Annotated in this window: 50 protein-coding genes and 1 pseudogene; 33 read left to right on the plus strand and 18 right to left on the minus strand. The window is 72.6% G+C overall.

The genetic code is table 11. The features are described from left to right. The 7 genes from ABD067_RS16455 to ABD067_RS16485 form a co-directional block, all read left to right on the plus strand. The coding region (locus tag ABD067_RS16455; protein ID WP_343896437.1) for a response regulator transcription factor at nt 1–230 on the plus strand (230 nt) is incomplete at its 5' end. Between the two features lie 537 nt (nt 231–767). Then, nucleotides 768–974: a 50S ribosomal protein L35 gene (gene rpmI / locus ABD067_RS16460; protein WP_343896438.1), complete on the plus strand. Its 207-nt coding sequence runs from the start codon at nt 768–770 to the stop codon at nt 972–974. A gap of 13 nt (nt 975–987) precedes the next feature. Then, nucleotides 988–1,377: a 50S ribosomal protein L20 gene (gene rplT, locus ABD067_RS16465; protein ID WP_343896439.1), complete on the plus strand. Its 390-nt coding sequence runs from the start codon at nt 988–990 to the stop codon at nt 1,375–1,377. 109 nt (nt 1,378–1,486) lie between these two features. Continuing rightward, complete coding sequence (gene pheS / locus ABD067_RS16470; RefSeq protein WP_343896440.1) at nt 1,487–2,599, plus strand: phenylalanine--tRNA ligase subunit alpha; 1,113 nt, start codon at nt 1,487–1,489, stop codon at nt 2,597–2,599. Nucleotide 2,600: 1 nt separating this feature from the next. After that, complete coding sequence (gene pheT, locus ABD067_RS16475) at nt 2,601–5,081, plus strand: phenylalanine--tRNA ligase subunit beta (RefSeq protein WP_343896441.1); 2,481 nt, start codon at nt 2,601–2,603, stop codon at nt 5,079–5,081. A 51-nt stretch (nt 5,082–5,132) separates the two neighbouring features. Then, on the plus strand, nt 5,133–5,504 hold the full coding sequence (locus ABD067_RS16480) for a hypothetical protein (protein WP_343896442.1): 372 nt from the start codon (nt 5,133–5,135) through the stop codon (nt 5,502–5,504). 218 nt (nt 5,505–5,722) lie between these two features. After that, nucleotides 5,723–6,589: a hypothetical protein gene (locus ABD067_RS16485; protein WP_343896443.1), complete on the plus strand. Its 867-nt coding sequence runs from the start codon at nt 5,723–5,725 to the stop codon at nt 6,587–6,589. Nucleotides 6,590–6,613: 24 nt separating this feature from the next. Here the strand turns inward: ABD067_RS16485 and ABD067_RS16490 are convergent, their stop codons facing one another. After that, nucleotides 6,614–7,009 (minus strand): hypothetical protein, encoded by a 396-nt coding sequence (locus ABD067_RS16490; RefSeq protein WP_343896444.1) that lies wholly within the window; start codon nt 7,007–7,009, stop codon nt 6,614–6,616. After that, nucleotides 6,993–7,349: a hypothetical protein gene (locus ABD067_RS16495; RefSeq protein ID WP_343896445.1), complete on the minus strand. Its 357-nt coding sequence runs from the start codon at nt 7,347–7,349 to the stop codon at nt 6,993–6,995. The genes ABD067_RS16490 and ABD067_RS16495 overlap by 17 nt, the downstream gene beginning before the upstream one ends. A 200-nt stretch (nt 7,350–7,549) precedes the next feature. Between ABD067_RS16495 and lepA the strand changes: the two genes are divergently transcribed. From lepA to ABD067_RS16555, 13 genes and pseudogenes are all read left to right on the plus strand, one after another. Continuing rightward, nucleotides 7,550–9,355, plus strand: a complete 1,806-nt coding sequence (gene lepA / locus ABD067_RS16500; RefSeq protein WP_343896446.1) for a translation elongation factor 4 — start codon at nt 7,550–7,552, stop codon at nt 9,353–9,355. Nucleotides 9,356–9,593: 238 nt separating this feature from the next. Beyond that, a complete protein-coding gene (locus ABD067_RS16505; protein ID WP_343896447.1) occupies nt 9,594–10,589 on the plus strand; it encodes a tripartite tricarboxylate transporter substrate-binding protein in 996 nt (331 codons plus the stop codon). Nucleotides 10,590–10,657: 68 nt separating this feature from the next. After that, nucleotides 10,658–11,038: pseudogene (locus ABD067_RS26465) on the plus strand (DUF4166 domain-containing protein); the annotation flags it as partial. 121 nt (nt 11,039–11,159) lie between these two features. Further along, complete coding sequence (locus ABD067_RS16510) at nt 11,160–12,161, plus strand: trypsin-like serine peptidase (protein ID WP_343896448.1); 1,002 nt, start codon at nt 11,160–11,162, stop codon at nt 12,159–12,161. A 109-nt stretch (nt 12,162–12,270) separates the two neighbouring features. After that, entirely contained in the window at nt 12,271–13,203 is a 933-nt protein-coding gene (locus ABD067_RS16515; protein WP_343896449.1) for an alpha/beta fold hydrolase, read from the plus strand. An 11-nt stretch (nt 13,204–13,214) separates the two neighbouring features. Continuing rightward, nucleotides 13,215–14,093 (plus strand): VOC family protein, encoded by an 879-nt coding sequence (locus tag ABD067_RS16520; protein ID WP_343896450.1) that lies wholly within the window; start codon nt 13,215–13,217, stop codon nt 14,091–14,093. A gap of 167 nt (nt 14,094–14,260) precedes the next feature. Next, a complete protein-coding gene (gene queA, locus ABD067_RS16525) occupies nt 14,261–15,319 on the plus strand; it encodes a tRNA preQ1(34) S-adenosylmethionine ribosyltransferase-isomerase QueA (protein ID WP_343896489.1) in 1,059 nt (352 codons plus the stop codon). Further along, complete coding sequence (gene tgt / locus ABD067_RS16530; RefSeq protein WP_343896451.1) at nt 15,316–16,488, plus strand: tRNA guanosine(34) transglycosylase Tgt; 1,173 nt, start codon at nt 15,316–15,318, stop codon at nt 16,486–16,488. Before queA ends, tgt begins: the two co-directional genes overlap by 4 nt. After that, nucleotides 16,485–16,958 carry a preQ(1) synthase gene (gene queF, locus ABD067_RS16535; RefSeq protein WP_343896452.1) on the plus strand — a complete coding sequence of 158 codons (474 nt, stop codon included), beginning with the start codon at nt 16,485–16,487 and terminating at the stop codon, nt 16,956–16,958. Before tgt ends, queF begins: the two co-directional genes overlap by 4 nt. Further along, nucleotides 16,945–18,009: a tRNA epoxyqueuosine(34) reductase QueG gene (gene queG, locus ABD067_RS16540; RefSeq protein WP_343896453.1), complete on the plus strand. Its 1,065-nt coding sequence runs from the start codon at nt 16,945–16,947 to the stop codon at nt 18,007–18,009. Before queF ends, queG begins: the two co-directional genes overlap by 14 nt. After that, entirely contained in the window at nt 18,006–18,722 is a 717-nt protein-coding gene (queC, locus tag ABD067_RS16545; protein ID WP_343896454.1) for a 7-cyano-7-deazaguanine synthase QueC, read from the plus strand. Before queG ends, queC begins: the two co-directional genes overlap by 4 nt. Next, on the plus strand, nt 18,719–19,285 hold the full coding sequence (locus ABD067_RS16550) for a VUT family protein (protein WP_343896455.1): 567 nt from the start codon (nt 18,719–18,721) through the stop codon (nt 19,283–19,285). Before queC ends, ABD067_RS16550 begins: the two co-directional genes overlap by 4 nt. Nucleotides 19,286–19,299: 14 nt before the next feature. After that, on the plus strand, nt 19,300–19,428 hold the full coding sequence (locus ABD067_RS16555; protein WP_343896456.1) for a hypothetical protein: 129 nt from the start codon (nt 19,300–19,302) through the stop codon (nt 19,426–19,428). A 21-nt stretch (nt 19,429–19,449) separates the two neighbouring features. Here the strand turns inward: ABD067_RS16555 and ABD067_RS16560 are convergent, their stop codons facing one another. From ABD067_RS16560 to ABD067_RS16575, 4 genes are read right to left on the minus strand one after another with little or no spacing between them, the layout of a single operon-like run. After that, nucleotides 19,450–20,412 carry a substrate-binding domain-containing protein gene (locus ABD067_RS16560; protein WP_343896457.1) on the minus strand — a complete coding sequence of 321 codons (963 nt, stop codon included), beginning with the start codon at nt 20,410–20,412 and terminating at the stop codon, nt 19,450–19,452. After that, nucleotides 20,409–22,583, minus strand: coding sequence for a xanthine dehydrogenase family protein molybdopterin-binding subunit (locus ABD067_RS16565; protein WP_343896458.1), 2,175 nt, complete (start codon nt 22,581–22,583; stop codon nt 20,409–20,411). Before ABD067_RS16565 ends, ABD067_RS16560 begins: the two co-directional genes overlap by 4 nt. Continuing rightward, entirely contained in the window at nt 22,580–23,065 is a 486-nt protein-coding gene (locus tag ABD067_RS16570) for a (2Fe-2S)-binding protein (protein WP_343896459.1), read from the minus strand. Before ABD067_RS16570 ends, ABD067_RS16565 begins: the two co-directional genes overlap by 4 nt. 13 nt (nt 23,066–23,078) lie before the next feature. Beyond that, entirely contained in the window at nt 23,079–24,041 is a 963-nt protein-coding gene (locus ABD067_RS16575) for a tripartite tricarboxylate transporter substrate binding protein (protein WP_343896460.1), read from the minus strand. 183 nt (nt 24,042–24,224) lie between these two features. Here ABD067_RS16575 and ABD067_RS16580 point away from each other — a divergent pair, with 183 nt between their 5' ends. After that, a complete protein-coding gene (locus ABD067_RS16580; protein WP_343896461.1) occupies nt 24,225–25,850 on the plus strand; it encodes a thiamine pyrophosphate-binding protein in 1,626 nt (541 codons plus the stop codon). Between the two features lie 97 nt (nt 25,851–25,947). Here the strand turns inward: ABD067_RS16580 and ABD067_RS16585 are convergent, their stop codons facing one another. The 4 genes from ABD067_RS16585 to ABD067_RS16600 all read right to left on the minus strand — a co-directional run bounded on the left by ABD067_RS16585 (nt 25,948) and on the right by ABD067_RS16600 (nt 30,496). Beyond that, the gene (locus ABD067_RS16585; protein ID WP_343896462.1) at nt 25,948–27,381 is read right to left on the minus strand and encodes an amidase; all 1,434 of its coding nucleotides are present in this window, start codon (nt 27,379–27,381) and stop codon (nt 25,948–25,950) included. Further along, nucleotides 27,381–27,584 (minus strand): hypothetical protein, encoded by a 204-nt coding sequence (locus tag ABD067_RS16590; RefSeq protein ID WP_343896463.1) that lies wholly within the window; start codon nt 27,582–27,584, stop codon nt 27,381–27,383. The genes ABD067_RS16585 and ABD067_RS16590 overlap by 1 nt, the downstream gene beginning before the upstream one ends. Before the next feature lie 67 nt (nt 27,585–27,651). After that, nucleotides 27,652–29,646, minus strand: coding sequence for an AsmA family protein (locus ABD067_RS16595; RefSeq protein ID WP_343896464.1), 1,995 nt, complete (start codon nt 29,644–29,646; stop codon nt 27,652–27,654). 106 nt (nt 29,647–29,752) lie between these two features. Beyond that, complete coding sequence (locus tag ABD067_RS16600) at nt 29,753–30,496, minus strand: DUF1194 domain-containing protein (RefSeq protein ID WP_343896466.1); 744 nt, start codon at nt 30,494–30,496, stop codon at nt 29,753–29,755. Nucleotides 30,497–30,614: 118 nt separating this feature from the next. On the opposite strand from ABD067_RS16600, the gene ABD067_RS16605 reads away from it, so the two are divergent. From ABD067_RS16605 to pstS (ABD067_RS16615), 3 genes are all read left to right on the plus strand, one after another. Then, entirely contained in the window at nt 30,615–31,403 is a 789-nt protein-coding gene (locus ABD067_RS16605) for an enoyl-CoA hydratase-related protein (protein WP_343896468.1), read from the plus strand. Between the two features lie 78 nt (nt 31,404–31,481). Further along, nucleotides 31,482–31,745, plus strand: coding sequence for a type 2 periplasmic-binding domain-containing protein (locus ABD067_RS16610; protein WP_343896469.1), 264 nt, complete (start codon nt 31,482–31,484; stop codon nt 31,743–31,745). Between the two features lie 286 nt (nt 31,746–32,031). Next, on the plus strand, nt 32,032–33,093 hold the full coding sequence (pstS, locus tag ABD067_RS16615; RefSeq protein ID WP_343896470.1) for a phosphate ABC transporter substrate-binding protein PstS: 1,062 nt from the start codon (nt 32,032–32,034) through the stop codon (nt 33,091–33,093). A gap of 123 nt (nt 33,094–33,216) precedes the next feature. Here pstS (ABD067_RS16615) and ABD067_RS16620 read toward each other — a convergent pair. Continuing rightward, nucleotides 33,217–34,022 (minus strand): IS5 family transposase gene (locus ABD067_RS16620; protein ID WP_408871568.1). Its coding sequence is split into 2 segments (ribosomal slippage): nt 33,217–33,686 and nt 33,686–34,022, totalling 807 coding nucleotides; the frame shifts between segments, so codons are not numbered across the junction. A gap of 150 nt (nt 34,023–34,172) precedes the next feature. Between ABD067_RS16620 and pstS (ABD067_RS16630) the strand changes: the two genes are divergently transcribed. From pstS (ABD067_RS16630) to phoB, 7 genes are all read left to right on the plus strand, one after another. Beyond that, nucleotides 34,173–35,228 (plus strand): phosphate ABC transporter substrate-binding protein PstS, encoded by a 1,056-nt coding sequence (gene pstS, locus ABD067_RS16630; RefSeq protein ID WP_343896472.1) that lies wholly within the window; start codon nt 34,173–34,175, stop codon nt 35,226–35,228. 211 nt (nt 35,229–35,439) lie between these two features. Next, nucleotides 35,440–36,498, plus strand: a complete 1,059-nt coding sequence (pstS, locus tag ABD067_RS16635; RefSeq protein WP_343896473.1) for a phosphate ABC transporter substrate-binding protein PstS — start codon at nt 35,440–35,442, stop codon at nt 36,496–36,498. A 68-nt stretch (nt 36,499–36,566) separates the two neighbouring features. Beyond that, the gene (pstC, locus tag ABD067_RS16640) at nt 36,567–37,550 is read left to right on the plus strand and encodes a phosphate ABC transporter permease subunit PstC (RefSeq protein WP_343896474.1); all 984 of its coding nucleotides are present in this window, start codon (nt 36,567–36,569) and stop codon (nt 37,548–37,550) included. A 4-nt stretch (nt 37,551–37,554) separates the two neighbouring features. Beyond that, nucleotides 37,555–38,475, plus strand: coding sequence for a phosphate ABC transporter permease PstA (gene pstA, locus ABD067_RS16645; RefSeq protein ID WP_343896475.1), 921 nt, complete (start codon nt 37,555–37,557; stop codon nt 38,473–38,475). Between the two features lie 19 nt (nt 38,476–38,494). After that, nucleotides 38,495–39,358, plus strand: coding sequence for a phosphate ABC transporter ATP-binding protein PstB (pstB, locus tag ABD067_RS16650; protein ID WP_343896476.1), 864 nt, complete (start codon nt 38,495–38,497; stop codon nt 39,356–39,358). A 32-nt stretch (nt 39,359–39,390) separates the two neighbouring features. After that, entirely contained in the window at nt 39,391–40,101 is a 711-nt protein-coding gene (gene phoU / locus ABD067_RS16655) for a phosphate signaling complex protein PhoU (RefSeq protein ID WP_343896477.1), read from the plus strand. Between the two features lie 14 nt (nt 40,102–40,115). Then, nucleotides 40,116–40,838, plus strand: a complete 723-nt coding sequence (gene phoB, locus ABD067_RS16660; RefSeq protein WP_343896478.1) for a phosphate regulon transcriptional regulator PhoB — start codon at nt 40,116–40,118, stop codon at nt 40,836–40,838. Here the strand turns inward: phoB and ABD067_RS16665 are convergent. The 7 genes from ABD067_RS16665 to ABD067_RS16695 all read right to left on the minus strand — a co-directional run bounded on the left by ABD067_RS16665 (nt 40,811) and on the right by ABD067_RS16695 (nt 47,019). After that, on the minus strand, nt 40,811–41,431 hold the full coding sequence (locus tag ABD067_RS16665) for a nucleoside 2-deoxyribosyltransferase (protein WP_343896479.1): 621 nt from the start codon (nt 41,429–41,431) through the stop codon (nt 40,811–40,813). The two genes, phoB and ABD067_RS16665, sit on opposite strands and share 28 nt — an antisense overlap. 98 nt (nt 41,432–41,529) lie before the next feature. Further along, nucleotides 41,530–42,696 carry a hypothetical protein gene (locus ABD067_RS16670; RefSeq protein WP_343896480.1) on the minus strand — a complete coding sequence of 389 codons (1,167 nt, stop codon included), beginning with the start codon at nt 42,694–42,696 and terminating at the stop codon, nt 41,530–41,532. 240 nt (nt 42,697–42,936) lie between these two features. Beyond that, nucleotides 42,937–43,749: an enoyl-CoA hydratase gene (locus ABD067_RS16675; protein WP_343896481.1), complete on the minus strand. Its 813-nt coding sequence runs from the start codon at nt 43,747–43,749 to the stop codon at nt 42,937–42,939. Nucleotides 43,750–43,829: 80 nt separating this feature from the next. Beyond that, complete coding sequence (locus tag ABD067_RS16680) at nt 43,830–44,096, minus strand: hypothetical protein (protein WP_343896482.1); 267 nt, start codon at nt 44,094–44,096, stop codon at nt 43,830–43,832. Between the two features lie 90 nt (nt 44,097–44,186). Continuing rightward, nucleotides 44,187–45,128 (minus strand): pyrroloquinoline quinone biosynthesis protein PqqB, encoded by a 942-nt coding sequence (gene pqqB / locus ABD067_RS16685; RefSeq protein WP_343896483.1) that lies wholly within the window; start codon nt 45,126–45,128, stop codon nt 44,187–44,189. A gap of 143 nt (nt 45,129–45,271) precedes the next feature. Continuing rightward, on the minus strand, nt 45,272–45,610 hold the full coding sequence (locus ABD067_RS16690; RefSeq protein ID WP_343896484.1) for a c-type cytochrome: 339 nt from the start codon (nt 45,608–45,610) through the stop codon (nt 45,272–45,274). Between the two features lie 17 nt (nt 45,611–45,627). Next, complete coding sequence (locus ABD067_RS16695; protein ID WP_343896485.1) at nt 45,628–47,019, minus strand: PQQ-dependent sugar dehydrogenase; 1,392 nt, start codon at nt 47,017–47,019, stop codon at nt 45,628–45,630. 247 nt (nt 47,020–47,266) lie between these two features. Between ABD067_RS16695 and ABD067_RS16700 the strand changes: the two genes are divergently transcribed. Continuing rightward, on the plus strand, nt 47,267–48,301 hold the full coding sequence (locus ABD067_RS16700) for an aspartate-semialdehyde dehydrogenase (protein WP_343896486.1): 1,035 nt from the start codon (nt 47,267–47,269) through the stop codon (nt 48,299–48,301). Between the two features lie 509 nt (nt 48,302–48,810). Next, a partial coding sequence (locus ABD067_RS16705; protein ID WP_343896487.1) for a hypothetical protein occupies nt 48,811–49,548 on the plus strand: 738 nt, incomplete at its 3' end.

Below are 49,548 nucleotides of genomic sequence, written 5' to 3' on the forward strand. Positions count from 1 at the left end.
CGCCGGCCGCGGCCGCGCGCGTGGCGGCCCTGACGCCACGCGAGCGGACCGTGCTGCGCGCCCTGGTGTCCGGGCAACCGAACAAGGTCATCGCCCACGAACTCGGCATCAGCCCCCGCACAGTGGAGGCGCACCGGGCCGCGGTCATGGAAAAGCTCGATGTGCGGAGCTTGGCCGAGGCGGTCCGCTTGGCTATGGCCGCGGGCCTCGACGACGGCCCCGAAGGGTGACGCGCGGCCCGGCGGGCTCCCCCATGCACGCGCGGCGAGGCCGGCGCCCGCGCGTCGAGCGCGGTTGTTCCGCCCGGAGGCTTCCGGGGAGCGCCGCGACCGGGCGGCCAGGACGCCGGGGCGCCCTCGCGTCGCCGTAGCAGCAGCAGCGCCCCCCCGCCCGGCTAAGCGGCGGCGGGGGGCTTGAGGCGCCTGCCGCGCCTCGTTGGCGCGGCAGGCGCCACCACGTCCACCGGCGCCGGCGCGTCCGCCGCCCCGTGTTCAGCACAGGGGTTGGAGGCGAGCCGCGCCGTGTTGCGAGGAAGGCAAGGTCGCGGCCAGGACGCCCTCCGCCGGTCCCACGCGCCACCATCGTGTGAGTTGAGTATCTTGGCTGCCGTCACCGCCCTTCCGCGCGGGCCCGGCCGCCGGGATGCTTGCGCCGCCGCACCGCGGCCGGTATAGCCGCCGCCTTCCGCGCGCCGGTGCTTGTGTGGGCATGCCCGGCCGCGGTCCCGCGCCTGCCGTCCGCAGGCGCTCCCCCGAAAGGAGTGCGAAATGCCCAAGCTGAAGACGAAGTCTTCCGTGAAGAAGCGATTCAAGCAGACCGCCACCGGCAAGGTGCTGGCCGGCCCCGGCTTCAAGCGCCACATGCTCCGCAACCGCTCGCAAAAGGCCAAGCGCCAGAACCGCGGCAGCCAAGTGCTGCGGCACCAGGACGGGCTGACCGTGCTGCAATGGGCGCCCTACGGGCTCTCGCGGTAAGAGGGGCTGACAGATGGCTCGCGTCAAACGGGGCGTCGTCGCCCACGCCCGGCACAAGAAGGTCCTCAAGCTCGCCAAGGGCTATGTCGGCCGGTCTTCCACCAACTACCGGATCGCCTTGGAGCGGGTCGAGAAGGCGCTGCAATACGCCTACCGCGACCGCCGCAACAAGAAGCGCGACTTCCGGGGCCTCTGGATCCAGCGCATCAACGCCGCGGCGCGGGAGCACGGGATGACCTATTCCCGCTTCATGGCCGGCATCAAGGCGGCGGGGATCGAGATGGACCGCAAGGTGATGGCCACCATCGCCTTCGACGACCCGCAATCCTTCGCGGCACTGGTGGAGAAGGCCAAGGCCGCCGCCCCGGCACAGCCCGAAGCGGCGCAACCCGCGGCGGCCTGACGCCGCAGCCCCTCCGCCGGACGACGACCGGGGGCCGCGCCGGACCGCCGGGGGATCATCCCCGGCGGGGGGCGCGGCCCTTCCCGTTCACGCAACAGGTGCCTGCCATATGCCGACCGATCTCGCCCCCCCTCCCGGCGACGACCTGGACGCGCTGCGGCGCGACGCGGTTTCCGAACTCGCCGCCGCCGCCGACCTCCGCGCCTGGGACGCGGCGCGCGTCGGCCTGCTCGGCAAGAGCGGGCGGCTGACGGCGCTGCTGAAGGGCCTCGGCGCGGCGCCGCCGGAGGAGCGCAAGGCGCGCGGCGCGGCGTTGAACCGGCTCAAGGGCGAGTTGGAGGCGGCCGTGGAGGCCCGCCGCGGCGAGTTGGAAGCGGCGGCGCTGGACGCGCGCTTGGCGTCCGAGCGACTGGACGTGACCCTTCCTCCCCGCCCCCACCCGCCGGCGGGCGCCGAGGCGGGCGGCGTCCACCCGATCAGCCGCACCGTCGAGGAGTTGACGGCGATCTTCGGCGCCATGGGCTTTTCGGTGGCCGAGGGGCCGGACATCGACAGCGACTGGCACAACTTCGGCGCCCTCAACATCCCGGAGCACCACCCGGCGCGGCAGGACCACGACACCTTCTACCTCCCCGCCTCCCCGGGCTCGAACGAGCGGCGGCCGGTGCTGCGCACCCACACCTCGCCGGTGCAGATACGGACGATGCTGTCGCAGGAGCCGCCGATCCGGGTGATCGTGCCCGGCCGCACCTTCCGCGCCGACCACGACGCGACGCACTCGCCGATGTTCCACCAAGTGGAGGGGCTGGTGATCGACCGGGCGATCACGCTCGGCCACCTGAAGGGCTGCCTGATCGACTTCCTCCGCGCCTTCTTCGGTATCGGCGACCTGCCGGTGCGGTTCCGCGCCAGCTACTTCCCGTTCACCGAGCCGTCGATGGAGGTGGACATCGGCTGGAGCCGGAAGACCGGCGAGCTGGGCAAGGGCGGGGATTGGCTGGAGATCCTGGGCAGCGGCATGGTCCACCCGCGCGTGCTGTCCAATTGCGGCATCGACCCGCGGGAGTGGCAGGGCTTCGCCTTCGGCATGGGCATCGAGCGCATCACCATGCTGAAGCACGGCATGAACGACCTTCGGCCGTTCTACGAGGGCGACTTCCGGTGGCTCAGGCACAACGCGTCGAGCCCGCTGGCGCCGCCCTCGCTCGCGGAGGGCGTGTGAGGTGAAGTTCCCGCTTTCCTGGCTCAAGGCGCATCTGGAGACGGACGCCCCGGTCGAGGACATCGCCGCGACGCTGAACCGCATCGGCCTGGAGGTCGAAGGCGTCGAGGACCGGGGCGCGGCGCTTGCCGCCTTCCGCATCGCGCGCGTGGTCGAGGCCGAACAGCACCCCAAAGCCGACCGGCTGCGGGCGCTGAAGGTCGATCCGGGCGACGGCAGCGGGCGCCTGCTCTCCGTGGTCTGCGGCGCGCCCAACGCGCGCGCCGGCATGAAGGGCGCGCTGGCGCTGCCGGGCGCGTTCATCCCGGGCACCGGGATCACACTCAAGAAGGGCGAGATCCGCGGCGTGGCGTCCGAAGCGATGATGCTTTCGGCGCGGGAGATGGGGCTCGGCGACGACCACACGGGCATCATCGACCTGCCGGACGACGCGCCGCTGGGCGGGAGCTACGCTGCGTGGGCGGGCCTCGACGACCCCGTCATCGAGATCAGCGTGACGCCGAACCGCGGCGACGCGCTTTCTGTACACGGCGTGGCGCGGGACCTGGCCGCGGCCGGCCTGGGGCGGTTGAAGCCGCTGCCTAGGCCCGAGGTGGCGCCCGCCTACCCTTCCCCGCTGCGCTGGGAGATCGCCGACCCGCGCGCCTGCGACTTCGTGCTCGGGCGCGCCGTCCGGGGGCTGCGGAACGGGCCTTCGCCGAAGTGGCTGCGGGATTGGCTGGTGGCGATCGGCCAGCGGCCGATCAACGCGCTGGTCGATGTCACCAACCTCTTCACCTTCGGACTCGGCCGGCCGCTGCACGTCTTCGACGTGGCGAAGGTGGAGGGGGCGACGCTCACCATGCGCATGGCGCGCGAGGGGGAGACCCTCCTGGCGCTGAACGGCAAGACCTACGCGCTGACGCCGGAGGACGGCATCATCGCCGACGCGGCGGGGCCGGAGGCGCTGGGCGGCATCATCGGCGGCGAGCATTCGGGCTGCGACGAGGGCACCACCGAATGCTTCATCGAGTGCGCGCTGTTCGACCCGGTGCGGATCGCGCTTTCCGGCCGTCGGCACGACGTGCGCACCGACGCGCGCGCCCGCTTCGAGCGCGGCGTCGATCCGGCCCTGCCGGCGCTCGCGCTCGACCTCGCCACGCAGACCATCATCCAGCTTTGCGGCGGCGAGGCGAGCGAGGTGGTCGGCGCCGGGACCGAGCCGCGGTGGCGGCGCGACGCTTCGCTCCGTTTCGAGCGGCTGGCCGGGCTCGGCGGCGCCGGGGACGTGGCGCCGGACGAGGCGGTGCGCATCCTGGAGCGGCTCGGCTTCGCGGCGGAGGCCCGCGACGCCGAGCGGGTGACGGTGGCCGTGCCGTCCTGGCGCAACGACGTGGCGGCGCCGATCCACTTGGCCCAGGCACCCGAACTGCCGCCGGAGCGGGCGCGCGCCGCGGCCGAGGGCTGCGCGGCCGTCGAGGCCGAGTGCGATCTGGTGGAGGAGGTGCTGCGCATCCGCGGCCTCGACCGGGTGCCCCCCGTGTCCCTGCCGGTCTCCTCGCCGGTGCCGCCGCCCTCCTTGTCGCCGAAGCAGGCGCGAACGGCGCTGGCGCGGCGGGTGCTGGGCGCGCGCGGGATGCTGGAGTGCGTCTCCTTCGCCTTTTTGGACAGCCGCGCGGCGGCGTTGTTCGGTGACACGCCGGAGGCGCTGCGGCTGGTGAACCCGATCGCGTCCGACCTCGACCAAATGCGGCCGACTCCCCTCGCCTCGCTCTTGCTGGCGGCGGCGCGCAACGCGGCGCGCGGCTTCCCGGACGCGGCGTTGTGCGAGGTCGGCGGCGGTTACGCCGACCCCTCGCCGGAAGGCCAAGGCTCGACCGCGGCGGGACTCCGCACCGGGCACACGCCGCGCCACTGGGCGGAGCCATCGCGCGCCGCGGACGCGATGGACGCCAAGGGCGACGCGCTGGCGGTGCTGGCGGCGCTCGGCGTGCCGATGGCGGCGCTGAACGTCACCGCCGACGCGCCGCCGCACTACCATCCGGGTCGCGGCGGCGTCGTGCGCCAGGGGCCGAAGACCGTGCTGGCGCGCTTCGGGGAGATCCACCCGCGCGTGGCGGCGGCGCTAGGGCTGCCCGGCCCGGCGGCAGGGTTTGAGGTGTTCCTGGACGCGGTGCCGGAGCCCAAGCGCCGCAAGCGCGGCGCCGCCGACCTGCCTGCCTTCCAGCCGGTGCGGCGCGATTTCGCCTTCCTGGTGGACGAGGGCGTGCCGGCCGAGGCGGTGCTGCGCGCGGCGCGCGGAGCGGACCGCGCGTTGATCGCGGACGTGGCGCTGTTCGACCGCTACGCCGGCGACAAGCTGCCGCCCGGCAAGGTGAGCCTGGCGGTGCAGGCCACGTTGCAGCCGCGCGAGGCGACCTTGACCGACGCGCAAATTGAATCTATATCGCAACGTATTGTCGCCGCCGTTGCCAAGGCCACGGGAGCGACCTTGCGGGCCTAGCGCCGTTGCCCCCCGGCGGCGCGCCCCGCGCCGCCCGGAGGACCGGCCGCCTTGCGCCGAGACACCCTGCAAGACGGCGTCGTCATCGACGATGACGGCTCCCGTTGGGACCCGAAGCTCGCCGTGGAGCTGGTCGGCAAGCGGGTGCTGGTCGGCATCACCGATCTGGCGCCGGACGGCTCGGTGCTCGGCCGGCGGGAGTTCTGCGGCCAAGCGATACGGGCGGACTGGCGGACGGGCATCGCGCTGCGCCTCGAAGGGGTGCGGGCCGGCGAGGAGGTGGTGCTGCCGCCGGACACCCGCGCGTTCCACCCCGCCGCGCCGGGCGAGTACCGGCTCCGCCAGACCGGCGAGGTGGTGAAGGACCCGGACTTCTTCACGACTTGGTCCCTCGGCGGCCGGGATAAGACCCAGGACCACTGACCGGGACGGCGGGGGCGGGAAGGTCACCGGCCGGCCGGCGCGTGGTGCCCCGGCCGCCGCCACCAGCCCTCGCTTGCTGTCCTCCAAAGCACAAGCCAAGCAGGAGCGTCCGGCGGCGGACCGGGTGGGGCGGGGCGATCGGCCGCCCGCCGTCCGCTCGACACGCCGCGCCCGGCAGCGCCATGGTGCCGCCCGGCCATGCGGGGCGGGAGGCGGCGATGGAAGCGTTGACATCGGGCGCGGCGGCGGCGGGCCGGCGCTCCTTGCTGGCCTTGGCGGCGGCGTCGGCTTCGGCGCCCGTCCTGGCCCAAGCACCTGGGCAGGCCGGGCCGGGCGAGCGTCGCTTCGAGACGCTGGCGCGCTTCACCACCCCGGCGGCGCGACAGGGCGTTTGCGCAGACGCCGACCACGTCTTCGTCGTGGACGACCGATTGATCGCGAAGTTCGACCGGCGCACCCAGGCCGAGGTCGCGCGCTTCGAAAGCCCGCGCGACGGCCCGATCATCCACATGAACAGCCTGAGCCTGCACGAAGGGCAGGTGCTGGTGGCGCATTCCAACTACCCCGAGGAGCCGATGCTCTCCAGCGTAGAGCGCTTCGACGCGGGGACCTTGCGCCACGCGGGCAGCCATTCCTTCGGGATCATGCCGGGCAGCCTCACCGCCTTCGAATGGCACGAGGGCGCTTGGTGGGCGGTGTGGGCCAACTACTCGCGCGTGTTCGGCCGCAACCAGCGGCCCTACGGCAACACGTGGTGGACGCACCTCGCCCGGCACGCGCCCGGCGACCTGCGCCAGACCGGCGGTTGGACCTTTCCGCCGGAGGTGCTGCGCCGGGCGGAGCCGATGTCGGTGTCCGGCGCGTCCTGGGGTCCGGACGGCCTGCTCTGGTGCACGGGCCACGACCACAAGGAAGTCTACGCGCTGCGGCTGCCGCGCATGGGCTCCGTCCTCGAACGGGTGCTCACGCTGCCGATCGAGGCCGAGGGCCAAGCGATCGCCTGGGACAAGTCGGCGCCGGACGTGCTGTGGCAGATCGTCCGCAGCCGCCGGGAGGTGGTGGCCCAGCGCCTCGTCGGGGGCTGACGTTTCCCCTGACCGGGTCGCCGGTCAAAAGCGGACCGGCGCCCTGAAGCAGCGTCGCGCCATCGCGCGCTCGACGGCCTCCAACTCGCCTTTGTGGAGGGCGATCCAGGAGCGGATGTCGTGCGTCCTCGCCGAATGGGCGGGATGCAGGAGATGCGTCCAGCCGACGGCGTCGTTCACCCGCTTGGCGCTCTGCTCGGTGGCGAGGTTCGCCAAACCGCGGTTCAGGCGCGCCATCTCGTGGCCCATCTCCGGGCAGGTGAGGTAGCCGTAGCGGCCCTCGTCCACAGCGGCGGGGGCGATCGACTCCGGCGTTTGGGCGCAGGCGCCCAGCGCCAAAGCCGCGGCGAGGGCGGCGGCCCGGAACGCGCCGGCCCCGTGCGGCCCCGCCCGACGGCGGGCGTCAGAAACGGGCGGCATGGAGGCACCTCCGGTTGGCGGCCTGCCGGGCGGCCGCGTGCTCGCCTTTCCGCAGCGCGATCTGGTGGCGGAGGTCGCCGCCCGACATGCTGGCGAGGGGCGCCAGGGCGAAGACGTAGCCGAGGGCGTCGTCGTTCCGGCTTTGCCGCTGCTCGACGTAGAGGTCGGCGAGGACGCGGTCGAGCCGCCCCACCTCGAAGCGCAGTTGCGCGCAGTCCCAGCCGAGGTACTGCGCTTCGCTCACCGGCGCGGCGGCCACCGTTTCCGGCGCCTGGGCGCAGCCGGAGGCCAGGAGCAGCGCCGCCCCCAGGCCGTGGAGAAAGCCTGTCCGTCTTCTCATTTCCGAATCGGCCTTTTGTCGCTTGCGTAACCAGCGGCATCGCAGCACAGACCCCACGTAACGACAATTGTCACTTCCGCGAGCGGCCGGGCGCGGGCGGGCGCCGCCCTTCCGTGCTTTGATTCGGTGCCCCGCTGCCTTATCTCCCTTGCGAACACAGGCCGGGAGCGCCGCCCCCTCCCCCGCGCCGCCGGAACCGCATGACCGACACCCCGCTCGCCCGCATCCGCAACTTCGCGATCATCGCCCACATCGACCACGGGAAATCCACCCTGGCCGACCGGCTGATCCAGGCCACCGGGGCGCTGACCGCCCGCGAGATGAAGGAGCAGGTGCTGGACAACATGGAGTTGGAGCGGGAGCGCGGCATCACCATCAAGGCGCAGACCGTCCGGCTCACCTACCCGGCGAAGGACGGGCAGACCTACGTCCTGAACCTGATGGACACGCCGGGGCACGTGGACTTCGCCTACGAGGTGTCGCGCTCGCTCGCCGCTTGCGAGGGCTCGTTGCTGGTGGTGGACGCCTCGCAGGGCGTGGAGGCGCAGACGCTGGCCAACGTGTACCAGGCGATCGACGCCGGGCACGAGATCGTCCCCGTGCTCAACAAGGTGGACCTGCCGGCGGCGGAGCCGGAGCGGGTTCGCCAGCAGATCGAGGACGTGATCGGGCTCGACGCCTCCGACGCGGTGGAGATCAGCGCCAAGACGGGGCTGAACATCGAGGGCGTGCTGGAGGCGCTGGTGCAGCGCCTGCCGCCGCCCAAAGGCGACCCGGACGCGCCGCTCAAGGCGCTGCTGGTCGATAGCTGGTACGACCCATATCTCGGCGTCGTCATCCTGGTGCGGGTCAAGGACGGTCGGATGCGCAAGGGGCAGCGCGTCCGCATGATGGCCAAGGGCCAGTCGCACACGGTGGAGCAGGTCGGCGTATTCGCGCCCAAGATGGTGCCGGTGGACAGCCTCGGGCCGGGCGAGATGGGCTTCATGACGGCGGCCATCAAGACAGTGGCGGACACCAACGTCGGCGACACCATCACCGACGACCGGCACCCGGCCGAAGCGGCGCTGCCGGGCTTCAAGCCTTCCATCCCGGTGGTCTGGTGCGGCCTGTACCCGATCGACGCCGACGACTTCGAGAAACTGCGCGATTCCCTCGGCAAGCTGCGGCTGAACGACAGCTCCTTCCACTACGAGGCGGAGACCAGCGCGGCGCTGGGCCTGGGCTACCGTTGCGGCTTCCTCGGGCTCCTCCACCTGGAGATCGTGCAGGAGCGCCTCGCGCGCGAGTTCGACCTCGACCTGATCGCCACCGCGCCGAGCGTGGTCTACAAGCTGCGCACGACCAAGGGCGAGGTGATCGAGCTGCACAACCCGGCGGACATGCCGGACCCGACGCTCATCGACGCCATAGAGGAGCCCTGGATCAAGGCCACGATCATGGTGCCGGACGACTATCTCGGCGCCGTGCTGACCTTGTGCAACGAGCGGCGCGGGCAGCAGGTGGAGCTGACCTATGTCGGCAACCGCGCCATGGCGGTGTACCGGCTGCCGCTGAACGAGGTGGTGTTCGACTTCTACGACCGCCTCAAGTCCGTCTCGCGCGGCTACGCCTCCTTCGACTACGCGATGGACGGCTACGACGAGGGCGACCTCGTCAAGATCTCCATCCTGGTGAACAACGAGCCGGTGGACGCGCTCTCCTTCATGGCGCACCGCTCCGCCGCCGAGCGCCGCGGGCGCGCGATCTGCGAGCGGCTGAAGGAGCTGATCCCGCGCCAGCTCTTCAAGATCCCGGTCCAGGCGGCGATCGGCGGCCGGGTGATCGCGCGGGAGACCATCTCGGCGCTGTCCAAGGACGTGACCGCCAAGTGCTACGGCGGCGACATCTCGCGCAAGCGCAAGCTCCTCGACAAGCAGAAGGAGGGTAAGAAGCGCATGCGGCAGTTCGGCAAGGTCGAAATCCCGCAGAGCGCCTTCATCGCGGCCCTCAAGATGGACGCCTGACCGGCGGGGCTTCCAGCGTGGAGGTTCGATCGAGCGTTCGGGAACGGGTTCCCGAAGCCGTCACAAAACCGTTTTGATGTCATGGTGAACTCGACCCGGCGAACCGGAAGGCTAGCCGCGCGTCCTGGCTGCACCGAGACCCCGGGGCCCCCGGCCGCGTCTTGACGCGGGCCGGGCTCCCCGGGCATCCGGCCGCACGCCGCCCGTGGTTCCGGCCACACAATGGAGGTTTCGCACCATGCCGCCCGTCGCCCGCCGCCCGTTGTTCGCGCTCGCCACCGGCGCGCTCGCCGCCCCCTGGATCGCGGGCGGCGCCCGTGCGCAGGGCAACTACCCCACCCGCACCGTCACGGTCATCGTCCCCTTCGCCGCCGGCGGGCCGACCGACACGGTGACGCGCCTCGTCGCCGAGGCGATGGGCCGTGACCTTGGCCAGACGGTGGTGGTGGAGAACGTGGGCGGCGCCGGCGGCACGCTGGGCGCGGCGCGCGTCGCGCAGGCCAGGCCGGACGGCCACACGCTGCTGCTGCACCACATCGGCATGGCGACGGCGCCCACCCTGTACCGCCGCCTCCCCTACGACCCGGTGAACGGCTTCGAGACCATCGGCCTCGTCACCGAGGTGCCGATGACGCTGGTGGCCAAGAAGGACTTCCCGGCCAACACGCTGGCCGAGGCGGTGGAGGTGATCAAGCGCGAGGGCGACAGGCTCAACTACGCCAACGCCGGCATCGGCGCGGCGAGCCACCTTTGCGGCCTGCTGCTGATGAAGGCGGTCGGCACCGCCATGACCACCGTGCCCTTCCGCGGCACCGGCCCGGCTGTCCAAGAGGTGCTGTCCGGCCGCATCGACCTGATGTGCGACCAGACCACCAACACCACCGAGCACATCAATGCCGGTTCGATGAAGGTGTTCAACGTCACCACCGCCGAGCGGGTGCAGTCCTTGCCGAACGTCCCGACCTCCAAGGAGGCCGGGCTGCCGGAGTTCGAGGTGTCGGTGTGGCACGGGCTGTACGCGCCGAAGGGCACGCCGGCCGAGATCCAGCAGCGGCTGTCCAAGGCGCTGCAAGCGGCGCTGCGCGACGAGAAGCTGGTGGCGCGCTTCGCCGACCTCGGCACCGCGCCGGTGGCGCAGGACCGGGCGACGCCGGACGCGCACCGCAAGTTCTGGCAGGCCGACATCGCCAAGTGGAAGCCGATCATCCAGGCGGCGGGGCAGTTCGCGGACTGAGCATGGGCGGGGCGGGCGGCGGCCGGCGTTGGGCGCCGGTCCCCGCCCCCGGCCTGCCAAACGGGTTGATGCTCTTCGACGGGGTGTGCCTGCTCTGCTCCGCCTGGGTGCGCTTCGTGGCGCGGCGCGGACCCGGCCATGCGGTTCCGCTTCGTCGCCATCCAGGACGCGGCCGGGCGGGATTTGGCCACGCGGCTGGGCATAAACACGGCGGAGCCGGAAACCAACGCCGTGACCCTCGGCGGCCGGGCGTTCTTCAAATCGGACGCGGCCTTTGGCGGCGCTGCGGCACCTGCCGGGCTGGCGGTGGACGGGTGCGCTGCGGGCGGTTGCCCTTGCCGAAGCGCCTCGCGCCGCGCGGCGAGGCGCGGGAGTCGGTGGACGCCGAAGGGCGTTTCCGGTTCGACGTGCCGGTGCGCCTGCCGCTGCCCGGGCGGATCGTGCGGTACAGCGGCTGGCTCGTGGCCGGGCCCGCGGGGCGACGGAGAAAGACGGAGCGCGGCACGCGGCCGCCGCGTCCCGGCGGTTCGAAGCGCGCCGTGCCACCGGCCCGAGCGATGTTGACCCGGATTGAGCCGGCGCCGCAAGGTAGGCATCGGTGTCCGGGCTGCCGCGGCGGAGCTTGGCGCGTGGGGGACCGCCATGCCTCTTTTGGATCCAGTTCCGGGCGCGCCCGCGCCCGCATCGGGTTGCGTGGAGCAGCGAAGCATCGCCGGATCGGGCGGCGACGCCCCGTGCCGCGGCGGCGCCCTCCCTTCAGACCGGCCGGCCGGGGCTGGGGCGTGGTCCGCCCCCGGCCTGCTCGGCGAGAACGGGCTCGCGGCGCCCGCCGACCTTCCCCTCGACGCCTATCCGGCCTTGGCGCAGCGAGGCGTCCTTACGTCGGAGTACCCCTACTCGGCCGTGGTCTTTTTGCACGCGGTGTTCCCCAACGGGGCATCCGCTTTCGGCACCGGTGTCATCGTGGGGCCCAACGACGTGCTCACGGCCGCGCACGTCGTCTACGCGCCGGCTTCGGGCGGCTATCCCACGTCCTTGGTCGCGGTGCCCGCATACATCTCGGCGCTCGGCTGGGAAGGCAGCCCCTTCGGCTTTTCCACAGCGGCGGTCACCATCGCCGACACCGGTTTCGATCCCGACGACGACGGGATCATCCGCGCCGGCAACGGCGGCCCCGGCCTCGAGGGAAGCGAGCGGGACATCGCCTTGCTCACCTTGAACAAGCCACTCGGCTACAGGACCGGGTGGATGGACCTGGACCCGACCTTCAAGCAGGGCTTCGCCCATCTGACGGGCTATCCTGGCGTCTACGGCCGCACCCTCACCGACGATGTGGCTTTGGCGTACGACGCCCCGAACGACTCCTTCACCTACATCACTTGGTTCGAGGCGCACCGTGGCAACTCCGGCGGCCCGGTGTGGCACTACGGCCCCAGCGGCAGGCCGTCTGTGGTCGGGCTCGTGTCTTCGGGCGATCCGAACGCCGGCAGAGGGGTCGCGGCTTTCGACATCGCCAACAGCTACGACAACATCCTCTACTGGATGGCTTCGAACGATCATTTGCTGGCCTGACCGGGCGCGGCCCCCGGCATCCGCGCGGCGGCTCGATGCCGGGTTTCGCTCCCTTGTTCCGCGGCGGCGCCCCGTGCCAGCCTGCGCCGGCACGGAGGAGGGACGCCCCATGCCGCAGCGTCGGGAAGCCTTGGGCAGCGTCGCGCTCGGCTCGGCCGCCCTTCTCGGCGTCAAGCCGGCGCGGGCGCAGCCGGCACCGCCGGCCGACGCCCCGCCGCGGCAGCACCGGGTCCGCGCGCCGGACGGCGTCGAGGTCGCCGCCTACGAGCACGGCAACCCGCAAGGGCCGGCCATCCTGTTCGTCCACGGCTACATGCAGGCGGCGCTGTCGTGGGACCGGCAGACGCGCGACCCGGGGCTCGCGCGCGAGTTCCGCATGGTGGCCTACGACATCCGCGGCCACGGGATGAGCGGCAAGCCCGAGGGCGACGCGTTCTACAAGCCGGGCAAGGCGTGGGCGGACGAGGTCGGAGCGGTGATCGACGCCCTCGGGCTGCGACGGCCGGTGTTGGTGGGCTGGTCCTACGGCGGGCGGATCATGGGCGACTACATCGCGGAGCACGGGGCGGGCTCGCTCTCCGCCATGAACTGGGTGGGTGCGACCTCCTCTGCGGCGGACCCGTCGCGATTCGGGCGAGGTGGGCGGCACAACGGGCCGAACGGCGGGGCCAGCGCCGATCCGGCGACGGCCATCCGCGCCACGGTCGCCTTCCTGCGCGACTGCTTCGAGGTCCAGCCCTCGGCGAGCGACTTCGAGACCATGCTGGCCTTCAACATGATGGTGCCGCGGCACGTGCGGCTGGCGCTCCAGGGGCGGCCGATGGACATCGACGCGAAGCTGCGGGCGCTGTCGCTGCCTACGCTCGTCACCCACGGCGACCAGGACAAGCTCGTGCTGGCGTCGATGGGCCGCCACACCGCCGCGACCGTGCCGGGCGCCCGGCTTTCGGTGTACGAGAACATCGGCCACGCGCCGTTCTGGGAGGACGCGCCGCGCTTCAACCGCGAACTGGCGGCGCTGGCGCGGTCGGCGGCGCGGTAGGGGGACGACCGATGGACACGCACGCCAACGCCTTTGACCGCGCTGCCGAGTCGCTCGGCAACGCCGTCGAGCTGCAGCACGTGAACCTGCGCGTCCCGGACCAGCAGGCGGCGACGGCCTTCTACATCAGCGGGCTCGGGCTGACGCGCGACCCGTTCCTGATGACGGGCACGGACAACATGTGGGCCAACGCCGGGGCGAGCCAGTTCCACCTGCCCACCGGAGCGCCGCAGGTGCTGCGCGGCACGACGGGCCTCGTGGTGCCGAACCGGGCGCAGTTGCTCGACCGGCTGGCGAAGGTCCGCGGCCAGCTCGAAGGCACGCGCTTCGCCTTCGCGGAGACCGGGGACGGCGCGGAGGCGACCTGCCCCTGGGGCAACCGCATCCGCTGCCACGCGCCGGACCGGGCTCGGTTCGGGCCGGTCACGCTCGGCATCCCTTACGTCGAGTTCGACGTGTCGCCCGGCGCCGTGGGAGGCATCGCGCGCTTCTACAACGAGATCCTCGGCGTCCGGGCTTGGACGGAGGGCGCCGGCACGGCGCGGGCGCTGGTGGCGAAGAACCAGCATCTGGTGTTTCGGGAAACGGACCGGCCGCGCCCGCCCTTCGACGGCCACCACGTCCAGATCGCGCTGGCGGATTTCGGCGGGCCCTACACCAAGCTGCGGAAGCGCGGGCTGGTCTCGCGCGAGGACAGCCAGTGGCAGTACCGCTTCCGCGACATCGTGGACCCGGACACGGGCGCGATGCTGTTCACGGTGGAGCACGAGGTCCGCAGCATGACGCACCCGATGTTCGGCCGGCCGCTGGTCAACCGCAACGCCGCGCTGAACAACCGCAACTACGCCGCCGGGCACGAGGGCTGGGCCTGGACGATGCCGCCGGGCTGAAGGCGCCGCGGCAGGGCTTTGGCCGCGGGTTCCTCGCCGCGGACTCGACCGGTCCCGGACGGATTCCGCCTTGCCGCCTCGCGGCCGCCGTTCTTGCCCCGGCGGTGCCGGCGGGCTACCGGCTCGGCGTGTCCACCGAGCCTCCGCGCGCTGCGCCGCCCCCGCCCTTGCGGACCGCGGATTTCGACTTCGCCCTCCCGGATGCGCTGATCGCGCAACGACCGGCCCGCCCGCGCGACTCCGCCCGGCTCCTGGTGGTGCGGCCGGACGGGTTGGACGACCGGATCGCGCGGGAGTTGCCGGGGCTGTTCCGCCCCGGGGACGTGCTGGTGGTCAACGACACGCGGGTGATCCCGGCGCGGTTGCGCGCGCGGCGCGGCGACGCCGCCGTGGAGATCCTCCTCAACCGCCCCGCCGAGGGAGGCGGCTGGCACGCGCTGGTGCGGAACGCGCGCCGCTTGCGCGAAGGCGACGCCTTGGCGGTGGAGCGCGCGCCGGGCCTCCCGGTCCAGGTGCTCCGCCGCCTGGAGGACGGCGGCGTTCTGCTCGATCTCGGCCCGGACCCCGACGCGGTCTTTTCGGCGCTCGAGCGGGCCGGCGAGGTGCCGTTGCCTCCCTACATCGCCCGCCCGGACGGGCCGTTGCCCGAGGACCGCGAGGACTACCAAGCGATCTTCGCGCGCCGCCCCGGCGCCGTGGCGGCGCCCACCGCCAGCCTGCACTTCACCGAGGCGATGCTGGCCGCGCTCGACGCCAGGGGGGTGCGGCGCGCCGCCGTGACGCTCCACGTCGGCGCCGGCACCTTCCTGCCGCTCCGGGGCGAGGACCCGCGCGCCCAGCGCCTCCACGCCGAATGGGGAGAGGTGTCGCCCGAGGCCGCCGCGCTCATCAACGAGACACGGCCGGCGGGCGGCCGCATCGTGGCGATCGGCACCACCGCGCTCCGCCTCCTTGAAACGGCGGCGCTCGGTGGCGATTCATGGCAGCGGCCGGTGCGTCCGTTCCGCGGGCTGACCGACCTCTTCCTCCTGCCCGGCCACCGCTTCCGCTCCGCCGACGCCCTGATGACCAACTTCCACTTGCCCAAGAGCACGCTGTTCATGCTCGTCTGCGCCTTCGCCGGGACGGGACGGATGCGCGCGGCCTACGCCCACGCGATCGCGGAAGGTTACCGCTTCTACAGCTACGGCGACGCCAGCCTGATCTTCCGCGAGGAGGCGCCGTGACCCTGCGCTGGACCCTCGAAGCGCGGGACGGCGAGGCGCGCGCCGGCGTGCTCCGCACGGCGCACGGGCCGGTGGAAACGCCGGTGTTCATGCCCGTCGGAACGGCCGGCACGGTGAAGGCGATGACCGCCGACGCGGTGCGCTCCACCGGCGCGCGGCTGGTGCTCGGCAACACCTACCACCTGATGCTCCGGCCCGGGGCCGAGCGGGTCGAGGCGCTCGGCGGGCTGCACCGGATGATGGATTGGCACGGTCCCATCCTGACCGATTCCGGCGGCTACCAAGTCATGTCGCTGGCCGCGCTTCGGAGCATGGACGAGGACGGCGTCACCTTCCGCAGCCACATCGACGGCACCAAGCACCGCCTGACGCCGGAGCGCAGCGTCGCCATCCAGCGCCAACTCGGCGCCGACGTGACCATGTGCTTCGACGAGTGCACGCCCTTTCCGGCGACCGAGGCCGAGGCGGCGAAGTCCATGCGCCTCTCCATGCGCTGGGCCGCGCGCTGCCGCGAGGCCTTCGCGCCGCTCGACGGCCACGGCCTGTTCGGCATCGTGCAGGGCGGCGTGTACCCGGCGCTGCGGGAGGAGAGCGTGGGGGCGCTGACCGGCATCGGCTTCGAGGGCTACGCGGTGGGCGGCCTCGCAGTCGGCGAGGGCCAGGACGCGATGTTCGGCGTGCTCGACCGCACCGTGCCGCTGCTGCCCGCCGACAAGCCGCGCTACCTCATGGGCGTCGGCACGCCGGCCGACATCCTGGGCGCTGTCCGCCGCGGCGTGGACATGTTCGACTGCGTCATCCCCACGCGCTCCGGCCGCACCGGCCGCGCCTACACCAGCCGCGGCGTGCTCAACCTCCGCAACGCGCGCCACGCCGACGACCCGCGCCCGCTCGACCCGGCCTGCCCCTGCCCCGCCTGCGCTCGCCACTCCCGCGCTTACCTCCACCACCTGATCCGGGCGGACGAGATGCTCGGCCCGATGCTGCTGACCTGGCACAACGTGCGGTACTACCAGGACCTGATGCGCGGCCTCCGAGGCGCCATATGCGAAGGGAGTTTCGGGGCGCACGCGGCGGCGCTGGAAGCCGGCTGGCGCGCGGGCGACGACGCGCCGCCGGACGACGCGGCCGCCGAGAGCCTCGCCGAAGACCGCGAGATGGCGCCATGAGCGGCAATCCGAAGACCGACACCTCCGCCCTCACCCAGCTCGGCCGTCCGGTCGGCGTGCCGGCCTCGCCGGAGGACGCGGTGCTGGAGCGCGTGCCCAACCCGCACCCGGGCGTGCCCTACTGCGTTCGCTTCACGGCGCCCGAGTTCACCAGCCTCTGCCCCCTCACCGCCCAGCCGGACTTCGCGCACCTCGTCATCGACTACGTGCCCGCCGAGTGGTTGGTGGAGAGCAAGTCGCTCAAGCTCTACCTGACTTCGTTCCGCAACCACGGCGCGTTCCACGAGGCCTGCACGGTGGGCATCGCGCGGCGTTTGGAAGCTGAGCTGTCGCCGGTGTGGCTGCGCATCGGCGGCTACTGGTACCCGCGCGGCGGCATCCCGATCGACGTGTTCTACCAAAGCGGCAAGCCGCCCGCCGGTGTGTGGGTACCGCCGCAAGAGGTGCAACCCTACCGTGGCCGCGGCTGACGCCCCCTTCGACGCCGAGGCCGCAAAGGCGGAGATCCGCGTGGAGGCGCTCGCGCTGGGCTTCGACGCGGTGGGCTTCACCGAGGCGCACCTGCCGGATGAGACCCGCGAGCGGCTGGACCGCTTCCTCGCGGACGGGATGCACGGCGGGATGGGGTGGATGGCGAACCGCGCCGAGCAGCGCGGGCATCCGCGCTCCTTGTGGCCGGAGGCGGTCAGCGCCATCAGCCTCGGTATGTCCTACGCGCCGGATGGCGACCCGCTCGCCAACCTCGCGCGACCGGACCGCGGCAGCATCAGCGTGTACGCGCGGAACCGCGATTACCACGACTTGATCAAGAAGCGCCTCAAGGCGCTCGGCCGCTGGATGGCGCAGCGCTGGCGCGGCACCGACCTGAAGGTGTTCGTGGACACCGCGCCGGTGATGGAGAAGCCGCTGGCGGAGCGCGCCGGACTCGGCTGGCAGGGCAAGCACACCAACCTCGTGTCGCGCCGCCACGGCTCTTGGCTGTTCCTTGGCGAGATACTTTGCACCCTGGAGCTGCCGCCCGACCCGCCGGAAGCCGACCATTGCGGCTCCTGCCGGCGCTGCCTGTCCATCTGCCCGACGGACGCCTTTCCGGCGCCACGCCGCCTCGATGCGCGGCGGTGCATAAGCTACCTGACCATCGAGCACGCCGGGCCGATCCCGGAGGAGTTCCGCGCGCCAATGGGCAACCGCATCTACGGTTGCGACGATTGCCTCGCCGTCTGCCCTTGGAACAAGTTCGCCCAGGCGCACAGCGAGCCGGCCTTCGCGCCGCGTTCCGAACTGGACGCGCCGCGCTTGGCCGAGTTGGCGGCGCTGGAAGACGCGGCCTTCCGCGCCCTGTTCTCCGGCAGCCCGGTGAAGCGCATCGGCCGCGACCGCTTCGTGCGCAACGTGCTGGTCGCCATCGGCAACTCCGGCGACCCCGCGCTGCGCGCCACGGCGCAGGAGCACGCGGAGGAGCCGGACCCGGTGGTGGCCGAAGCAGCGCGTTGGGCCGCCGGGAGGCTCGCCCCCGCATGAGCGAAGGCGCGATCGTGCTGTTCAGCGGCGGCCAGGACTCCGCGACCTGCCTCGCCTGGGCGCTGCGCCGCTTCGCCCGTGTGGAGACGGTGGGATTCGCCTACGGCCAGCGGCACGGCGTGGAGCTGGACTGCGCCGCCGCCTTCCGCGCCCGCCTGCCCGCGCTGCTGCCCGACGTGGCGCACCGGCTGGGCGACGCGCACACCCTGCCGCTGGAGGCGCTCGGCGCCCTGTCCGACACCGCCCTGACCCGGGAGGCGGAGATCGCCATGCGCGGCGACGGGCTGCCCAACACCTTCGTGCCCGGCCGCAACCTGGTTTTCCTGACCTTCGCCGCCGCCCTCGCCTACCGGCGCGGCCTCCGGCACCTCGTCGCCGGCATGTGCGAGACGGATTACTCCGGCTACCCGGACTGCCGCGACGACACGATCAAGGCGGTGCAGGTGGCGTTGAACCTCGGGATGCAGCGGCGCTTCGTCATCCACACGCCCTTGATGTGGCGGGACAAGGCCGAAACCTGGCGATTGGCCGAGGAACTCGGGGGCGCCGCGCTGTTGGGCGCCATCGCCGAGGAGACGCATAGCTGCTACCTCGGCGACCGCGCGCAGCGCCACCCATGGGGCTTCGGCTGCGGCGCCTGCCCGGCCTGCGGGTTGCGCGCCCGAGGGTGGGACGCCTACAGCGCCGGCCGCCCGGACAAGGACGAAGAATGACACCGCCCGCCAGGGGCCGCGCCGAAGGCTTCCTGTTCCTCCTCGGCTTCGGCCTCTGCATTCCCGCGGCCAACTGGCTGATCGGCAACGTCGGCACCGCTTGCGTGCCCGGCGGCGGCCCGTGCCTGATCCCGGTCGCGCCCGGCCTGATGGCGCCCTCCGGCGTGCTGATGGTCGGGCTGGCCTTGGTGCTGCGCGACGTGGTGCAGCGCCGCCTCGGCCTGGGCTGGGCGGGCGCCGCCGTGCTGGCCGGGGCCGCCCTGTCCGCCCTGCTGGCTCCGCACGCGCTGGTGGTCGCCTCGGCCGCTGCCTTCCTGGTGAGCGAAGCGGCGGACCTCGCCGTCTACACGCCGCTGCAACGCCGCGGGCTGGTCCTCGCCGTGGCGCTCAGCGGCGTGGTGGGGCTGGTGCTCGACAGCGTGGTGTTCCTGCTGCTCGCCTTCGGCAGCCTCGAATACGTCGCCGGGCAGGTGGTCGGGAAGCTGTGGATGGTGCTCGCGTCCCTGCCGCTGGTGGCGTGGCTGCGGCGACGGGACGAGAGGCTCGGCTTGCGGCCTGCTTGAAAAAAGGCGGAAGCGTGTTCCCGCTGTTGCGCGCCGCCCTGTTCCCGCTCGCCCTGGCCTGCGCAGCGTCGGCTTGCGGCGCGGTCGTGCCGGCGTCCGGGCCGCCGACCTACGGCGACGGGCGCGGCAACAGCAGCAACTGACGCCCGCCGCGGAGCGCCGGCTCAGCCGGCCTCCGCCAAGGTGCTGGGATGGAACAGCGCCTCCGGCGGGATCGGCCCGGCGACCAAGCCGTCGGCCGCGGCGAAGCGGACCATGGCGCCTATTTCACCGCGATTGCGGGCGAAGCCGTAGGGCCAAGGGTCGCCGCCCATGATCGCGGCCTGCTCCTCGAAGGCCGCGGCGGCCCAGGGCAGCGACACGCGCAGCACGTTCACCAAGCGCAGCTCTTCCAGCGCGATGGCGCGCGCGCGGGCGAAGGCGCGGAACAGCTCCACCGGCAGCCAGGGGTGCCGCTCCGCCACGTCCCGCCGCACCGCGAGGCAGTGCATGATGGGGAAGAAGCCCGTGGCGCGGTGCCACGCGACCTCCTCGGCGCGGTGGTCGGGCCAGAGCCGTCCGACCGGCGCGCCCCGGTCCTCGAAAGCCGCAGGCGGGCGCGGCGCGATCATCGCGTCCAGTCGCCCGGCCGCCAGCGCCGCCTGCAAGTCCTCGCCGAGCGGCCGGACGTCCAGCCCGCCCGGCAAGCTGATCGGCACGCGCTCGCCGCCGGTCCGCCACGCTACGCCGCGGGTGTCCACGCCGCAGTGCTCGCGCAGGATGCCGCGCACCCACAGCGCCGCGGTCTGCTGGTACTCGGGCACGCCTACCGTCCGACCGGCGAGGTCGCCCGGCCCGGCGATGCCGCGGTCGGTGCGGATGTAGACCGCCGAGTGGCGGAAGGCGCGCGAGGGGAACGCAGGCACGCCCACATAGGCGCTGTCGCCGCGCGCCGTGGTGACGATGTGCGAGCCCATGGAAAGCTCGCAAACGTCGAAGGCCCGGTCGCGGAGCGCGCGGCGGAAGATGTCCTCCGGCTCGCCCGGCAGGGTGACGAAATCCACGCCCGGCACGGCGACCCGCCCGTCCAGGACCGGCCGCGTCCGGTCTGAGGCGGTGCAGGCGAGGGTGAGCGAGAGCTTGGTCACGGCGCGTCGTCCGCCATGGCCGCGGCGAGGTTCTCCGGCGTGAAGGGCAGCCGGCGCGGGCGCACCCCGAGCGCCTCGTGGATGGCGGCGGCGATGGCGGCGATCGTCGGTCCCATGGAGGCTTCGCCCGCCCCGAGCGGCGCCGCGTCGGGCGGTGGCGCGACCAGTTCCACCGCCACCTCCGGCACCTCGGAAAAGCGCAGGATGGAGTAGCCTTCCCAGGCGGCGCCGGTGACGGCGCGGCGGTCGAAGCGGGCCTCTTCCAACAGCGCCACGGACGCGCCGTGGACCGCGCCGCCCTCCAACTGGTTGGCCGCACCATCCGGGTTCACCGCCTCGCCGACGTCGCCCGCGACCCAGAGGCGCCGGCAGCGCACGCGCTCCGCCGTCGCGTCCACCTCGGCCACCACGGCGGCGTAGGCGCCGGTGTTCTTGTAGCGGGCGAGGCCCAGGCCGAGGCCGATCCCTTCCCGCCTTCGCCGGTCCGTCCACCCGGCCATCGCGGCGGCGTGCCTCAGCACCGCCACGGCGCGCGGGTCGTCGAGGTGCCGCAGCCTGTGCTCGAGCGGGTCGGAACCGGCGAGCGCGGCCAGCTCGTCCATCACGCTCTCGATCGACCAGACGTTCAGCGTGGCGCCTAGACCGCGCAGCGCCGAGGTGCGGATCGGCATGTCGAGGAGGCGCGTCGTCTCCACGCGGAGCGAGGGCACGCGGTAGATCGGCACGGCGTTGCGCGGCGCGCCGCCGCCCGCCGCCATCGGCGGGTTGATGGCCGGCCGCACCGCGAACGGCTCCGCCAGCATGGAGGCCGCGAGCAGGGCCGGTTCCGGCGCGCGGCCGGGGCGAGAGGAATGGCCGTTGCTCACCACGTGGCTGCGCCAGCCCAGCAGGTCGCCGCGCTCGTCCACCGACGCCTCCACGTCCACGAGCATCGCGGGCGAGAGCGGCGCCCAGCCCAACTCCTCCGCGCGGCTCCAAACGAGGCGGACCGGCCGCCCCTCCGCGGCGCGGGCGATCAGCACGGCTTCTAACGCCACATCGTCGGCGCCGTTGTGGCCGTAGCAGCCGGCGCCCTCGGCGTGCCGAACCACGACGCGTTCCGGCGCGCAGCGCAGCGCTTTGGCGATGTCGGCGCGGAGATTGTAAGGCCCTTGGCTGTGCGTCCACACCTCCACCGCGCCGCCCCGCCAGCGGGCGACGGCGCAGCAGGTGCCGATGGACGCGTGGGCCAGGAAGGGCCGCAGGAAGCGTCGCGCGACGCGCCGCGCTCCGCGGACGCCGGGCGTCTCGCCCCGCTCCTCCACCGTGCCGCGCTCGCCGCGTGATGCCGCGTCCTCGAGCCACGCTTCCAGCGCGGCCTGCTCGGGCAGGCTGTCCTCCGCCGCCCATTCGGCGCGCGGCGCCAAGCGCGCCGCGGCCGCATCCGCGTGCCATTCCGTTTCGGCGAGCACGGCGAGGAAGTCGCCGTCGCGGACGACGCGCGCTCCGCCGGGCAGCGGCGCGCCGTCGCGCAGCGCGACAAGCCGCGCTCGGCGCGCGGGCGGGCGCACCACCCGGGCGTGCAGCGTGCCCGGCAGGCGGAGATCGTGGACGTAGCGGGCGGCTCCGAACACCTTGTCCGGGAGGTCGAGGCGCGGCACCGACCGGCCCGCCACCGCGCGTTCCGCCGCGCGCTTCGGCTTCGCATCGGGCGAGGCTTCCGCTTCCAGCAGCTCCGCCCCGGCCAAAGCCCAGTATGAGCCGACCTCGCGGCCGTCCGGGGCGAGGAAACGGCCGTCCTCCACGCGGATCGCCTCCGGCGGCACCCCGCTCCGCTGCGCGCACACGCCGACGAAGATGCGGCGCGCGTCGGCGCAGGCGTGGCGCAGCGCGCCGCCCGAAACCTGGACCGAGAGGCTGCCGGAGGTCACCGCCTCGTCCGGGCTATCGGGCGTCGCGGCCGGGCGCAGCTCGATGCGACCCAGCGCCACGTCCAGCTCGTCCGCCGCGATCTGGGCGAGAGCGGTCAGTATCCCCTGCCCCAGCTCCACCTTGCCCGGCGTGACCGTCACCCGCCCTTCCGGGTGGATGGCCAGCCACTGCGACAGGCGCCGGTTGAGGTGCAGGCTGCCCGGCAGGCGCGGGCGCCCGTCGTCCGTGAGCAGCGCGGCGCCGAAACCTTGGCCGCTCATGCCGGAGCGCCTTCCCGCATCGCCCGCGCGGCGCGCTTGACGGCGCGCACGATCCGGTTGTGGCTGCCGCAGCGGCAGAGGTGCGGGTCGAGCGCGCGGCGGATGGCGTCGTCGTCCGGGTCCGGGTCGGCATCCAGCAGCGCCGCGGCCGAGACCAGGATGCCGGACAGGCACCATCCGCACTGGCCGGCTTGCTCCGCGAGGAACGCCGTTTGCAAAGGGTGGGGCGCGGCGGGCGAGCCGAGGCCCTCCGCCGTCACCACCGAGCGCCCGCCGACCGCCTGCAAGGCCATAGTGCAGGACGGCACGGGGCGGCCGTCCACCAGCACCATGCAGCACCCGCACTGCTCCGCTCCGCAGCCGAAGCGCGGGCCGGACAGCCCCAACGGGCCGCGCAGGACTTGCAGCAGCGGCGCGTCGTCCGGCGCCTCGCGCTGCACGTCCAGCGCGACGGCGGCGCCGTTCAGGGTGAACTCCAGCATCGCGCCGCGCCCTTCAGCCCGCCTCGATCCGCGCCAGCTTGATCCATTCCCGCTGCCGCTCGATGTCGCGCGCCAGGAACGCGCCGAAGGCCTCGACCGCCATCGGCGTGGGCTGCGCGCCGGCGCGGGCCTGCGCTTCCCGCGTCGAAGGGAGGCCGAGGATGCGGTTGACCTCCGCGTTGAGCCTCGACGCGATCGGCGCCGGCAGTCCCGCCGGCGCCATCAGGCCGAGCCAGATGGAAGCCTCGTAGCCGGGGATCACTTCCGCCAGACTCGGCAGGTCCGGCAACAGGGCGGAGCGCTCCGGCCCGGTGGTGGCGAGGCCGCGCACCCGCCCGCCGGCGATCTGCTCGCGCATGGTCGGGATGGCGTCGAACATCACCGGCACCTGCCCGGAAATCAGCGCCGTTCGGGCCTCGTTGCTGCCCCTGAAGGGGATGTGGTTCATGCGGATGCCGGCCAGGGCGCAGAACACCTCGCCGGCGATGTGGTAGGGCGTGCCGGGGCCGGAGGAGGCGTAGTCCACGCGGCCGGGGTTCGCCTTCACGTGGGCGACCAGTTCCGGCACCGTCGTCGCCGGGATGGAGGGATGCACCGCCAGGACGTGGTACGCCACGTTCACCGCCGCGACCGGCGCCAAGTCGCGCAACAGCACGTAAGGCCGGTTCGGGAGCAGCGTCTCGTTGGCGGTGTGGGTGTTCGACATCAGCAACAACGTGTGGCCGTCGGGCGCCGCCTTGGCCACCGTCTCCGTGCCGATCACCGCGCCGCCCCCGGGCCGGTTCTCCACGATCACCGGCACGCCGAGCGCCGCCGACAAGGGTTCCGCCAGGAAGCGCGCGGCCACGTCGGCCGAGCCGCCCAGGCCGAAGGGCACCACGATGCGGATGGCCCGCGCCGGCCAGGGTTGCGCGCGAGCCGCTCGCGGCGCCGCCCCCGCGCCCGCAACCCCGGCCAGGAAAGCTCGCCTTTGCATGTGTCCTCCGTGGCGTGGCCTTGTTCCTGCCGCTTGATATGAACCCATGGTCGCGCGCCTGGACGCGCCACGCCAGCCCCCCTGTTTCGCACCGGGAGACGCGGCGCCTATGGTGCCGCCCCCAACGGCAGCAGGACGCCCGGAATGACACCGCCAGCACGAGCGAACGCCCCGGACACGGCGATGTCCGCCGCAGACGCCGTGGTTGCGGCGCTCGCGGACGCCGGCGTCACGCGCTTGTTCGGCGTGCCTGGCGGCGGGTCGAGCCTCGACCTCGTCGCAGCCGCGCACCGGCGCGGCCTGCCCTTCGCACTGGCGCGGCACGAGACGGCCGCGGTCATCATGGCGGCGACGACCGCCGAGCTCACGGGCCGTCCGGGCGCCGCGCTGGTGACGCGCGGCCCGGGTGTTTCCAACGCCGCCAACGGCGTGGCCCACGCCTCGCTCGACCGCGCGCCGGTGCTGCTGCTCGCGGACGGCTTCACCGGAGCGGAGCGCGCCTTCGCCAACCACCAGTGGTTCGACCAAGCGGCGATGCTGGCGCCCGTCACCAAGGCCGCCGCGAAGGCCGTCGAGCCGGGAACGGAGGCCGGGCCGATGGCCGCCGCGCTGCTCGCCACCGCCATGGCCTCGCCGCGGGGGCCGGCGCTGATGGAGCTGTCGGGCGTCGCGGCGCGCGCACCGGCCTCGCCGCCGCCACGGCCAGGTGCGGCCACGCCATCCGCCATACCGGACCCCGCCGCGTTGGGAGCGGCGCGCGCCCTCATCCGCGGCGCGGACCGCCCGGTGCTGGTCGCCGGGCTGGAGGCCGCGACGCCGGGCGCTTGCGCCGCCGTCCGGCGGTTGGTCGAAGCCCTGGGCTGCCCCGGGCTCGTGACCTACAAGGCTAAGGGCGTGGTGCCAGACTCGCACCCGCTGTTCGTCGGCGTGTTCACCGGCGGCGACGCGGAAGCGCCGTTGCTCTCGGAAGCCGACCTCATCCTCCTGGCGGGCGCCGATCCGGTGGAGTTCATACCCCGGCCCTGGCGCTACGGCGCGCCCGTCGTCGAGATCGGCGCGGTGCCGCGCGCGGCGTATTACGTGACACCCGCTGCGGCGCTGCGCGGGCCGCTGGAACCGGCACTGGCCGCGCTCGCGGAGGGCGGGCGGCGCGGCGCCTGGACCGCGGCGGCGATCGAGGCGCACCGCGCGGCTTGGCTGGCGCGCCTCGCCAACGGGCCGACGACGGGAGGCAACCGCGGCCTGTCGCCGCAGGCGGTGGTGGAGGTCGCGCAAGCCGCGTGCCGCCGCGCCGGCGCGGACCCGCGCGTTTCGGTGGACGCCGGCGCGCACATGTTCCCGGCGACCACCTTCTGGCAAGCGTCGCGCCCCGGCGACCTGCTCATCTCCAACGGCCTTTCCACCATGGGCTTCGCGGTGCCGGCCGGGATCGCCGCCGCGCTGCACGATCCGGCGCGGGGCGCGCTGGCCTTCACCGGCGACGGCGGCTTGCTGATGGCGCTGGGCGAGCTGGCGACGGCGGCGGCGCTCGGGGCGAAGCTCGTGGTGGTCGTGTTCAACGACGCCGCCCTGTCGCTCATCCACATCAAGCGCGACGCGCGCGCCTTGCCCGAAGGCGCGCTCGGCTGGCCGCGGGCGGACTTCGCGGCGGCCATGCGCGCTTTCGGCGGCCTCGCGCTGCGCGCGGCGACCGAGGAGGAATACGCGGCCGCGTTGGACCGCGCGCTGGCGGCGCCCGGCCCGGCGCTGGTCGACGTCCTCGTCGATCCGGAGAGCTACCCGGCGCAGATCAAGGCGCTGCGCGGCTAGACTCGTTTCAGCCTGACTGTGGCCGGGCAGAAGCGGGTTTGATGTCTGCTGGACGGCGATTCACGCCCTAGGTTTTTCCACTCAGGGCGATCGCGGTTTAGAGCGGCGGCGCCCGCCGGTGCCAGTCGGTGTCGCGTTGGAAGGCGTCGGCGGCGCGCAGCACCCGCGCTTCGGCGAAGGGCCGCCCGGCGAGTTGCAATCCCACCGGCAAGCCGCGGTCGTCGAAGCCACAGGGCACGCTGACGGCGGGCAGGCCGAGGTAGTTGAACGGCCGCGTGTTCGCCGGCACCGCCATGAACCGCGCCCAGTTCTCCGGGTCGGCGTCCACGTCCGTTTCGGCCAGGGTGGGCACGCGGGTGCGGAGGGTGGGCGTGGCGACCAGGTCGTGGTCCGTCAGCGCCTCCGCCACGAACTGCCGCAGCAACGGCCCGCGCCGGGCCAGAGCCTCGACGTAGTAGTGGCCCGGGATGGCGTAGCCGCCGTAGAGACGGGCGCTGAGGTGCGCGGCGTAGTCGCCCGGCCGCTCGCGCATCCAGGCCGCGTGGATGGCGGCGCCCTCCACCCGGCTGAGCACCGCGCCGAAGGCGTTCACCGCCGCCAGGGCCGGCGCGGACACGCGCGAGACCTTGGCGCCGCGCGCCCGCAGCGCGTCCAAGGCGGCTTCGAAGGCCGAAACCACCGGCGCATCGGCGCCCTCCAGGAACCACGTCTCGCACACCGCGATCCGCGTGCCGCGTAGGTCGCCGTCCAGCGCCGCCTCGTAGTCCGGCACCGGCTCCCGCGCGCTGGTCGGGTCCGCCGGGTCGTGGCCCGCCGTGATTCGGAGGAAGCGCGCGGCGTCGCGCGCGGTGCGGACCAGCGGCCCGACGTTGTCGGCGGAGAAGGAGAGCGGCATCGCGCCGAAACGGGACACGCGCGTCTGCGTCGGCTTCAGGCCGGTCACGCCGCAAAGGGAGGCCGGCAGGCGGATGGAACCGCCGGTGTCGCTGCCGAGCGCCGCCGCGAAGAAGCGTGCCGCCACGCCCGCGCCGGAGCCCGAAGAGGAGCCGCCGGAGCAGTACGCGGGGTTCCACGGGTTGCGGCAATGGCCGAAATGCGCGTTGTGGCCGGTCGGGTTCTGGGCGAACTCCGCCATGTTGAGCGTGCCCATGTCGATGGCGCCGGCCGCGTCCAGCCGCCGCAGCGCCGTCGCGGTCGCCTCCGGCGTGAAGTCCCGCCGGATGCGCGAGCCGCAGGTGCTCACTCGGCCTCCGCGGTAGTACATGTCCTTGTGCATCATCGGCACGCCGGCGAGCGGTCCCGGCTCGGCCCCGCCCGCGCGGGCCTTGTCGGCCGCCGCCGCGGCTTCCAGCGCCGCATCGCGGTCGAGGCCGATCACCGCGTTCACCGCGTCGCCGTGCCGCTCGATGCGGTCGAGGCAGGCGCGGACCAGTGCCTCCGCCCGGACCTCGCCGCGGCGGAAGGCGTCGGCCATCTCGGTCATGGACAGCTCGGCGAGCGAAGCGCCGGGGCCGGGCGGCGGGGCGCCCATCAACCGGGCTCCTTCAGGTCGCGAAGCGCCACTTCGAACCCGCTCGGTTCGTCCTCGAAGGCGTAGCCGGCCCGCACCCGCTCGACCTCGGCGATGAGCTGCGCCATGTCGGCCAAGGCGTGCCGCGCGGCGGCGTTGGGCGGCTCCACGCCGCTCCAGCGGCGGATCGCTTCCACGGTGGGCGGGACGATCTCCGGTTCCATGCCTCGGCTCCTCGCGGAAAGGCCGCATCGTGCATCGTCCCGGCCGGAGCCGATAGGGGCCGGCGCTTCAGCGGCGTCCACCGCCCTCCGGCGCTTGCTGCTGCTGGCCGCGGCGGCGCCGTTCGCCCGCCGCTTGCAGCGCCTCGCACTCGCTGTTCTCGCCGACGCCGAGTTGGATGGTCGGCAGGAGCGCCAAAGGCGGGAACAGCAAGCCCAGTCCGACCGCCGCGCCGGCCCGCGCCGCCGCTTCGGCCAGCTCCGGCTGGATGGACGGGTCTTTCAACGTGCCTTCGATGCGGATCGGCGTCGGCAGCGACGCGACGGTCGGCCGCTTGGCGTCCGTGCGCAGCCGGAGGTCGAGCTGCTCGCGCCCGAGGTCGAGCCCACCGCTGCCGGTCACCACATGGGCGTCGGTGTCGAGCAACAGCGTGCGGCTGCGCAGCGCGCCGCGTTGCAAGGCGAAGTCGGCGATGAAGCACTCGATCCGCGCCCGCGCCGGGACGCCGAGCGCCGACAGGAGGGCGTTGCCGAACTGCAAGCCCGAAAGGTCCACGAGCAGCGAGCTGACGGTGCCGCCCACCGTCACGAAGGTGGCCTCGCCGTTGCCGCGCCCGAGGATCTCGGACACCGACTTGCCGCTGCCCTCCAGGCGGGCGACGCCGCCCACCGTGCCCGCGCCGCCTGCGCCGGCGGCGCCGAGCAGCCGCGACAGGTCGGCCCGGCGCATCTCGACGTCGATCTTCGCGCGCAACCCGCCGCCCTCCGTCGGCGCCAGCGTCCCGTTCGCCACGAGCCTCCCCTGCCCGATCCCCAAGGACACGGGGTGGATCGAGACGGCGCCGTCCACGATGTCCACTTCCGTGCTCAGGCTGTCGAAGGGCATGTTCCGGCCTTGGACGCGGTCCGCCCGGTAGCGGAGGTGGACGTCCGCGGCGGTCAGGCGCGGCATGTTGACGGGCGTGGTCGGGAGCAGCTTCCGGCCCGCCGCTTCGCGGGCCATGGCGTTGCGCTGCTGCCGCGTCTGACCCGGCGTGTCGGCCCGCCCCGGCTGGCTGCCGATCAGGCCGCCGAGATCCGCGAGGTCCACGCTGCGCGAGCGCAGGTCGGCGGTGACGTCGTGCCGGCTGCCGGTCGTGGAAACCGTGAGGGTGCCGCCGATGTCGCTGCGCCCGACCTTCCCTTCGGCGTCGAACAGCCGCACACGGCCGTCCGCGTAATCCGCCTTGCCCTCCAGGCGGAACGGCGGAGTCTTCGGGAAGGGCACGCCGCTGAGCGGCACCAGGTCCGCCATGTCCTTGCCGGCGAGTTCCACGCGCAGGTCGGCGCCACGCAGCTTCAGCGGCTCGCGCACCGTGCCCTGCAAGGCGAGCGTGGTGTCGCCGTTGCGCAGGCGCAGATCCGCCGGCCAGGGCCGGGTCTCGTCGCGCAGGCCGAGGACGGAGCCGCCGGTGAACTCGGCTTCGATCCGCTGGCCGGCGTAGGTGCCGCGCGCTTCAGCGACCAGAGCGGGCTCCTGCCCGTCCCGGTCCCGCGTGTTCAGGTCCACGTCGAAGTCGGCCCGCAGCCAGGGGATGACGACCTTCGCCTTGCCCTCGTTGATGCGCAACGCGCCGATTTTCGGGCCGGACTGGGCACCCGGCTCCGCGGCCTCGCCTTTCGGCGCCGAGAGGGTGTCGAAGGCGTAGTTGCGGCTGCCGTCCTCCCGGGCGATCACGTTGACCGCGGGGCGGTCCAGCTCGATCGCCGGAATAACAACCTCGCGCGAGCGCAGGAAGGCGCCGACGTCCACCTGCGCCGTGGCGCGCGCCACCTGCGCGAAGGGCGGGTCCTCCGGGAAATCCGGCGGATTGCCGACGCGCACGCCCTCCGCAGCCACGGTGACGGTGCGGCCCAGCTTCACGTGCAGGTGCTCGATCTTGACCGGCCGCCCGAGCGCCGCGCTCGCCCTCGACTCCGCCAGGGGTATGAACCAGTCCCACGACCAGAACGCGGCCAACAGCCCCGCCAGCAGGACCGGTATGCCGAGCAACAAGAGCCAGCGTTTCCCGCGGCGCCCTGCCATCGTTCCCTCCGAACGCGGCGGCGTCAGCCGCCCCCGCCGCATCGTTCCGAGGTAAAGCGCCGCAAGCGCCCAGGGGTTCGGCCCAGCGGGCCGCGTTACGGAAGGTTCAGGCGATCTCCCGCACCAGCTTGGCGCGGAGCGCGCGGGCGATGTCGCGCCTGTCCTCGGCGCTCACCACGAAGGCGCCGGGTCCGCCCACCACCTCCCGCCCGTAGGTCTCCGACAGGGGTTCGCCGAAGCGCGTCACCTGCCCGGCCGACGCGACGGCGAGCGCGTTGACCGTGATGCCGGCCGCCACCGCGTCGTCCCGCGCCGCGGGCGCCGGCCGGAGCGAGCGCATGTCGGGGCCGTCGCCCGAGAGGTCGATCACCCGTTCCCGGGCATGGAACGGCGCGGCGTGGATCAGCAGGGCGCAGTGGTCCAAGGCGTCGCCGATGGCGTTCCAGCTCTGGGGGCTGCGCGGCGCCGCCAGCACGGCTTCCGCCAGGGCGCGGGCCGACGCGGCTTGGGACGACAGCCGAGTCCAGTCCACCACGGTGGTGGCACCGCCGGGCGAGCCCCACTCCACCATGGCGACCGCCACAGCGCCGAGCGGCTTGCTGCCGATCGCCGCCAGGACCGACGGGTGGGACAGCGCCTCGGCGTAGCCTTCGCGCTGCAAGCGGAACTCGTCGGCGTCGATGGAGCCGGACGCGTCCACCGCCAGTGCGAGCAGCAGGTCCACATCCTCCCGCGCCGACGCGGCCCGTGCGCCGGGGAGCGTGGACGCCGCGGCCGCGAGGGCCGGCAGATCCCGGCGGCGCGGCCCTCCAGGTGTCGAAAGGCGGGGGCCGGCACGGGCCAGGGGCATCGAGGCTGTCCTTTCCGCACGCGGCGCCTGAGCGAGCGTCCCGCCCGGCCATTGCCCCTGTCAACCGGAGCCGCGCGGGGCGAGGATGCGCGGTCCCTTCCCCTCATGGAGCCGACGCATGACAGACTCGCCAGTGTTGCTCGACGTGGACGCCCGAGGCGTCGCCACGGCCACCCTCAACCGGCCGGCCCGCGGCAACGCCTACGACGAGGATCTGCTGCACGCCTTGATCGAAGGGCTGCGGCGGCTGCGGGACGACCCTTCGGCGCGCGCGCTGGTGGTCCGCGGGGCCGGCAAGCACTTCCAAGCCGGGGCCGACCTGGATTGGCTTGCGCGGGCGGCGGAGTACCCACCGGACCGCGCCTTCCGGGCCTCGCTCGCCACCACCACCGCGATGCAGGAGCTGAACGAGTTCCCGCGCCCGACCTTCGCCGTGGTGCACGGCGCCTGCTTCGGCGGCGGCTGCGGCTTGGTCTGCTGCGTGGACGTGGCGCTGGCGACGCCTCGGGCGTTGTTCGGGCTAACGGAGGTGCGCGTCGGCGTCGCGCCCACGCCGATCTCCACCCACATGGTCCACGCCATGGGGCTGCGACACACCCGGCGCTACGCCCTCACCGGCGAGCGGTTCGGCGCCGAGGAGGCGCTGCGCATCGGGCTGGTCCATGAGGTCGTGCCGGAGGACCGGGTCGAAGCGCGGCTGGCCGGCATCCTGGACGAGACGCTCCTGTCCGCGCCCGGCGCCGTGGCCGTGACCAAGGACAGCTTCCTCGGCGCGACCGGCCTGAAGCTGGACGCGCGGCAAATGGCGCTGCTGGCGCACGAGAGTTGGATGCAGCGCGCGTCGGACGAGGGGCGGGAAGGTTTGGAAGCGTTCCGCCAGAAGCGTCGGCCGGCTTGGGCATCCTGAGCGACTTCGCAACGCATCTCTAATAGAATTCCCGACTGGATTTTCGATCCTTACAAGAAAAGTTCTGGCAATGTGGACATGGTGGACCTGGACGGCGCGAACGTTTGGCCGGTCCTCGGGCCTGCCTACACCGTGCCGGGCGTCAGTCCGCGTGCGGAGAAGGTCGAGAACATCCGCAACACCGTGAAGTTCTTCGACTGGACCTTCAACCATGGCGACAACATCGTGCGGCGCATAGTCAACGCCTCGCTCCCAGAAGCGCTCAACAAGGCCGTGCACGACTCGTGGGCGGCCATCAAGGGCCCTGGCCGCCGCCCGATCTGGGACGTCGACGCGGGCTGACCGGCGCCACCCGGCCTCCGCCGCCGTTCGGCGCGGCGGGGGTGTGGGCCGGGTCGCGCGGCTGGCACGGCCAAGCATGCGGGCGCTCCGGACGAGCCCATGGAAGCTCGGCACCAACCGCGTCGGTCGCATGGTCACCATAAGCCCGACACGGCCTCGGGATAATACGTAGAAGTTGACGAAGGCTGGACTTCTTCTCGCAATTTTAGGCACGCTCATTCTTGCGTAAGCGATACGGCTCGGGCAAGCCTCGGCCCAGCCTCGCTCCTAATAAGGAGAGAAACGCGTGCAAAGACGTGCCCTATTGGCTGCCGTAGGCGCGGCCGCGACCATCCCGTTCATCGCCAGCGGCGCGAGGGCGCAGGCGCGCAACGTCGTTGGCGCGGGCTCCGCTCTGCCGCGCACCGTCTATGCTAAGTGGATCGAGATGGCCGGGGCCGATGCCGGCCTGAAGGTCGCCTACGAGCGGATCGGGGGTGGCCCCGCGCTCGAACAGCTCAAGAGCCGGACCATCGACTTCGCCAGCGTGGACTACGCACGGCGCTCGGCCTTCCTGCGCGAGAACCAGCTTATCCAATTCCCGACGGTGCTCACCCCGGTGGTGCCCTTTGTGAACCTGCCAGGGGTGGCCGATGCCCAGCTCCGCCTCACGGGCGAAGTGCTGGCCGACATCTTCCTCGGCAAGATCACGAAATGGAACGACGCCAAGATCAAGGCGCACAACAGCGGCGTGAACCTGCCGGCCACCAACATCGTGCCGGTGCATCGCCTAGAGCCTTCGGGAGCCAACCTGCTGTTCACCACCTTCCTCAGCCGCGAAGCCGAGGCATGGGCCGCGGGCCCCGGCGCGGGGACGACGGTGAAGTGGCCGCAGGGCAAAGGCGTCGAGGTCGAAGGCCTGGAGGCGCTGGCTGCCAAGGTGAAGGCAACGCCGGGTGCCATCGGGTACGGAGGCGTCACCACGGTCAAGGAGGTCGGCTTGGCGTCCGTGCTCCTACAGAACCAAGCCGGCGAGTTCGTGAAAGCCGAGGCCGCCGCATTCGCCAAGGCCGCGGAAGCCGAGGACTGGAGCCAGCCCGGCTTCAACGTGGATCTGGTGGACGAACACGCGCCGGGCGCCTGGCCAATCCTGGGCGCCAACTTCGCGCTGGTGCCGGAGAACCCGACGGCCGAGAAGGTCGAGTCCGCCCGAAACGCCTTCAAGTTCTTCGATTGGGCGTTCAAGAAGGGCGACGCCGCAGTGGTTGCGCTCGGCTATTCTCCCATCCCGGAAAGCGCGGTCGAGCACGTCGAGAAGGTTTGGCGCCGCGCCAAGGACCCGAGCGGCCGCCCGATCTGGGAGGCCTGAGGAGACGCGACACCGCCGCTCCCGCACCTGGGCACCCGCCCCGGTGCGGGAGCAATGGCTGAACGGCGACCGATGCGCGATGGCTGAACCGCAGGAGTTAGCACGGGCCGAGGCTTAAAGTGCCTAACAAAACCGTCGGGCTTGGTTGAGGCAGACGAGGGCGCAGCCGAGGGTGGTGAAGGCGAGGTGGATGTCGGCGCGGCGCTCGTAGCGCACGGTCAAGCGGCGGGACCGGGCCAGCCGCGCCAGCGTGCGTTCCACCACCCACCTGTGCCGCCCGGGGCGCTGGCTGTTCTCGACCCCGCGCCGGGCGATGCGGGGGCGGACGCCACGCTCGCGGCATTCGCGGCGGCAACGCGCGTGGTCGTACCCCTTGTCGGCGTGCAACTTGGCCGGGCGGCACCGCGGCCCCCCGCGGCGGCCACTCCGCACGCCGGGCACGGCGTCCAGCGTGGCCGCGAGCATGCGGCTGTCGTGCGTGTTGGCCGGGCTGAGCGTCAGGCCGAGCGGCGTGCCGCGGGCGTCCGTGACGATGCGCCGCTTCGTGCCCGGCCTGCCCCGGTCGGTCGGGTTCGGGCCGGTCGCCTCGCCCCCCTTTTGGCCGGGACGGACGCGCTGTCCAGCGCGGCGCGGGACCAGTCGATCTGCCCCGCCGCGCGCAGCCGCTCCAGCAGCGCCCGGTGCAGGGCAGCCCACACGCCCGCTTCTTGCCAGTCGCGCAGCCGCCGCCAGCAGGACATGCCGGACCCGCAGCCCACCTCGGCGGGCAGCATCTCCCACGGCAGGCCGGACTTGAGCACGAACAGGATGCCGGTGAGCGCCGCCCGGTCCGGGACCGGCGGCCTGCCGCCCTTGGGCCTCGGCCGCGCGGGCGGCAGCAACGGCTCCACCGTCGCCCAGGGATCGTCGGGAACGAGAACGCGCGCCATGCCGCCCGCACCGCGCCGAAATGGGTTTCGTTAGGCGCATTTAGTCCTTTAAACCCGTATGTTACTTTTTAGGTAGAATTACGGAGTCGTGATAAGTATTCTGTCCTTGCTCCGGATCGTGAAGCGCCGGATTGAGCGAGGGAGTCACGCGTGCAACGTCGGTCCTTTCTGGTCGCCTCAGCCCTGGCGCCCGCCCTTTCTAGTGCCTTCCGTCCGGCCCTGGCCCAGAAGCCCATCGTCCAAGGCGCTGGCACCTCCTTCCTCCGCACCTTCTACACGCGGTGGGGGCAGGAAGCGGCCAAGGAGACCGGTTTCGAAACCAACTTCGAGGCGGCCAGCTCCGACCTCGGCATCGCCAAGGCGACGCAGCGCGTCGTGGACTTCGGCGCTTGCGAAAGCCCGCTCTCCCCGGGTCGCCTGCGGGAACGGGCCTTGGTCCAGTTCCCCTCCTGCTTCGGCGCTATGGTGGTCGCGGCCACCGTTCCTGGGGTGGAGCGCGACCGGCTCCGCCTGACGCCGGACGTCCTCGCCGACATCTTCCTCGGCAAGATCAGCAAATGGAACGATCCCCGAATCGTCGAGCACAACCGCGACCTGCGCCTGCCCGACCTGGCGATCGTGCCGATCTACCGCACGGACCCGGCCGGCACTAACTACGTGTTCACGGTGTACCTGTCCCGCGTGTCCGAAGCTTGGGCCGCCGGCCCGCGCGCAGGTACGGTGGTCCGCTGGCCGGAAGGCGGCAAGGAGGCCAAGGGCATCGCCGGCGTGGCGAAGGCGATCAAGGAGACGCCGGGTGCCATCGGCGTTTCCAACGTCTTCACCGCCAGGGCGTCGGAACTGGCCACGGTGCAGCTCCGCAATCGCTCGGGCGCCTTCGTGAAGGCCGGGACGGACAGCTTCGCCGCCGCCGCAGCAGCGGCCGAGTGGACGCCGCAAAACACGGCCGACGCGATCGACACGAACGCCGCGGCCGCTTGGCCCATCGTCTCGCCGACCTTTATCCTGTTGCCGTCCAACCCTGCGGCGGAGCGGGTGCAGGCGACGCTGGGCGCGATGAAGCTCTTCGATTGGGCGTACCGCAACGGCGCCGACATCGCCCGCGAGTTGGGGTACACCCCCCTTCCCGAGGCGGCCCAGGCGAGCATCCGCGCATCTTGGGACGCGGTGCGTGGGCCCGACGGCAAGCCGATCTGGGGGGCCTGACGTCCCACCGGGGCCAAGCGGGTACGGCTCCGGCCCCCGTCGATTGCCATTTGGCAGGTGACAACCGCGTGGATGACCCTTTGGGGTCATCCGCCTCTACTGTCATTCAAGCTTCATCGAACTGCAAAGAATCCGTCTCTCCGCGCGTCTAGACAGTGCGCCAACCGCACCCGGCCCACGAAGCAGGGCCAGCGAACAACGGAGAGAGACCTTGCAGAGACGCGCTTTCCTGCTGGCCGCCACGGCGGCCACCGCGGGTCCCTTGCTGGCATCCCGCACCGCTTCCGCCCAGGCGGCGCAGATCACCGGCGCCGGCGCGACCTTCCCCCGTCCGGTCTACGAGCGCTGGGGCCAAGCGGCGCGCGAGCCGCTCGGCATCCAATTGAACTACCAGTCCATCGGCTCCGGCGGCGGCATTAACCAGATCACCAACCGCACGGTGGATTTCGGCGCCTCCGACGCGCCGCTTTCGACGGACCAGCTCCGGCAGGCGAACCTGCTCCAGTTCCCCACCGTCATGGGCTCCGTGGTGCCGATCGTGAACCTGCCCGGCGTGCAGGACAACCAGCTCCGCCTCACGCCCGAGGTGCTGGTGGACCTCTACCTCGGCCGCATCACCCGCTGGAACGACCCCAAGCTGGCTGAGCTGAACCGCGACGTCCGGTTGCCGAACCTGCCCGTGGCGCCGGTGTACCGCGCCGACGCGTCCGGCACGACCTTCGTGTTCACCACCTACCTGTCCCGCGTGTCGGATGCCTGGAAGAGCGGCCCCGGCGCCGCGACCTCGGTGCAGTGGCCGAGCGGCCAGGGCGCCCGGGGCAACGAGGGCGTGTCGAACACCGTGCGGAACACGCCGGGCACCATCGGCTACACCGAGAACGCCTACGCCACCGTGAACCGGCTGGTGACGACGCAGCTCCGCAACAAGTCGGGCAACTTCATCAAGCCCGAGATGCCGGCCTTCTTGGCCGCGGCGAACACCGCCGATTGGAACACGCCCAACTTCGCGGCCGACCTCGTGGACCTGAACGGTGCGGACGTGTGGCCCATCGTCTCGCCCACCTTCATCCTGCTGCCGACCAACCCGGCCGCGGACAAGGTCGACGCCAGCCGGAACACCATGCGGTTCTTCGACTGGGCCTTCAAGAACGGCGACGACGCCGCCCGGCGCCTGGAATACATCCCCTTGCCGGACCAGGTTGCGGACGCCGTGCGGACCACTTGGCGCGACGTGAAGGCGCCCGGCGGCCAGCAGATCTGGAGCGCTTGAGGTTTCCCGGGCGATCCGGGCCGGGGTTCGGCGCCGCGCCCGTTTGACTCCGGCCAGGACGAGACGCTTTGCAGCAGGCCATAAGCTCCCCCCTCCCCGTGACCGGCAGCCCCGGGCGACGCAGCGGCGGCGCCTTGGCGGACCGCGTCTTCGAATCCCTGTGCCGCGGCGCGGGGCTGTTCGTGCTGCTGCTGCTCGGCGCCATCATCGTCACCCTGTTCGTCGGCGGGCTGCCCGCCTTCCGGGAGTTCGGCGCCGGCTTCCTGTGGAGCACGGCCTGGAACCCCGTGGAGGGCCGCGAAGACTACGGCGCCTTGGTGCCCGTGCTGGGCACCGTGGTCAGCTCCGTCCTGGCCATCCTGTTCGCCGTGCCTGTGGCCTTCGGCATCGCCTTCTTCCTGACGGAGCTGGCGCCGGAGTGGCTGCGCCAGCCCATCGCCACCGCGATCGAGCTGCTGGCCGCGATCCCCTCCATCATCTACGGCATGTGGGGCCTGTTCGTGCTGGTGCCGTTCGTGCAGCAATACATCCAGCTCACGATCGGCGACGCGCTCGGCGCCATCCCGCTGGTGGGCTTCCTGTTCGAGAGCCGCTCCTTCGCCGGCACCAGCCTGTTCACCGCCGGCCTCGTGCTGGCGATCATGATCCTGCCCTTCATCGCCGCCACCATGCGCGACGTGTTCATGCAGGTGCCGCCCGTCTACAAGGAGAGCGCCTACGCCCTCGGCGCCACGCGCTGGGAGGTGGTGCGCGGCGTGGTGATCCCTTACACGCGAATCTCGGTGGTGGGCGGCGTCATGCTCGGCCTCGGCCGGGCGCTGGGCGAGACCATGGCCGTCACCTTCGTCATCGGCAACGCCAACCGGCTGCCGCAATCGCTCTTCGACCCCTCGACGACGATCGCCTCCATCGTGGCGATGGAGTTCCCGGAAAGCCTGATGGGCAGCCTGAAGCAGTCTTCCCTGCTGGCCCTCGGCTTCCTGCTCTTCGTCATATCCTTCATCGTGCTCGCGGCGTCGCGCTACCTGCTGCGCCCGCGGCTGAAGACCTGAACCGATGAGCGCCGCAACGACCGCCGCCGCCTCGGCCCTCGACCGCACGCCCACCCGCGACCAAGCGGTCGCGCGCGCCCTCGGCCGCCGCCGCCGCACGGTGGACGCGGTCGTGCGGTGGCTGTGCGTCGCCGCCACCCTGGTGGGGCTGTTCTTCCTGTTCTCGCTGCTGCTGACCCTGCTCTGGCGCGGCCTTTCCGCCCTGGACTGGACGGTGCTGACGCGCGAGTTCCAGCCCACCACCTACGGCGACGACACCGCGCCCAAGGGCGGCCTCAGCCACGCCATCGTCGGCACGTTGATCCACACCTCGCTCGCCACCCTCCTCGGCACGCCCATCGGCCTCCTGGTCGGCACCTACCTCGCGGAGTACGCCCGCGGCTCGGCGTTCGGCAACGCGGTGCGCTTCGTGTCCGACGTGTTGCTGTCGGCCCCATCCATTCTGATCGGCCTCTTCATCTACCAGCTCGTGGTACTGCCAATGGGCGGCTTCTCGGGCTGGGCCGGCGTGTTCGCGCTCGCCATCATCGTCATCCCCGTGGTGGTCCGCACCACGGAGGACATGCTCCAGCTCATCCCCAACACCTTGCGGGAAGCGGTCATCGCCCTCGGCGCGCCGAAGTGGAAGATGATCGTCCTGGTCTGCTACAGGGCGGCCCTGTCCGGCATCGCCACCGGCGTGCTGCTGGCCGTGGCGCGCATCGCCGGCGAGACGGCGCCGCTGCTGCTGACGAGCTTCGGCAACTCCGTGATGTCGCTCGACCTCGGCAGCGCCATGGCGAGCCTGCCCATCGCCATCTACCAGCAGGCCAACTCCGGCTTCCCGGACCTGATCGCCATCGCCTGGTCGGGCGCCCTGCTCGTGACGCTCGGCGTGCTGGCCATCAACATCGCCGCGCGGGTCCTGCTCCGGAAGCGCCGCTGACACCATGGAGACTCAGCCCATGAGCACGACAGCCACCAAGGAGACGCCGCCGGCCCCGGCCGCCCCAGCGGCCGCCGCCTCGGCCGGCTTCGGCGGCTTGCGGGCGAAGTCCTCGGCCGCGCTGAACACGGAAGCCCGCGTGGCGATCCGCAACCTCGACTTCTTCTACGGCGACAACCGCGCCCTGAAGGGCATACACCTGGACCTGCCCGACCGGCAGGTGACCGGCATGATTGGGCCCTCCGGCTGCGGCAAGTCCACCCTGCTGCGGGTGCTGAACCGCATGTACAGCCTCTACCCCGGCCAGCGCGCGACCGGCGAGGTGCTGATGGACGGCCAGAACATCATCGGCCCCGACGTGGAGACCAACGAGCTGCGCTCCAAGATCGGCATGGTGTTCCAGAAGCCCACGCCTTTTCCCATGACCATCTACGAGAACATCGCCTTCGGCGTCCGGCTGCACGAGAAGCTGTCCAAGCCGCAAATGGACGAGCGGGTGGAGTGGGCGCTGTCCCGCGCCGCCATCTGGGACGAGGCGAAGGACCGGCTGAACACCTCCGCCCTCGGCCTGTCGGGGGGCCAGCAACAGCGCCTGTGCATCGCCCGCACCATCGCGGTGCGCCCCGAGGTGATCCTGTTCGACGAGCCGACCTCGGCCCTCGACCCCATCAGCACCCTCAAGATCGAGGAGCTGATCGACGAGCTGAAGCGCGACTTCACCATCGCCATCGTCACCCACAACATGCAGCAGGCGGCGCGCTGCGCCGACCAGGTGGCGTTCTTCTACCTCGGCGAGCTGATCGAGGTGGCGCCGGCGGCGCAGCTCTTCACCGCGCCCAGGCACCAGAGGACCCAGGAATACATCACCGGCCGTTTCGGCTGATCGCCGCCCGGGGGAAGGCCATGGTGGAACACATGCAGGAACACACCGTCCGCTCCTACAGCGAGGACCTGCGCCGCCTGCGCGAGTCGATCGAGCGCATGGGCGGCCTCGCCGAACGGCAGGTCGCCGACGCGGTGACGGCGCTGGTGCGGCGCGACACCGGCCTCGCCGCCGAGGTCGTGCAACGGGACGCCGCGATCGACGCCTTGGAACGCGAGGTCGAGACCTTCTGCATCCGGCTCCTGGCGCTGCGGCAGCCGGTGGGCCAGGACCTGCGCTTCATCATCGCCGCGCTCAAGGTCTGCCACGGCCTCGAGCGCATCGGCGACTACGCCCGCAACGCAGCCAAGCGCGCCATCGTGGTGGCGGAACAGCCCCCGCTCGGCAGCCTCAACGGCTTCCAGCGCATGGCGCGGATGGTGCAGGCGAACCTCAAGGACGCCATCGACGCGCTGGTGAACGACGACGCCGCCAAGGCCGACGAGGTCTGGGCCAACGACCAGCCGGTGGACGAGATCTACAACGGCATCTTCCGCGAGATGCTCACCTTCATGATGGAGGACCCGCGCAACATCACCGCCGCCACCCACCTGCTCTTCGTGGCGAAGAACCTGGAGCGGATCGGCGACCACGCCACCAACATCGCCGAAACCGTCCACTACGCCGTGCGCGGCGACAGCCTGCCGGAAGACCGCCCCAAGGCCGACAACTCGGCTTCTGCGGTGGTCCGGCCGCTGGCTTGATGGCGGGCCTCTCGATGCCCGACACCGCCGCCGCACCGGGCATGGCGAAGCCCACCATCCTCATCGTCGAGGACGAGGTGCCGCTGCTGACGCTGCTCCGCTACAACCTGGAGAAGCAGGGCTTCCGCGTGGACGAGGCCGGCGACGGCGAGGAGGCGCTGCTCCGCGTCGCCGAGGGCCGGCCCGACCTCGTGCTGCTGGACTGGATGCTCCCCGCCATCTCGGGCATCGAGGTCTGCCGGCAGCTCCGCCGCCGCCCCGGCACGCGCGACCTGCCGATCATCATGGTGACGGCGCGGACGGAGGACCAGGACGCGGTCCGCGCGCTCGACACCGGCGCGGACGACTACATCAGCAAGCCCTTCGCCATGGACAGCCTCATGGCGCGGATCAGGGCGCTGCTCCGCCGCTCGGGCGCGATAGCCACGCGCGGCGTCCTCTCCTGGCGCGACCTCACGCTGGACCAGGACGCGCACCGCGTGTCGCGCGCCGGCCGGCCGCTGCACCTCGGCCCGACCGAGTACCGCCTGCTGGAGTTCCTGATGCAGCACCCGGGCCGCGTGTTCAGCCGCGAGCAGGTGCTGGACGCGGTGTGGGGCCGCGACATCCACGTCGAGCCGCGCACGGTCGACGTCCACATCCGCCGCCTCCGCAAGGCGGTGAACGGGCCGGGCGACGAAGACGTGATCCGGACCGTCCGCTCCGCCGGCTACGCGCTGGACTCGGAACCCGGCTGACCACGGCCGGCGCCGCCGCCGGCCTGGAGCATCGCGGCCGCGGCCGCCACGCAACGCGCGAAGGCCGACAGGTCGCTCCAACGCCGCTCCGGCAGCACGGCCTCGGCCGTGAAGAGGCCGCCGGAAGCGCGGATGCCGCCTTCGAGCATCAGGTTGTCGTGGAGGTCGAAATCCTCCACCGCCATCCCCTCGGCGTCCTCCCAAACGCCGTCCGGTCGTCGTTTGGCCGCGGGCCCCAGGGCCGCCAAGGTTCGGCCACCGAAGCGCCCGGCGGTGTTGGCGTAGCCCAGGACGGGCCGGCCCAGGCCGCGCATGAAGCCGAGTTCGAACACGGTCCCCGGATCGGCCGACGGGCCCCGGAATGGCGTGAGGTTGGCGATCAAGGCGTCGCAGCCGCGGATCAGGTCTTCGTTGCCGCGGTACAAGCCGAACCACGCCGGATCGTCGGCGCCCTTCGCTCCCGGCAGCCCGCCCTCCTCCACCGGGACCACCCCGGTCAACCCGTGGGCCGCGCAGATCCTGCGCTTCTCGGCCCCGACCGCAGCGCCGCGGTCGGCCAAGAACACCTCCGGTCCCGCCAGATACACCCGCATCGCTCGCCCACCGCCACCGAGTCGGAATGCCGCCGCAACAGCCTACGCCCTGCGCGGGCGGGCCGCCACGATTTGCGCCCCGCCGCCCGGTCTCAGCGTCACCAGCGGATGCAGGCTTGGTTGAAGAACCGCATGTCGGCGTCGCCGAGGGCCTCGCCTGAGCCTATCCGGGCCGCGACGCGGCCACAGCGCTGGGACGTGGCGTCAGGGCCTGAGGCGGTGCTGCCGGCGGGCGCCGGATCGGCCCCGGCGGCTTCTTGCTGCTGCTGTCGGCGCTGCTGCCGCGGCGGCGGACTCGTCCGTTCCGGTGGCTTTCCCGCCTGCGCCGGCGGGGGCGGCGCCGCTTGCCGCCAGGACGGGGGTGGAACCGCGGCCGGGGGCGGCGCCGCCGCAGTCGGCGTCTCCAAAGCCGGGTGTTGCGGCGCGGCCGAGGACGCCTCCGGCATGGGGGCCGTGGCTCCGCCATCGCTCGGTGCCGGCCGGGCCCGCGGGGCCGACGCGGTCGGGGCCGGCATCGTGCCGGCCGGTTCCGGCGCGGGTGACGGGGCTGGCGACGCCACCGCTTCGGCCGGAGTCGAGTTTTCGACGGCTCGCACCGGCGGGGCAGCAGGCGCCACCACGGCTTCCGGCGCCAGGATCGCACGGATGGAAGCGCCGAGCAGCGGAGGAGCGTCCTTCATCGCCACCGCCAGCACGCCGCCCAGGGCAGCGAGGCACAGCAGAAGCACAAAAGCCTTCCGCAACACCCTTCCCCGACGCCGCCGGCGGCGGCGCGTCCGCCATTGGCGGCCGGCCTCCGCCGTGCCGCCGGACGGTTGCGGTTCGTTGCGGGGAGCAGGATGGTTCTCGGCCGTCAACGCCCGGGCCGCGACGCCCGCCCAGGCGTCGCCACCGGGAAGGGTCAAGGGCGGCTGGGCGGCGAAGGCATCATCGAGCAGCTTCTGGAGCGCCGGCACCTGCCACGGGGTCGCCTGCAGGTGGACCACCGGGAGGTGGCCCGCGAAGATCCCTTCGAAGCGGGCCAGGCCGAGCCTCGCGCGCACGGCGTCGACCGCGTCCGGCGTTTCCGAAGGCGCAACATCTACGATCGCGATCCCCTGACCCGGATGGATCAGGACGGTCGGTGAGCTGCCTCGGTCGGCGGGGCGCAAGCGACACTCCCGGATGACGGTCCACTCGCGCCCGAGATCATGCAGATCATGAATGGCAGCGAGATTCGCGGCCGTCGGCGGCGGGATTTCGGCACGGGCGGCCTGTTTCGCCATCGGCACCCTCTCGACTGACCGGAACCGCGCACCCCGCGCGGCCCGCCGCATCGGCCGGCAAATCGGGCGCGGACGCGGAACGTTGTCCCGGTGTAGTCGGGTTGCGCACTCGGCGCCAATCACAAGAAAATCTATGACTTAGCAGCCAAATACCCGTTGTCCGCTGGGCTCGGAGCGGGCCCTGGCGCGGGGCGAGACGGCGCGCCGAACCTTGTCGAGCACCGTGCGGCCGGCTTGCCCCTAACCCGTGCCGCCGCCCCCCGCTCCTGGCCGCGGGCGGTAGAGGAAGTCGCGCATCATCCGCGCCGGCTCGTCGCTGCCCCAAGCCGCCGCGAAGGCGTCGATGCCCGCGGCGATGGCGCGGTCCGCCGGCAGGTTCTCCCACTGCCGCATGAGCGCCTTTTGCGACCGCAGGGCCGCCGGCCCCGCGGCGTCGAGATGCCCGAGCCACTCCTCCACCGCGCCATCGAGGGCAGACGCCGGCACCACCCGCTCCACCAAGCCCCATTCCAGCGCCTCGGCGGCGCCGATGATCTCGCCCAGGAGGAGCAAGCGGCGCGTCCGCCCCCAGCCGATCAACATGGGCAAAAGCGCCGCTTCCACGACGCTCGGGATGCCGACCCGCACCTCCGGCATCCCGAAGCGGGCGTCGGCGGCGGCGATCCGCAGGTCGCAGGCGGCGGCCAGCTCCAGCCCGGCGCCCAGCGCGTAGCCCTCGATTCGGGCGATCACCGGCACCGGACAGTCCCGAACCGCCCGGCAACAGCCGTGGACCAATTCGATGAAGTTCCGCGCTTCGGCGCCGTCCCGGAGGGCCCCCATCTCGCGGATGTCGGCACCGCCGACGAAGGGCCGCGGGGCGGTTCCGGAGAGCACCACGGCGCGCAGCCCTTTCTCCCCGGAAAGGGCGGCCATCGCCTTCGCGAAGCGCCGCATGAGTTCGGAGTCCAGCAGGTTCATCCGGTGCGCGGCCGCGATGGACACGGAGGCGACGCGCCCGCAGCCCGCCGGCCAGTCGCGCAACACGACCTTGATCTCGCCTTCGCCGCCCATGCCCCGTCTCCGCGCGGAACCGCCCGCGCGCCGGGCCTAGCGTGGCGGCGGGTGGGCCGCCAGCGCCGGGTACCTAGGCGTCAGAGCGGCGGCGCGGTGGGCGAGGTCGGATCGCCGCCGGGCCCCAGATCGCTCATGCCGGCGCCCATGGTGGAGGAACCCATGCCGTCGTCGTCCCGCCAACTGTTGCGGCGCTCCATCGCCTTGCGCGCCAGGATGGACCCGCCGACCAGCGCGGCCCCGACGCCGAGCCCCGCCAGGAACGGGCCGACCGCGGCCATCGCCGCCATGCCGCCCATCGCGGTTCCGGCCATCGCCATGGGCAGGCCCAAGGGATTGCATCGCATCAGCATCCGGCTTTCTCCCGACGTCGTTCGCTCCGCCCGGAGATGGGCCGGGCGGCCGAAGCAGCAAGCCGCGGCGGGGCCGAGGGTTCCTCAAACCCGCAGTTCCATCCCGTCGGAGGCCACCTCCCACCCCGCCGCTTCCACCGCGGCGCGCTCCGGGCTGTCGGCCAGCAGCACCGGGTTGGTGTTGTTGATGTGGATCAGGACACGCCGCCGCACGCCGAGGCCGGCGAAGGCCGCCAGCGTGCCCGACGGGCCGTCGACGCTCATGTGCCCCATGCGAGCGCCGGTCTTGGTCCCTGCCCGGGCGCGGAGCATCTCGTCGTCCCGCCAGAGCGTGCCGTCGAAGAGCACGCAGGCCGCGCCGCGAAGCCGCTCCCGCAAGTCGCCCGTCATGGCCGCGCAGCCGGGGACGAAGAACAGCGCGTCGCCCCCCTCCCCGGCCGAAAGCCGCAGTCCCACGGTCTCGCCCGCGTCGGACCGGCCCGGGTCCTCCCCGCCCGCTTCCAGGAACAGCGGCACCTTGCCCGGCACCGGGAAGGCCTCGGCGCGGAGGCCGAGCCCCTCCCCCGCCGCGTCCCGCAATTCGAAGGCCTCGCCGAGCGGCAAGGGCCGCCGCGGCACCAGCCCCGGGTCGAGCGCGCCGAAGATCGGGTTCTCCCTCAGCACGGCCAGCGACGGTTCGGCGCCGTAGAGCGCGAAGGCGTGCCGCTCCCGGAGGCTCAGCAGGCCCGCGACCGTGTCCACCTCCGCGCCCGTCAGCACCACGGCCGCGATCGGCGAATGGCGGACCGCGTCGCCTTCCGGCCGGGGATGCAGCGCGGGCGTCGCGCGCAACTGCGCCGGCAGGTCGGGCGAGGCGTTCAGCAGCACCCAACGGCACCCACCGTCGCCCGACACCGCGAGGGACGCCTGGGTGCGCGCCGGCGCGGCCGGGTCGCCGGCCCGCGCGCGCCGGCAGCCCGGCCCCGCGGAGTTCCACTGCGGAAAACCGCCGCCGGCGGCGGCGCCGAGGACGATGGCCTTGAGCACCCCGCGCCCTCAGCCGAAGGGGAAGGCATCGGGGCGCGGCGCGTGCGCCTGGGTGTCGTGCAAAGCTCCCTGCTCCCTATCCGGGGCGACGGTGGCGGAGCTTGCCCGCCCGCCCGGCGCCCCTCAAGCGGCGCGGCGGCGCCTCACCGGCCCGGGACCGTCGCCTCGACCTGGATCGCTTCGTACCAAGCCGCGAGGTCGGCGATCTGCTGGTCCGACAGCCCCTGCGACACCACGGTCATCTGCTCGTGCTTCCGCTCGCCGCTGCGGTAATGGCGGAGTTGCGCGGCCGTGTAGCCGGCCTTCTGCCCGGCGAGGTTCGGCGCCTCCGGCAGCACGGCGATGCCGTCGTTGCCGTGGCAGGCGGCGCACTGGCCGCCCGCCAGGCGCCGTCCCGCGCGCGGGTCGCCCGCCGCCGCCCGCTCCTGCGCGGGGGCGAGTCCCGCCGCCCCCGCGAACACAAGCGCCGCCGCCAGGGCCACGGCGGCCCTCGATCCCCTCACCGCTGCCGGTCGTAGGAGATGCGGTAGATCGCGCCCGCCATGTCGTCGGACACGAGCAGCGAGCCGTCGCGGAGCGTGGCCACGTCCACCGGCCGGCCGAGGTACTCGTTGGTCTCCTCGTCGAGCCAGCCCTCGGCGAAGGGCTTGTACTCGCGCACCGTCCCGTCCGGGTTCAGGAACGTCACCATCACCCGCGCGCCGATCGGCGTGGTGCGGTTCCAGGAGCCGTGCTGGGCGTTGAAGATCGCGCCGCGGTACTCCTCCGGGAACATCCGCCCGTCGTAGAAGGTGATGCCGAGGTCGGCGGCGTGGTTCGCCGTCTCCACCACCGGGCGCACCGCGTCGCCCGGCGGCTGCGCGTTGGCGTATTCCTTGGTCCGGACCGTGCCGCCGCCGTACCACGGGAAGCCGAAGTTCTGCCCGGCCGCCGTGACGCGGTTGATCTCGCCGGGCGGGCCGTCGTCGCCCATGCCGTCCACCTGGTTGTCGGTGAACCACAGCTCTTGCGTCCCCGGCCGGAAAGCGATCCCGACGCTGTTGCGGATGCCGCGCGCGTAGACCTCGCGGTTCTTGCCGTCGCGGTCCATGCGGACGATGCCGCCGATGCCCACCCGGTTGTACAGGTCCATCTTGGCCTGGAGCGGCACGTTGAAGGGCTGGCCGAGGGAGACGTAGAGCTTGTTGTCCGGCCCGATCCGGCACACCCGGGCGCCGTGGTTGAAGCTCTCCTCCGAGGCGGGGATGAGCTGGCCCTGCGCCACCACCGTCTCCGCCGCCACGTCCGGCCCCTCGTAGAAGAACTCCGCCGCCGGGAAGGCCAGAACGCGGTTGTGCTCGGCCACGTAGAGGATGCCGTCGGGCGAGAAGCACAGGCCGTTGGGCACGCTGAAGCCGATGGAGGGCGCGAACACCTTCACCTCGTCGGCCACCCGGTCGCGGTCGCGGTCCGTCACCGCCCAGACCCGCGTCTTGCGGGTGCCCACGAACACCACCCCGGAGGCGCCCACCGCCATGTGCCGGGCGTCCGGCACCACGGCGTAGAGCTCGATCCTGAAGCCCTCCGGCAGCTTGATGCGCTCGAGGTTGCGGCGGAGCGCGTCGGCGCGGCGGCCGTCCTGCGGCACCGTTTCCATCTGCATCGCGGTGCCGGTGGTGCGGAACTGCTGCAAACGCTCGAGCGCGCCCTGCGCGGGCACCGGGCCCGGCGCCGGCGGCCGCATGCCGGGCGAGAACTCGCCCGGGACGGCCCCGCCGGGCGCCGCCGCGGGCGGCTGGGCCGGCCTTTGGTCTTGCTGTTGGCCCGGCCGCGGCTGCGGTTGGGCGAAAAGGCCCGACGCGCCGGCGACGAGCATCAACCCGGCGCCGAGCAGCGCCTTCCGTGTTTTCATCCGATGTTTCCCTCCCGACCCCCCGTCGACCTATCCCGCGACGTGAGTTCCTGGACAATGGTGCGGCCTCCGGCGACCGCCTCTGACATGCCCGTGAGCCGCGGCGCCAAAGCCGCGTTCGATTTTTTGGATCGAGGAGGCCCGGAGCCGCAGCGCGCGCTTGAACCGTCGCGGGGCGGCGCTTATTCACGCCCTTGGCCCGGCCCCCCTGCGCCGGGCCGGTCATGTTTTTCAGGAGCGGGTCGTCATGGCATTCAGGGTCGCGGTCGTCGGCGCCACCGGAGCGGTCGGGCGCGAGATCCTGAAGACGCTCGCCGAGCGCGACTTTCCGGTGAAGGAGGTGGCGGCCCTCGCCTCCGGACGCTCCGCGGGCCAGGAGGTCTCCTTCGGCGAAAAGGGCACGCTGAAGGTCCAGAACCTGGACAAATTCGACTTCCGCGGCACCGACATCGGCCTGTTCTCGCCCGGCGCATCCGTGTCGGCGGTTCACGCCCCGCGCGCCGCGCAGGCCGGCTGCGTGGTGATCGACAACACCAGCCACTTCCGGATGGAGCCGGACGTGCCGCTGGTGGTCCCGGAGGTGAACGGGCACCACCTCCAGCGCTTCGCCAAGCGCAACATCATCGCCAACCCGAACTGCTCCACCATCCAGATGGTGGTGGCGCTGAAGCCGCTGCACGACGCCGCCCGCATCCGCCGCGTGGTCGTCGCCACCTACCAGTCGGTCTCGGGAGCCGGGAAGGAGGGCATGGACGAGCTCTTCAACCAGACCCGCGCCGTTTACGTGAACGACCAGTCGCAACCCGAGCAGTTCACCAAGCCCATCGCCTTCAACTGCATCCCGCACATCGACAAGTTCATGGACGACGGCTCCACCAAGGAAGAGTGGAAGATGGCGGTGGAGACCAGGAAGATCCTGGACCCCGACATCGCCGTGGTCGCCACCTGCGTCCGCGTGCCGGTGTTCATCGGCCACGCCGAAGCGGTCCACGTCGAGTTCGAGAACCCACTGGACGAGGAGCGGGCGCGCGACCTCCTCCGCGAAGCGCCCGGCGTGCTGGTGGTGGACCGGCGCGAGGACGGCGGCTACGTGACGCAAACGGAATCCGCCGGCGAGGACGCGGTCTACGTTTCCCGCCTCCGCCGCGACCCGACGGTGCCGAACGGCCTGGCTTTCTGGTGCGTGTCCGACAACCTCCGCAAGGGGGCGGCCCTGAACGCGGTGCAGATCGCCGAAGCGTTGGTGGAGCAGGGGCTGATCCAGGCCAAGCGGGCGGCCTGAACTGGGCGCCGCGGCGCCGTTTCCGCGGCGAGACCCATTCCCAAACCGCCCTCGCACGACGGCGTAAGCCGCGGACGCGAGCGACGGCGAGGCGAGGTATAGCGCCGGTCGAGACGACGTGCCCGGATGCCCAAGGGTGGCGTCGTCGCGCCCCGTCTCCTCGTGCTTGCCCTCCAGTCGGGCGAGGGTCGGCCGGCCCTTGGCGATCCTCCCCACAGATGCGGTTTCCTCCGGCATCGCCGTGCCATTCCGGCCGCCCTTGGGAGCGGGTGGGTCAGGACGCGAAAGCAAAGAATGCCTGCGCGCGCGTTTGATCGAGTCGGGCAGGAAAGGACGGGCGACGGACAGCCGGCGGAAGCGCGCGGGGGAGACGAGGGGGCAGGACGGTCGAGGCACTCGCAGTCCGTCCGGATCGATCGCAGCCGTTGATAGGACTATCTGTCTAGGATTTTCTTGACATAGTAATATAATCAGGGGTTGAATGTCCTCGCTTGAATGGAGGCGATGGCATGGACTTCCCTTCCACCCACCTCTGGCGCGTCCTCCGTACCCCTGTCCGCATCCTGCTCTCCGGAGCAGCGGCGTTGCTGGTGCTGGCGGGCGCGCGGCTCGCCGGGCTTCCACCCCTCTCCTCCCTCCTGTCCGGCCCGCCGGTCCAGTTTGCGGCGCTGCTGGTGTTCTCGGTGGGCATCGCCTTCGCGGCGTTCCTGTGGTGGCTCGCCACGCGCTCCTTCGCCTTTCTGCGCGACCCGCGCACCACGCCGGAGCAGTTGGCGAGCCTCCGCGAACTGCCGCTCGCCCTGCCGGAAGGCACCGTCCGCGCCCTGCTGGCGCTGATCGTCGGCGTCGTCGGCCTGCCGCTGCTGCTGTTCAGCCAAGCGCTGTCGCTGAACGACGCCACCGCGGGCTACGTCAACGGCATCATCGCAGGCGTCTTCGGCTACTACTTCGGCGCCCGCTCCACCGCCGGCAGCGACGCCGCGACGCGCCGCCTCGGCGAAGCCTTGGCCGGCCAGGGCCGGCAAGCGGAAGCGCTGCGGGACGAGAACGCCGCCCTCCGCGACCGTGCCGCCGAAGCCGCGGCCGCCGGTGCCCGCCCCGGCCAACTCGCCGCCGCGCTCGACGCGCTCGGCCGCCAGATCGCCATCGCCGGCAACCTCCTGGAGGTGCTCGGCCCCGCGCTGCCGCCCGGCCTGGTGCCGCCCGGCGCCGCCGACGCCCTGAAGCGCGCCCGTGCGGTGGCCGCC

This window comes from Craurococcus roseus (assembly GCF_039523795.1).
Lineage (GTDB): Bacteria > Pseudomonadota > Alphaproteobacteria > Acetobacterales > Acetobacteraceae > Craurococcus > Craurococcus roseus.

Excerpts from the sequence above, each read along its gene's own strand:
- rpmI (WP_343896438.1), top strand. The coding sequence starts at position 768 with ATGCCCAAGCTGAAGACGAAGTCTTCCGTGAAGAAGCGATTCAAGCAG.
- rplT (WP_343896439.1), top strand. The coding sequence starts at position 988 with ATGGCTCGCGTCAAACGGGGCGTCGTCGCCCACGCCCGGCACAAGAAG.
- pheS (WP_343896440.1), top strand. The coding sequence starts at position 1,487 with ATGCCGACCGATCTCGCCCCCCCTCCCGGCGACGACCTGGACGCGCTG.
- ABD067_RS16485 (WP_343896443.1), top strand. The coding sequence starts at position 5,723 with ATGGAAGCGTTGACATCGGGCGCGGCGGCGGCGGGCCGGCGCTCCTTG.
- ABD067_RS16490 (WP_343896444.1), bottom strand. The coding sequence starts at position 7,009 with ATGCCGCCCGTTTCTGACGCCCGCCGTCGGGCGGGGCCGCACGGGGCC.
- ABD067_RS16495 (WP_343896445.1), bottom strand. The coding sequence starts at position 7,349 with ATGAGAAGACGGACAGGCTTTCTCCACGGCCTGGGGGCGGCGCTGCTC.
- lepA (WP_343896446.1), top strand. The coding sequence starts at position 7,550 with ATGACCGACACCCCGCTCGCCCGCATCCGCAACTTCGCGATCATCGCC.
- ABD067_RS16505 (WP_343896447.1), top strand. The coding sequence starts at position 9,594 with ATGCCGCCCGTCGCCCGCCGCCCGTTGTTCGCGCTCGCCACCGGCGCG.
- ABD067_RS16515 (WP_343896449.1), top strand. The coding sequence starts at position 12,271 with ATGCCGCAGCGTCGGGAAGCCTTGGGCAGCGTCGCGCTCGGCTCGGCC.
- ABD067_RS16520 (WP_343896450.1), top strand. The coding sequence starts at position 13,215 with ATGGACACGCACGCCAACGCCTTTGACCGCGCTGCCGAGTCGCTCGGC.
- queF (WP_343896452.1), top strand. The coding sequence starts at position 16,485 with ATGAGCGGCAATCCGAAGACCGACACCTCCGCCCTCACCCAGCTCGGC.
- queC (WP_343896454.1), top strand. The coding sequence starts at position 18,006 with ATGAGCGAAGGCGCGATCGTGCTGTTCAGCGGCGGCCAGGACTCCGCG.
- ABD067_RS16550 (WP_343896455.1), top strand. The coding sequence starts at position 18,719 with ATGACACCGCCCGCCAGGGGCCGCGCCGAAGGCTTCCTGTTCCTCCTC.
- ABD067_RS16565 (WP_343896458.1), bottom strand. The coding sequence starts at position 22,583 with ATGAGCGGCCAAGGTTTCGGCGCCGCGCTGCTCACGGACGACGGGCGC.
- ABD067_RS16570 (WP_343896459.1), bottom strand. The coding sequence starts at position 23,065 with ATGCTGGAGTTCACCCTGAACGGCGCCGCCGTCGCGCTGGACGTGCAG.
- ABD067_RS16575 (WP_343896460.1), bottom strand. The coding sequence starts at position 24,041 with ATGCAAAGGCGAGCTTTCCTGGCCGGGGTTGCGGGCGCGGGGGCGGCG.
- ABD067_RS16580 (WP_343896461.1), top strand. The coding sequence starts at position 24,225 with ATGTCCGCCGCAGACGCCGTGGTTGCGGCGCTCGCGGACGCCGGCGTC.
- ABD067_RS16585 (WP_343896462.1), bottom strand. The coding sequence starts at position 27,381 with ATGGGCGCCCCGCCGCCCGGCCCCGGCGCTTCGCTCGCCGAGCTGTCC.
- ABD067_RS16590 (WP_343896463.1), bottom strand. The coding sequence starts at position 27,584 with ATGGAACCGGAGATCGTCCCGCCCACCGTGGAAGCGATCCGCCGCTGG.
- ABD067_RS16595 (WP_343896464.1), bottom strand. The coding sequence starts at position 29,646 with ATGGCAGGGCGCCGCGGGAAACGCTGGCTCTTGTTGCTCGGCATACCG.
- ABD067_RS16600 (WP_343896466.1), bottom strand. The coding sequence starts at position 30,496 with ATGCCCCTGGCCCGTGCCGGCCCCCGCCTTTCGACACCTGGAGGGCCG.
- ABD067_RS16605 (WP_343896468.1), top strand. The coding sequence starts at position 30,615 with ATGACAGACTCGCCAGTGTTGCTCGACGTGGACGCCCGAGGCGTCGCC.
- ABD067_RS16610 (WP_343896469.1), top strand. The coding sequence starts at position 31,482 with ATGGTGGACCTGGACGGCGCGAACGTTTGGCCGGTCCTCGGGCCTGCC.
- pstA (WP_343896475.1), top strand. The coding sequence starts at position 37,555 with ATGAGCGCCGCAACGACCGCCGCCGCCTCGGCCCTCGACCGCACGCCC.
- pstB (WP_343896476.1), top strand. The coding sequence starts at position 38,495 with ATGAGCACGACAGCCACCAAGGAGACGCCGCCGGCCCCGGCCGCCCCA.
- phoU (WP_343896477.1), top strand. The coding sequence starts at position 39,391 with ATGCAGGAACACACCGTCCGCTCCTACAGCGAGGACCTGCGCCGCCTG.
- phoB (WP_343896478.1), top strand. The coding sequence starts at position 40,116 with ATGCCCGACACCGCCGCCGCACCGGGCATGGCGAAGCCCACCATCCTC.
- ABD067_RS16665 (WP_343896479.1), bottom strand. The coding sequence starts at position 41,431 with ATGCGGGTGTATCTGGCGGGACCGGAGGTGTTCTTGGCCGACCGCGGC.
- ABD067_RS16670 (WP_343896480.1), bottom strand. The coding sequence starts at position 42,696 with ATGGCGAAACAGGCCGCCCGTGCCGAAATCCCGCCGCCGACGGCCGCG.
- ABD067_RS16675 (WP_343896481.1), bottom strand. The coding sequence starts at position 43,749 with ATGGGCGGCGAAGGCGAGATCAAGGTCGTGTTGCGCGACTGGCCGGCG.
- ABD067_RS16680 (WP_343896482.1), bottom strand. The coding sequence starts at position 44,096 with ATGCGATGCAATCCCTTGGGCCTGCCCATGGCGATGGCCGGAACCGCG.
- ABD067_RS16695 (WP_343896485.1), bottom strand. The coding sequence starts at position 47,019 with ATGAAAACACGGAAGGCGCTGCTCGGCGCCGGGTTGATGCTCGTCGCC.
- ABD067_RS16700 (WP_343896486.1), top strand. The coding sequence starts at position 47,267 with ATGGCATTCAGGGTCGCGGTCGTCGGCGCCACCGGAGCGGTCGGGCGC.